The organism is Hymenobacter sediminis, from assembly GCF_003231285.1.
Classification (GTDB): domain Bacteria; phylum Bacteroidota; class Bacteroidia; order Cytophagales; family Hymenobacteraceae; genus Hymenobacter; species Hymenobacter sediminis.
Genome location: NZ_QKNS01000007.1, coordinates 285,561 through 341,840, shown reverse-complemented (window position 1 = coordinate 341,840; position 56,280 = coordinate 285,561). Strand labels below are relative to the sequence as shown.

The window sequence follows — 56,280 nt, the reverse complement described above, 5'->3', positions numbered from 1 at the left end:
TTGTTTTTGCATGGCCCCTGCCTATTCTGATACTCCAGAAGACCTTGCTTCTAAAGCCGAAGGCAACAACACTCCAAACCAGACTGTGCCAGGTGCTCCTGTGCTGCTCAGTGTAACCGATGTTACCGGTAAGCTGCTGTACGCCAGTGCACACCTGCTGCGTTTCACGGGTTTTTCCCTGGAGCAGCTTCGCGCTGAAGGGTTAAGTTTGGTCCATCCTGAAGACCAAGTCCGCGTAGCCGCTCAAATTCAGGCGGCGCTAACCGCTGGGCAGGCTTATCAGCTGGAACAGCGCCTACGTCGCCACGATGGCCAATATCGCCTGATGCGCAGCTCTGGCTATCCGCAGCTCAATGAGGCCGGGCGCGTGCAGGAGTGGGTAATTAGTACAATGGACGTTGAGGAGTTGCGGGACACCAAGGCCGCTGGAGAAATAAACTCAGCTACCGATTTCAGCTTCTTGGCCGAACTGATTCCGCAATTGGTATGGACCACAGACCCCACCGGCTTCCATACCTATTTCAATCAGCGCTGGACGGATTACACGGGCTACACCCTGGCCGACAGCATTGGGCCCGACATGTGGAATAACCTCCTGCATCCCGATGACCGCCAACTGGCGCGGCGGGTATGGGGCCACTCGCTGGCTACCGGTGAGTTCTACGAAATCGAGTACCGTTTCAAGTCGCGGGAGGGCGACTACCGCTGGTTTCTAGGGCAGGCACTGCCGGTGCGCAATGAAGCCAACGAAATTGTGAAGTGGTTTGGCACCTGCACCGATATTCACGACCAGAAAATGCAGCAGCTGGCCCTACGTAAGCGGGAACAGGACTTCACGACGCTGGCCAATGCCATTCCGCAGCTGGCCTGGATGGCCGACGAAACTGGCTCTCTGTTTTGGTATAATGACCGGTGGTTTCGCTTCACGGGTACCACCCACGAGCAGATGATGGGTTGGGGCTGGCAAAGTGTGCAGCACCCCGACTATGTGGAGCAGGTAACTACAGGCTGGAAGCAGGCGCTAAGCAACGGTGAAAAGTGGGAAGACACCTTCCCGCTACGCCGCCACGACGGCGAATTCCGGTGGTTCCTGAGCCGCGCCCTACCCGTACGCGACGAGGAAGGCCGTATCGTCCGGTGGTGTGGTACCAATACCGACATCACGGATCAAAAACAGTTACAAGAGCAACTAGAGCGTGCCTACTCCGACCTCGAAGCCAAAGTCATGTTCCGAACCCTCGACCTGGAGCGGGAGGTGCAGGAACTGCGGCAGCGACTCGGGGATAAGACAGTGAATGAGTAAGTGAGTAAAGTGATTGTTCGGCACTGGTCCTGACGGGTAGTCTTGCCGGGGCGCCATACCAGGTGGAAATAGCTTAATTTGAAATGATAAATCCCCAGCGGGGCGACATGAATCGTTGAACGATTTGGTCGCGCCGCTGGGGATTTGGACTATGAAGAGGGGTAGGCAGCTACCGACATTTCCTGTCTCCGAAACTGGCCATCAGGGCTAAGTATGGCGGCTGAGTTCCAACGCAATTATTCACCTATTCTTCCGCGTCCTGGCCTTTTTTCAATTCGGCATCCAGGAAATAGGCCCCATGCCGAACGAGGCGGGTCGTGTCAGGCAGTTGGTCGAGAAGGGTGACGGCTACGTCACCGCTGTCGGTGGAGCCGGTCCGGATGCGGTAGCGGCGGTAAGTGGTAGGGCCAGTTTGGGCGAAGACATAGCTGAACTCACCGGCCTGAATAATGGCGTCTTCCGGGAGGGTGCGCTGCCGAGCTCCGGCTGTTTGGATGTGAGCTGATACGTACTGGCCAGGTAGCACGTCGTCGCGCTCAGGCTCCAAATGGGCGTGTACGCTCACAGTGCGGGCGTCGTCGTTGAAGGCCTTGCCCACCAGAAACACCCGGGCTCCCAAGTCCTCATTGGAGCCACGGCTGGGAATTTTGAACAGAATGCGCTGCCCGTTTTTCACCCGCGCAATATCCCGCTCAAATACCTTGAGCTCCAGGTGCAGGTCGGAGCGGTCCACAATTTCCACCAGTATATCCTGTGGATTCACGAACTGGCCAGGATTGATGTTGACTGACTTCACGTAACCTTTAATGGGTGACACCAGCGGCACAGTGGGCGAAATATCGCCCCGCTCCAGGCGGCTTATTGACAAGCCCAGCATGCGCAGTTGGGCCGCCGTGGCCCGGAGCGTAGCCTGCTCCGACGCGTAGTCGCTTTGGGCCTGCTGAAGCTTGCGTTTGGCACCTACATCTTCGGCGTCGAGGGTTTGCTGGCGCTGTAGCTCTTTTTGCAGAAACGTTACGCGGGCTCTGCTTTGCAGGTAATCCTGCTGCAGCCGGAGGTAGTCGGGGTGGCGAAGCACCGCCACGGTGCCACCGCGCGTTATCTGCTGCCCCGGCAGCACCGCCACCGATTGCACGTACCCACCCATCACGGCCGATACGGAAGCCCGGTTTTGCGGCGGCACATCAATGCTGCCGTTGGCTTGCACGTCGGTGGTCATGTTTTTCCAGACGAAAGAACCAGTTTCCAGCCCTGCTGCCTGCGCTTGGGCATTGCTTACGCTGACTTCGTCGGGGTTGGCGGGGGCAGTAGGGGTAGGGGGCGCTGAAGTTGCCGCTTCGGTTGGAGCTGATTTATCGGTTCCGCAGGCAACCAACAGCGAGGCTAGCAGCAAAAAGTAGGTCGATTTCATAGAAGATTCGATGAGGATGCACGCCAAGTGTCGGTGGCGGCGCGAAAGGTTATTGCACGTCCGGGCCGGTCAGCGTCTGCAGGGACAGGGCCAACTCGTTGTACTGCCGAACTTGCTCGAGGTAGGCCGTGCGAATCTGCCAGGCAGGCTCCGTATTCACCACGTATTCCACGTAGTCAATGTCGCCGGCCCGGAAGCTTTTCTCGGCCGTATTCAGGATAAGGCGGGCCTGGGGCAAGGCCGTCTGTTCGTAATACGTGAGCGAAGCCCGGGCCCGGGTCAGCTGTTGGCGTAGGCCCAGCAACTGGCCGTTGAGTTGGGTAGTGACATAGCGTAGTTGGGCTTCGGCCGCCTGCTCGCCTAGCTGAGCGGCCTGAATTCGCGCTTTCTGGATACCACCCAGCAGCGGCACTGCAATGCCGGCCTGCGCTACATGGAAACCGCGTTCCTTATTAATAGTCTGGTTGAAATAGCCCACGCGCACATCCGGCAGCCGGCGCAACTGCTCTACCTTGGTTTGGCGCTTGCTTACATCAATTTCCTGTTCCAGCAGGGCTAGCGTAGGGTTGGATGCCGCCGTGAGGGCAGTTGTGTCGGCAGGAGACAAGGGCGCCACAGCCGCCGCCGTTGTGTCGATGGAGGCAGGGTGGCCTAGGTTCAGGAGCACGCCAAGCTGCTGCTGTTGCACCTGCCGGTTGGTCAGTACGATGGCTAGTTGATTCTGTAGCTCCCGCATCCGGGCCTCGGCCGAAACCTGCTCCAGCCGGTTGGTTTCGCCAGTTTGGTAGCGGATGCGAGCCGCGCGGGCCGCCCGGCGGTATAGGCTGTCCTGCTGGCGCAGCAGGGCCGCCCGGCGGTAGCTCACCAGCAACTCATAATACGTACTCCGGATGGCATGCACCAACTCCCGGCGCTGACTGCGCACACGCTGCTCAGCCGTCATCACTTGGCCTTGCAGCAGGCGGCGCTGGGCCCCATACACACCCGGCAAGGCCGACTGCTGCACGATGTTCAGGCTTTGGTCGCGGAAAGGTCCCGAAATCTGTCCTACCTGGTAATCTACCACCGTACGGGGCACATCGTAACCAGTGCGGGAGAGGGCGCGCTGGCGCTCCACTTCCAGGCGGCCAGTTTGCACCAGCAGGCTTTGGCCGAGGCCGGCTTGCAGGGCCTGCTGCAAAGTCAATGGCCCATCCGGCGCCGCGGGGCTTGCAGAGGTTGGAGGGGGTAGGGTGCGTGGGGTCGTCTGCCCATAAAGAAAATTGGGCAGCAAAATGAACAGCAGAAACAGACGAAAGTGGTGCTTCATATTCCAGAGCAAAGTGGTGCCAACGTGCCGCTTGATAGCTGCCTCGGTCCGAAGGCGGAGCCGTCTGGCCAATTGATATTGCTGATGCTTGACGAGCAGGTTGGGCAGGCTGCAGGGAGTAGGCGAATACAATTCTTTCGGCGCGCATGGGGCGGGCGTCAGCCAGTAAGACACCTTTGCCGGACCGAAGCAGATGGGCTTACAGCTCATGATTCTCGCGGGCATCGGCCAGGGCTTCCGGGGTTGATTCCACGGGGCTGGCCTCGCCGTCTTTCGTGAAAAAGGTATAGAGCACGGGCAGCACCACCAGCGTAAGCAGAGTAGCCGAAATCAGCCCACCGATAACCACCGTTGCCAGCGGCTTCTGCACCTCCGCGCCGCCCGAGTTGCTCAGGGCCATGGGCAGGAACCCCAGGGAAGCCACCGCCGCCGTCAGCAGCACCGGCCGGAACCGCTCGGCAGTAGCTTTCAGCACCCGCTCGCGCACTGATGTAATCCCTACCAAGGCCAGCTCGTTGATGCTGGCTACCAGTACGATGCCGTTCAGTACCGCTACCCCAAACAAGGCAATAAATCCTACCCCCGCCGAAATGCTAAACGGCATGCCGCGCATCCACAGAGCCAGAATACCGCCAATGGCCGCCAGCGGAATACCCGTGAAAATCAGCAGGGCCTGCTTGACAGAGTGAAAGGACAGGTAAAGCAATACGAAAATCAGCAGGAGCGCCACTGGCACGGCCACCGCCAGGCGCGACTTCGCCTGCTGCAGATTCTCGAACTGCCCACCGTACTTGAGCGAGTAGCCTTCAGGCAGTTTCAACTTGGCATTGAGCTGCTGCTGAATATCCGTCACCAGGCTTTCCACGTCGCGGTTACGCACATTCACGCCAATGTTGATGCGGCGACGGGCATCGTCGCGGGATACTTGAATGGGGGCGTTGCGGAAGTCCACGGCGGCTACTTCCTCCAGAGGTACTTTCTCGCCGTTGGGTAGATCGACGTAGAGGGCGCGCAAATCTTGGATGCTCCGGCGGTTGAGGCTGTCGAGGCGTACCACCAAGTCGTAGCGCCGCTCACCTTCGTACACCTGCCCCGCTACGTCGCCGGCAAAAGAGGCGCGCAACAGTGTGTTCAAGTCAGAAACACGCAGTCCATATTGGGCCATTTTGCTGCGGTTGTAGGTTACGCGCAGTTGAGGCAGGGCCGCAATCTGCTCCACCTTCAAGTCGCCTACCCCCGGCAGAGGCCGGATAAGGGCGGCGGCTTCGTTGGCTTTGTCGAAGAGCAGGCCCAGGTCGTCGCCGTAAATCTTGATGCTGATATCAGACTTTACCCCCGAAATCAGCTCGTTGAAGCGCATCTGAATGGGCTGCTGAAATTCCAGACTCACGCCGGGCACGCTGGCCAGAGCCTCACTCATCTTGCCGGCTAGTTCCTCGCGCGAGCCTGCCGAGGACCACTCGGCCTGGGGTTTGAGCACCACAATCTGGTCGGAATCTTCCAGACTCATGGGGTCAGTCGGAATTTCGGAGGTGCCGATTTTGCTGACTACCTGCTCTACTTCCGGAAACTTGTCGAGGATAATACGTTGCACTTTGGTAGTAGTGGCAATGCTCTGCGCCAGAGAAGAGCCCGGCGGCAGCCCCACGTACACGGCAAAGTCGCCCTCATCCAGCTGCGGGATAAACTCCCCACCCATGCCCGCAAATACTACCCCCGCCAGCACCAGCAACCCTACGGCCGCGCCGGCTACCCACCCGCGCAGGCGCAAGGCCCCGTGAATGATGGGGCGGTAGCCACGGTACAGAAACTTCATGATGCGGTCGGCCAGGGTACCTTCCTCCTTGATATCCTTGCGCAACGCCCATGCTGATACAGCCGGCACGTAGGTCAGGCACAGGAGCATGGCCCCCACAATGGCGAAGCTCACCGTCAGGGCCATGGGGCGGAACATTTTGCCCTCGATGCCGGTGAGGGCCAGGATAGGCAGGTACACAATCAGGATAATGAGCTGACCGAACAAAGCCGAGCGCATCATGCGGGTAGCAGCCGTTTCGGCCACCTGGTCCATGGTTTCGTGCTCGGCTTTGCTACTGAAGTGCACGAGGTGGAAAATCATGGCTTCCACAATAATCACGGCGCCATCCACAATCAGCCCGAAATCCAGGGCGCCCAGGCTCATCAGGTTTGCCGATACGCCGAACGTGCTCATCAAGCCCAGCGCAAATAGCATACACAGCGGAATCATGGAGGCCACTACCAGCCCGGCGCGCCAGTTGCCCAGCAGCACCAGCAGCACCACCATCACAATCACGCCGCCTTCAATCAGGTTTTTGGCAACGGTATGAATGGCCGTGTCTACCAGCTTGGTCCGGTCGAGGAAGGGACGCACGTAGAGGCCCTCGGGAAGCTGACGGTTGATTTCCTCTACCCGCGCCTTCACGCCCTTAATCGTCTGCTCCGACGAAGCTCCTTTTAGCATCAGCACAATGCCGCCCACGGTTTCGCCCTTGCCATTAAAGGTCATGGCCCCGTAGCGCACTGAATGGCCGAAGCGCACGTTGGCCACGTCGCGCACCAGCAGGGGCACGTTGTTTACCTGCTTGATGACCATGCTGCCCACGTCCTGCAAAGAGGTAGCGCGGCCTTCGCCCCGGATAAAATAGGCATTGTGGCCGCGCTCCAGGTAGGAGCCGCCGGTGTTGGCGTTGCCGGCTTCCAGGGCCGCAAACAGCTCGCCCATGGTTACGCCGCTGGCGTTGAGGCGCTCCGGGTTCACGCTTACCTCGTATTGGCGCACGTAGCCCCCGAAGCTGCTGACATCTACTACCCCCGGTACGCCCGCCAATTGCCGCTTCACTATCCAGTCTTGCACTTCGCGCAGCTTGGCCAGCGAAAATTTCTTCTCGTAGCCAGGTTTGATGCCAATGCTGTACTGGTAGATTTCACCAAGGCCAGTGGTGATGGGGGCCATTTCGGGGCGGCCGAGGCCTGCACCCAGGTCGGCTTCGGCGGTGCGCAGCTTTTCGGCTACCAGCTGCCGGGTTTGCAGGGTGCTAATGTCGTCTTCGAAGACCACGGTAATCACCGAAAGCCCGAAGCGGGACGTAGACCTGATTTCCGTAACACCCGGAATAGTGCGCAAGCTCAGCTCCAGCGGAATCGTGAGCAGTTGCTCTACCTCCTGGGCGGCTAGCGCGGGACTCTGGGTGATAACCTGAACCTGGTTGTTGGTAACGTCGGGAATGGCATCGAGGGGCAGGTGAGCGGCCGAGTAGCCGCCCCAACCTACCAGTGCCACCAGCATCAGCACCACAAACAGCTTGTTGTGGATGCTGGCCCGGATAATACGGGAAAGCATAGAGAGAAGAAAAGAGCTGCCTCCGTGGGTTGTAGTGCCGCATACTCGTACTACAATCTCAGTACGATTGACGCTACGCGGTTATAACACCATCAGCACGCGCCAAGACGCGAATACACGTCTCGACACTGATACGATGAAGGCAAAATCAGCAGAAGGAAAGAAGGGTTGCGCAACGCAACGGGGGTAGCGGCCGGACGCACTGCGCCCAGGGGCTTGGGGAAACTTAAGCTCGAGGCGGCTGCAACAGCGACTGGCTAACGCTGAACGTGTAAAGCGGTCCGGCCATGACATGATAGTCGGGGGTAGGCCAGCTTTGCAGGGGCGGGGGCGGCAGAATGCGGCCCGTGGGCAGCACAAAGCTCACCACTACACAGTCGTGGTGATGCTGCTCCAGGGGTAGCTTGTGGTGGTCCTGCTCGTCGCGCTCAGAGTAGGGGTGGCGGCGGTGGTCGGCGCCGTGGGGTCCGTAGTGGAGGACTAAAAATGCTAAGGGCGAGAGGGTGCCCCCGGCCAAAGCGCGGTGGTAGCGGTAGTGCTGGGCCAGCTCCGGCAGCTTCCGCAGCTCCGATAGGTCGTTCTGGGGCACTAGGCCGCTAACGAGCATCAGAATTCCCAGAAAGAAGGCCACCACGGGTTTCATCACAGCAAAGGTAACTCCTCTGGCAGGGAGTTGTTCAGTAAAACGCACCTCAGCCACAAATTTGGAATTAGTATGATTTCAGGTCCGCCGAAAAATAACCGACTGCTGCACCTTCGCAGATTCTGGAGGGGTAGGAGAAGTTAAACGAAAATAACTTCCTGGCGGGCCTGTGGTAAAGAGCACCCGTGTAGCTACAACCATGGCTAGCAGAGCCGCGTAAAGGCAGGGCTTGCGGTTGAGCTATTTTTCCCAGCCCAGCCTTGTTTCTTATGCTGAAATGGATATTCAGCGTGGCGGTTCTGCTGGGACTGACCGCGCAGCCGGCGGCGGCCTACTCCGTGCTTACTCACCAGGCCAACGTGGATTCCAGCTGGACCCGCTGCTTGCTTCCGCTGCTGCAACGCCGCTACCCTGGCGCCACTGAGCAGGAGCAGAACGAAGCGAAAAGCTACGCTTACGGCGGTTCCATTCTGCAGGATATGGGCTACTACCCTTTCGGATCGGAGCTGTTTACCAACCTGACTCACTACGTGCGCTCCGGCGACTTCGTGCGCAACCTCCTCGATGAAGCCCACGACCGCAACGAATACGCTTTTGCCCTAGGAGCCCTGGCGCACTACGCCGCCGACATTCACGGCCATCCTGAGGGCACTAACCGCGCCATGCCCAGCGTGTACCCGGAGCTGAAAGCCAAGTTCGGCGACGTTATTACTTACGAGGAAGCGCCCATTCAGCACACCCAGTTGGAGTTTGCATTCGATGTAGTGCAGGTGGCTGCTGGCCGCTACCGCACCGCCGACTACCAACGCTACATCGGTTTTCAGGTGAGCAAGCCAGTGCTGGAGCGGGCATTCCTGAAAACCTACGGGCTGGAGTTGGGGCAAGTGGTGTTCAACGTGGATCTGGCCATTAGCTCCTTCCGGTTTGCTGTACGCAGCCTCATTCCTATTGCCAGTCGGGCTGCCTGGCAGTCACAGAAGAAAGAAATTCGCCAGTTAAGCCCTCAGGCCCGTCGCCGCGAGTACGTGTACAAGGAAAGTGAGCGGGAGTACCGCAAGCGCTACGGTACCGATTACGAACACCCCGGTACTGGTGCCCGCGTGCTGTCTTACTTTGTGCGAGTACTGCCTAAAATTGGGCCGCTACGGCCTTTTGCCTTCAAATTGCCGACGCCTGAAGCGCAGAAGCTATTCCGGGCCAGCTTTCAGGACGTGCAGCGCAACTATTGCAGTTTGCTGGAGCAGGAGCCAATCGACACGACGGCCATTGCCCCGCGCCTACCTAACGCCGACTTTGATACAGGCAAACCTACCAAGCTAGGCGAATACGCTCTTACCGATGAAACTTACGGGGAGTGGTTGCGGAAGCTGGCCGATAAGAAATTTGATCATCTGACCGCCAACCAGCAGCAGCACCTCCTGACCTTTTTTAGCACGCCGGGCAAAGAACCTGTGGACGAAGACGAGAAAGAAAAGGAGAAGCGCCGGGAAACGCTGGCGGCGCTAGAGCAGCTCCGGGTAGCGCCAGTGAAGTAAGCCACTGAAACCAGGTTTTGTGTCGGTGCTAATGCCAGTCGCCCCAGCCAGAGCAGGCGCTATCCAGTAGGGTAGGGGCACTGCACCCGCCGGGGCGACTGGCGTTAGAGCAGGAGTAGCCGCTAGCGGCCTGGGCGGTAAATGCGGTAGTTCGGACGGTGCACATGGCGCTGCCCTTTCACCTTGGCCCGCACGGCTGGCAGTAGGCCTCGCCCGCGCAGCGCGGAGGCGGTTGATTCAGAAGGTAAGCAGCAGGATAGCGCAAAAAGAACAAGCGTCAGGCGAAGAGCAGTCAGCATGTGCAACAGGGGTAGAGTTGTTGATGAAACAAAACTACCGTTGAGCTTCCCGCTTATGGAATATCTTCGTTGTGCAAGAGTATTTTCCCAGCGAAAAAGCACTTTGGGGAGGTAAGCGGTTTCTCGATTAGGGAAATTAGCTAGTTCTTCCTACCCCCTCCTGCCAGTGCAAAGCCAGAAGAAGCATTGCTTGACGGCACCAACTACGCCAGTAACCAGGATACAGCTGGTCCTTCATCCATAAAAGTCCGAAGGGAATAGGGCTGAGCGGGGTCTAGGGCTGCATCCGTCGCTGCCCGCATACCAGGGTCAATCCGCAGAACAGCCTCCCGCGCCGGTGATAGAAGATAGGCAATCATTAATCTGCTGCCCAACCCACGGGCAACTGTAGGCAAAAAATCCCGAGCCACCCAAGCCGACGAAACCGCATCAAGCGAGGTACGGCGGCGCACGTCTACTAACCAGTGGGTTGCCCCTTGCTCCACGCTCAACTGACGGGCCTGTTCAAAGCCAGCCTGTAACTCCTCTCGCGATACTGAGCGCAGCCAGCGTACTGTCAGTACCTTAATATCTGCACGGTAGCCGAGGTCCAGAAAATCAGCACAAGAAGAAGCTGGTGCAGAGTTCATAGGGCGAAATACAGTGTTGCTTGGTATGCAAAGTAAACCGCAAATCAGGGCTGGGCGGTTCCCTCCTGCACTAAGCCACTGCTGAGTCGGCGTAGCACGATTTCGGCTTGCTTGGCCTGGTAGCGGATATCAAGCAGGCGCACTTCGGCGTCGAGCTGGGTACGCTGGGCTTCTCGCAAAGCAATGGGCGTAAGCAACCCCAGGCGGTAGCGTTCCAGGGCAATGGCCACGTTTTCGCGGGCCAGCAGAATGTTAGCTTCTTCCAGCTCCAGCAACTCCAAACGGTTTTGATACTGAGCCCAGGCCTGTTCAGCTTCAGCATCTAGCTGCAATTGGGTCTGGTCGAGCTGCAGGCGGCTTTGCTCCTCCACAATGCGGGCGTTCTGCTCGGCACGGGTGCGGTTGGCCCCATCGTAGATCGGAATGGAAGCCACTACCCCGTAGTTGAACCCGTTGGTGAAGGTAGTGGCTGTGCCCAGCTCCCGGGTGCCCGGCAGGAACGTAGCACCGTTGAAGTTGCTAATGCGGCTATAACCCGAAGTAAGCCCTATCTGCGGAAAACGGTTGGCGCGCGCCAGCCGCCGGTCGTAGGTGGCTACCTCCGTGTTGGTTTTGGCCTGCTGCAGGCGGGGGTTGTTCTGGCGGATGGCCTGCAAGACGGCGTCGCGGTTCAAGTCCTGAGCAACCACAATGGAGTCCTGGGGCTGAAAATCGAGGTTGGGATTACGTCCCAGCAGGTTGTTGAGGTTGATTTTGGCCGTTCTCAATGCCTCTTGCTGCTGAATCAGTACCGAGCGGTCGGCGTTGTAGTCTACACGAGCGGTCAGCACTTCTACCCGGGCGCTGACGCCTACATCTACGCGAGCCTGGGTTAAATCAATCCGGGCCTGCCCGATTTTCAGTGCTTCCTCAATGGAATTAATTTTACCCGATTCGCGCACCACCACGAAATAGGCATCAGTGATGCTGGCTACGGTTTCCTCTACGGTAGCGCGGGTGAGCAGGCGCTGGCTTTGCTCCAGGGCCTGCAGCCGATCATAGGCAATGAACATTCCTAAGCCATCGAAAATGGTCCAGGTGGCCGCTATGTTGGCGTTAAACTGCTTGGTAGAAACGTTAGGGGTAATGCGAGGGTCGCCCTGGCTGAACTCTTGGCGCTGGTTGTTGCGGTTGAAGGTGCGCGTAAAGTTGCCATTCACCACAGGCAGCTGACCGGCGTTGCCGCGCGTTACGTTGTTCTCCGCAATGCGCACATCCTGGCGGGAAAGCCGAATATCATAGTTATTCTCAACCCCCATCCGAATGGCATCTGCCAGGGTTAGAAAGGGAGCAGGGGCTACCGTTTCGGGCTTCTCCGTTTGGGGTTTGCTTTGCGGTTGCGTGGTAGGCTGGCGCGAGGGTAGTACCGGTTGCTGAGCCAGCAGGGGTAGAGGAGCGGCGAGCAGGAAAGCAGCAAGAAAAGAACGACGCATGAAGGAAATCAGCTGCTGAAAACAGGGCGTTGAATTATAAAAGGATACGGCACAGTTAGGCAGCTACGGCCTTCTGCTCGGCCTCGGGCTGTTTGTGCTTTTTGGCCGTTGCGAAGTACGAGTACATCACGGGCACCACGTACAGGGTAAGCGCCGTGGCAAAAAACAAGCCACCTACTACCCCAATGCCCATGGCCCGACGGCTCAGTGCACCCGCCCCGGTAGCTACCGCAATGGGCAAGATGCCCAGGATGGCGCACAACGAAGTCATCAGAATGGGGCGGAAACGGGCAGTAGCACCTTCAATTAGGCCGGTCATGTAGTCTTTACCGTTCTCCACTTGTTGGTTGGCAAATTCCACGATGAGAATACCGTTTTTCGTTACCAAACCCACCAGCATAATAATGCCGATCTGGGAGAATAGATTGAGGGTCTGGTTGAAGTACCACAGGCTGAGCAAGGCACCCGAGAGAGCCAGCGGTACCGTCACCATGATAATGACCGGGTCGCGGAAGCTTTCGAACTGCGCCGCCAGCACCAAGTAAATCAGCACTAGGGCCAAGCCGAAAGCAAATACCAGCGAAGAAGAGCTTTCCTGGAAGTCGCGGGAGGCACCGGCGAGTTCGGTAGAGAAGGTATCGTTCAGGTTTTTATCGGCAATGGCCTGCATGGCGGCAATGCCGTCGCCGAGGGTGCGGCCCGGAGCCAAGGAGGCCGAGAAGGTAGCCGAGTTGTAGCGGTTGAAGCGGTAGAGCTGAGGCGGGGTGCTGCTTTCCTCCAGCCGAATCACGTTATCGAGCTGAATTAGCTCCCCATTGGCATTCTTCACCGACAGCAGGCGCACATCCAAGGGTTGGCTGCGGTCTTCGCGTGCTACCTGCCCAATAATCTGGTACTGCTTGCCTTCCCGGATAAAGTAGCCGTATCGCTGTCCGCTCAGGCCTGACTGCAGCGTCTGGCTGATGCTCTGTACCGATACGCCCAGGCTTTGCGCCTTCTCCCGGTCAATGTTCACCCGCAGTTCGGGCTTGTTGAACTTCAGGTTCACATCTACGAACTGGAAGGTAGGATCCTGACGGGCAGCATCCAGGAACTTCGGAACAGCGGTACGCAGCTTGTCGAAGTCCTGGGTCTGAATAACGAACTGCACGGGTAGGCCACCGCCACCGCCGCCAATACTCTGATCTTGGGACACGGAGGTGCGAGCGGCGGTCAGCTTTTTCACACCAGCGCTGAGCTTATCGGAAAGGGCCTGTTGGGTTTGCTTGCGCTCATCAGCATCAAGCAACAGTACACGGGCCGTGCCTGAGTTGGAACCACCGCCGAAACCAGGCGAGGTCACGGCAAACACGCTACTCAGGTTTTGCTCGCCAGTGGTGTCCATTGCCAGCTTGGTGAGCTGGGTCATGTAGGCGTCCATGAACTCGAACGAAGCACCCTCCGGGCCGGTAGCATTGATGTTCACGCGGCTCCGGTCTTCAATGGGAGCTAGCTCGGAAGGAATGGTCTTCATAAAAAACCAAATGCCTACCCCCGTGCCTACTACCATCAGCCAGGCCATCCAGCGGTTGCGCAGAAAGCTTTCCAGGCTGCTCTGGTAGCCGCCAATCATCTTTTCAAAGAAGGGCTCGGTTTTGCGATAAAACCAGTTGTGCGTTTCCTGGCGCTTGAGCAGCACCGAGCACATCATGGGCGTCAGCGTGAGGGACACGAAGGCTGAAATCAGTACGGAACCAGCCACCACAATGCCAAACTCCCGGAACAGGCGCCCGGTAATACCCGTCAGGAACACCACGGGTAAGAACACAGCCGCCAGCACAATAGTGGTACTGATAACGGCCATCAGAATTTCTTCGGAGCCTTTAATGGCGGCCGTTTTGGGGTCTTCGCCTCCTTCAATACGGGAATAGATATTTTCCAGCACCACAATGGCGTCGTCCACTACCAGGCCAATGGCCAGTACCACCGCCAGCAGCGTGAGCACATTGATGGAGAAGTTCATCAGGTACATCACGAAGAAGATACCCACTAGTGACACCGGAATGGCTACTACCGGAATGATGGTAGAACGCCAGTCGCGTAGGAACAGGAAAATGATAATTACCACCAGCACGAAGGCCTCAATGATGGTGTGCTCTACCTCATTAATAGACTTGCGGATAAACACTGAGTTATCGAAGCCCGGCTTTAGCACCAGGTCCTTAGGCAGGTCTTTGCCGTAGAGTGCTATACGCTGGTTGAACTCGTCGGCAATGTCAATCTGGTTAGAGCCCGGCTGCGGAATAACGGCCAAGCCAACCATCGGCACGCCATTCACCTTGAAGATGGTTTGGTCGTTCTCAGGATAGAGCTCGGCGTAGCCGATATCGGAAAGCCGCACCAGGGATGATTCATCCTGCCGGATAATCAGGTTGTTGAAGTCTTCTACCGACGACAGACGGCCCATGGTGCGTAGCGTCAGCTGAGTAGCCTCACCTTGCACCGAGCCGCTGGGCAGCTCCACGTTTTCGCGGGTCAGGGCGGCCTGCACATCTACGGGGCTCACGCCCAAGGCGGAGAGCTTCACGGGGTCCAGCCACAAGCGCATGGAATACTTCCGCTCCCCGTACACCCGCACTTCCGATACGCCCGGAATGGTTTGGAGGCGCTCTTTGAGGGTGTTGTTGGCGTAGTCGGTCAGTTCCAGCAGGTTGCGCTGGCTGGAGCTGAGGTAGGTCATCACAATCGGTTGGGAGTCGGCGTTGGCCTTGCTCACCACGGGTGGGTCAATGTCGCGGGGTAGGCGGCCCTGGGCCCCCGATACCTTGTCGCGCACGTCGTTGGCCGCCGTTTCCAGGTCGGCATCGAGGTCAAATTCTACCGTAATCTGGGTGCGTCCGTCGCGGGAGTTCGAGGTAAGGTTTTTGATGCCCTGAATACCGTTGAGGGCTTCTTCCAGCGGCTCCGTTACCTGGCCCTGCATTACGTCGGCGGAAGCACCGGTATAAGAGGCCGATACGGTGATGATGGGCGGGTCAACGCTGGGGTACTCCCGCACGCTGAGGTAGCGAAACCCAATCACCCCGAAAATCACGATGACCAGGCTCATCACAATGGCGAGCACGGGCCGGTTGATACTAGTGGAGGATAAGCTCATGTTCTGTTTTCACGCAGTAATTCGCGGTGGGAAACGCAGCGTCTCGCAAAAGTGAACCGCCCCAGCAAAGTGCTGCTGACGTCCTCTGCGAGACACCAAGCGGAATTTTACTTAGTAACGCGCACAGCATCACCAGGTTTAACCTGCAGAATGCCCGTGCGAATGATGGAGTCCCCGACGGCAATGCCTTCGGTAATCTGAATCAGGCGGGCGGAGCGTACCCCAATCTTCACCTTCTTTGGGACCATTTTGCCGCCTTGCACAGTGTACACACTGTAGCCAGCCGCTTCCGGAATCACGGCCTCCGTGGGTACCTGCAGTGCTTCCGAGGTCTGGCCTAGCTGCAGGTTTACTTTCACGAAAGCGCCGGGGCGCAGCTCATTGTTGCTGTTGGCATAGCGGGCGCGCACGGTTTGGGTGCGGCTCACGGGGTCAATCTGAGGGTCCAGGGCGTACACCTTGGCTTCATACTTTTTGTTCGAAGCCTCATCAGTGATGGTGATGGGGTCGCCGGTGCGCACTAAGTTTGAGAAGCGGCTAGGCACAGTGAAGTTGATTTTCACTGGCTTCACCCGCGAAAGGGTCGTTATTTCAGCGCCCGGACTCACGTAGGTGCCCACCGTGATGGTGCTTAACCCTAGCACGCCATCAAAAGGTGCCCGGATGTAAGCTTTCGTTAGGGAAGCGCGCAGGGCCTGCAAATCGGCCTGAGCCGTGAGCAGCTGGTTGTTGGCCTGCTCATACTCCTGAGCACTGATGTATTCTTTGTCGAGCAGGGTACGCTGGCGGCGCTCCTGGTCGCGGAAGAGCTTGATGTTATATTCCTGCTTACGCAGCTGGGCCTGAATTTCATCGGCGTTAATGGTCAGCAGCAGCTGACCTTTACGCACTGGCTGACCCTCCCGAATATTAAGGCTGGTAATCTTTCCGGAAATTTCGCTTTTCAGCACTACTGATTCTTCCGCCAGAATAGAGCCGGTAGCGGCCACTTCATCGGCCAGGTTGGTGGCCTTTACTACGTACACTTGCACGGGCAACTTCTGCCCCCCGCCAGCACCACCTTTGCCGCCAGCACCGCCGGGGGCTCCCTTGCCACCACCGGCTGCGGCTCCTTTGCCGCCTCCACCGCCTTTGCCTTCGGCGCCTTGAGAAGGGAAGTACTTTATCTTAATAAATGCCAGGGCTCCTACCACGGCCAGCGCTACAAGCATCCAGATGATGCGGCGGCCTGCACTGCCGGAGCGGCTATCAGTTACTTCTTGTTCAGTTTCTTGCTGCGTTTGCATGTAGCTACTACGAGTGTGATGCCCTACCCAACGCGGCGCGCGGCTGTGGGTGCAACCGTCACAACGCTAACCGCCAAGATTAAGTTGGGTGAGGGGAGGGGAGTCGGATAATGGGGGTAAGACACAAAAAAATAACTCGGGTTGCTTACTAGTTGCCGCCACGGGTTTGGCGCAGCGTCGGGGGTAGGCGGGGTAGTACCGCCCTTTTCTTCGTTGGGCCGTTAGCAGCTTGCACCCCCAACTGGTTTATTTGCCAGAAACCAGAGGAAACCTCTGAAAACCCAGCCGCAGAAATTCATCGTCTTTTATGTCCCTACCGCGCAATCCCACCGAAAAGCAGCGTAATTTTTTCCAGGAAGTGCATGAAGTTGTACGTCTCGTGCCCACGGGCCGCGTTACTACGTACGGAGCCATAGCTCATTACCTGGGTGCTCGGCACGGGGCCCGCATGGTAGGCTGGGCCATGATGGCTGCGCATACCGCCGACGCTTACGTGCCGGCTCACCGGGTAGTAAACCGGAACGGACTGCTCACAGGCCGCCAACACTATACCTCGCCTACAGCCATGCAAGAAGCCCTGGAAGCGGAAGGCATTCGGGTAGAAGAGGACCAGGTGGTGGATTTCAAGCGCCTGTTCTGGGACCCCGCCACCGAGTTAGAATAACATAAAAAAGCCCCTGCGTTGAAGGGGAGTACCGTTCAATACAGGGGGTAGGAGAAGCGAACTTCTTAGTGCTTTCGTTACGAGGCAGTAGTAAGAAGAGTGCGCGGATTGCCAGGATTTGGGCGGTTATCAATAACGCTGTGAATGGCTCCGCGTACCTCCTCGGGGCTGGCGTTCTTGAGCAAGTAGCCATGGGCTCCTTCGGCCCGCAAGGAATCAATCAGTTCTGGCTCGTCGTGCATGGATATAATAATAGAGCGCACCTGCGGATACTGAGCACGCAGCAGGCGCACGGTTTGCAGGCCGTCCAGTACGGGCATCTGCAAATCCATCAAAATCACGTCTGGGATGGTGCCTTGGTCTAGCCACTCCAGCAGCTCCTGCCCGTCGCCAGCCTCAAACAGAACTTCCATGCCCGGAAAGCCACTGATCAGGGCCCGCAGTCCCTTTCGAAATAGAATATGGTCGTCGACAACGGCAAGGCGAATAGGTGCAGAAATCATAGGACGGAAGAAGGAGCAGGTAGAATTGTAGAAAGGTACGGAACGGGTAGGCAAATCCAAACGCGGGTGCCTTCCCCCGGCGCCGACTCATGGCGTAGCGTTCCGCGTAGTACGCCAACCCGGCTGCGTAAGTTGGTTAGCCCCAGTCCGGTACGGGTTCCGGGAGCTGGCGGCTGATCCGGTAGGGTAGGGTCGAATCCTACCCCATCGTCGGCGTAGTATAAAGACAGTTGGTCGGCGCCAAACTCCACCACAATCCGGATATGAGCAGCATAGGCGTGGCGTAATCCGTTGCCTAACAACTCTTGAACTACCCGGTACACAATTAGCTCGTATTTCGGGTCGAGGCGGCGCGGCTGTCCTTGTTGCTCCACATTTACCTGCGTTGGGCCATCGGCGGGCACAGTGCGGGCTAAGGCCTCCAGGGCAAATGGCAGCCCGAATTTCTGCAGAGCTGCGGGCAGCAGATTGCGAGAGATACGGCGTACCTCGTTAATGGCCTGATCAAGCAGGGAAGAGGCCTCCTGAGTTAACTCTGGCTGGTCTAGCGTGTTCAGGTGCAGTTTAACAATGGCCAGGGTAGTGCCTACCCCGTCGTGCAGGTCGCCGGCAATGCGGCGGCGCTCTTCTTCCTGAGCCAGCAAGGCTGCTTCCAACGCTTGTTGCTGAGCCGCCTCGTGTAGTTCCTGCATTTCCAACTGCTGCTGAATCAGTCGCCGCTGGTAGCGTACCACGAAGCCCACAATACCCAGCGCCAGCAATAGCAGAATGGGCGTTACGAGAACTAACGGAATAAGCGCGTCGGGCATGGAAAAGATAGAAACCTGCTTTGCCTGACCAAGATAGGGTGTTTTACTTGATTAGATGGGCCGGTAGCACCCGGTACTGTGGAGGCTCGGTAGGGGGGCGCCACCCAATACGAAACCTGAGCCAGCGAGGCAGCGCTTGGCGTGGAGATATACTGAGCGCAAAACACAAAAACATGCGCGTCAGCAAGCCCATATAAATAAGATTTATGAAAGGGAAGTAGGTAAATAAATCATCTTCATTCGAAGGAAATAAGGCTACCGTGATATATAAAAGAGTGCTGCTGCTAGTGTAAAATAGTACAGCAATAGAAAACCAAAAGGGAGCTTTGCTTTGCAGCGGAGTAGATATGTTTTCGCTGATTTTATATAAGGAGAATAAAGACAGAGCTAGCAAAATAATGTTGCCAAATGTGTTAGAATATAGATTTATATTTCTTGTAATTCCTCCTAGAAAAAGCGCGTCCAGCAAGAAAACAAAGCCAAAGCTACCGCCTAGTAAGTAAAAATATGGCCTCTTTAACAGCAGCAATTGCTGAAATGCTAAGAGGTAGAAGGTAAATTCAAAAAGAGAATAGTAGTGGAAAATAAATAGATTATTTCGGGCTACTCTTTCGCCAATCATACCCAGGACCCACGTAGCCGCTATGGCCAGAATAAACGAGTAAGTCAGGCGAAAGGCTTTAGGCATATTGCCTATCCGATTAAGTCCTACGGCCAGCGGGAGTATAAAAAACAGCTCGCTGATCAGGATTAGCTGAAACATCGGAATAATAAATAAACGGCTTACTACCCTCCCGTGAAGGTAGTAAGCCGTTAAACTCTTGGGTTAATTGCCAGCAAGCTCGCCAGTGCTGCAGTGGTCGGGGCAGCGGTGGCCCCAATTGCCTACTAGGCCGTCTTCGCCGGTTAATTGTCCGTCGTTGTCTTTTACTTTCAGGATGTCGTTGCCATCGCCATCTACGCCCACTACAATGATATGGCGTTCCTTATTAGAGTCGATAGCCTGATAGAAACGTAGACCCACACAATGCGGCTGATCCATAAATTTCTGAAGAAAGCCGTTATCGAAGTAGGTAGCATAAAGGACTTTCTTAGCGGTACCATCATCTGCTAATTGCGGATGGTCTTTGCGATAGGTCTTGGTCCAGTCAGCAGCCTCTTGGATGTTAGGGAAGAACTTACCGGCTTCGGCAGTAAAGGATGTGCTCATGCGACAATAAAAAGTAAGATGAAAAAGGAAGCAGGAAATAGAAGCACGCTACCTGAGCCCCGACCCATAACAGCAAATAAGTAGCTTGCAGAAAGCCTTTTCATAGAGCCTACAAGACCCCGAAAAGTGGCGTTGTGCATTGTGGCAGAGGTTGGGCCGTAAGCTACAAAGGCTGAGGTAGAGTTTGAGGCTTCGTCAAATAAAAAGCGTAAAACAAGCAGCCGCTCAGCACGCAGAGCATTATGCTGTTAACCGAGTAGAGTAAGCTGTTGCCTACTGCATCGTTAGTGATTACAAAATGGTTGCTGAGGCTGTAAACCATAACAGAACCGGCCAAATAGAGCACGATGCCCATGCAGGCCACCACCAGCGGGCGGGACAGCATAAGTGCGGCAGAAGAGGTAGCTTGGTGTAGCTCTTGTTCGAAGTACAGAAGCGCCAGCAGAATAATCAGAAAGCTTTCTACGGACAGGGTATAGGAATTAAGCTGACCAAATCCTTCGAGTACCCAGGAGTCGAGAGCAGCAAAAGCCAGAAAACCGCACAACGTAGGAGCAAACCAGTAGCGTGGCAGCCGCCGGAGAACTGTACGGAAAGCCAATAGGTACAGTACCGTTTCGCCTACGCTGGCGCAGTGGGCAATGAAGATATTATTGTGCCACACATGCGCAGCTACTCGCATCAGCAGATACACCACCAGCATGTAAGCTGCTAGAAATGCCAGCATGCGTAGGGATGAAGACAAGGAACTCCAACGGCGCCCGGCCATAAGCAACGGAAATACTAGGCTCCAGTACGCCACCGGCTCCGACCAGTCTGCGAGTTGAAGTACCCAAGGCGAAACAGCCATGAGTGGTCGTTAGCTGTTCAGTATATTCTGCGTACTGCAGCTGGGTGGACACGCCTTACCGGGACCAATAATGACATCATCGCCAGTGGTGGTAGCTAATGGGCTGCTTTCCGCAGTAAGGCTGGCCGTTTGCTGCAGAGCCAGGGTAGGGAGAATGTCATTTTCTTGCTCGTCCGTCCCGACGAGCACCAGCCGCCGTTGATTTTCAGCATCACGGCCGTAATATGCCCGAACGCCAGTGCAACCTGGCTGCGCCAAAATAGCCTCCAGCGTAGCCCGAGAAAAGCAATGGCCTTTAATGCCATCCGTATGTTGTTCGCGGTAACGGCGGGTCCAGTCGCTGGCCTGGTCGAGGTTGAAGGGTTCTTGAAGGAACTCGTTAGGTGTGGCCATAAGGCAGGAAGCACTAAGAAGGATAAGGAGCGAATTGTAGCATTCAAATATACCGTATTAGGTATGCAGTGCAAACGACAGCCTTGACCAGCCGTTATCTTCCTTAGTTGCCTTCTTCGTCTTCTTCCTCTAGGTTTTCAAATACCTGATCAATAGCCGACTCAGCGGAGCGCAGCTTTTGCTTGCAGAGGCGAATCAGTTCGGCTGAGCGCTGCACTCGGGCGGTGAGGTCATCCACATCTACCGCATCGGTTTCCAGGGCGCGCAGAATGGTTTCCAGTTCTTCGATGGCTTGACGGTAGGTGAGGTTTTGAGGCGACATAACAGAAATTGCTAAGAGAGGAAAAGAGGAAGCTGACCACCAAGCTGGGCCGGCACTACCCCCTCGGGGAGGCGCAATAGTACTTGCTGGCCCGCGCGCAATGGCCCCGTGAAAGGCTGGCCTTTGGGCGTCAGCAACCGGATGGTGCCGCTAGCTGGCTGGTTGTTGAGCTGGGCCAGGCGCAGCTCGGCGCGGTGTAATAGGCGAGTAGCAGCCAGTTGCAGTTGGTGTTGCTGCCGCAGGAGCTGCTCGCAGCGGCGACGGTGCAGGCGGCGAAAGTGGCGGGCCAGCATACGGCTGCGCTTTCTCAAGCCCTGCTCCTGGTGGCGCAGCGTAGTGCGGGCGGCCCGGTGTAGTTGATGCCGCCGCCGGACCAATTGGAGCTCCTGCTGCCGCAGTTGGGCACGAGGAGTGGCAGCCGCCTGCCGGATGCGCTGGTGTAGCGCATCGCGCTGATCTTGAAGCTGGTTGTGTGCTGCCATGTGAGCGTGGCGCAGCAAGCGGTTGAGGCGGCTGGCTTCCGCCTGTACTCGCTCCTGCGCTAGCTCCCGAATGCGGAGGCCATAACCCTCTAGCGCCGCTTCCAGGCGGGCAAGGCGCTCAATCAGGAAGGCCGCTACCGCCGTAGGCGTCTTGAGGGCCGTATGTGCGGTCAGATCCACTACGGCCTCGTCCCGCTCGTGGCCGATGCCGGTCAGTACGGGTAGCGGAAAAGCACCAATAGCAGCGGCCAGGCCGTAATCGTCGAAAGCCAGTAAATCGGTTTTAGAGCCCCCACCCCGGATGATAACCACTGCATCGTATTCTTCGCGGCGGCTGCGGATGGCATCCAGGGCGGCCCGAATACTGGCCGGCGAATCGTCGCCCTGCATGAGGGCTGGAAAAAGCGTGAGGGAGAAATCGTAGGGTGCTTCCTGGAGCTGCTGCACGAAATCCTGCCAGCCCGCGGCCGTGGGCGACGAAATGACGGCTACCCGCTGCACCCCGATGGGCAAGGTCAGGCGCTTTTGCCGTTCCAGCAGAGCCTGGGCTTGCAGTTTGCGCAGGGTTTCAAGGCGCAGCCGGGCCAGGTCGCCGACGGTGTAAGTGGGGTCGAGGGCCAGCACATCGAGGCTCAGGCCGAACTGCTCGTGAAACTTTACCTGCACCCGCAGCATCACTTTCAGGCCAATGCGCAGGGTTAGGCCGGTTTGCTCCTCGAATACGGCGCTCAGCTGCTGATAACGCTGGCTCCAGATGGTGGCGCGGGCCTGGGCTTTGAGTTGGGCTCCGCGGGCCGTGGTGTGTTGGTCGGTGAGGGTGAGGTAGCAATGCGCCCCATCGAAGCGCGGCAGGGTGAGGTCGGCAATTTCAGCCACTACCCAATACGAATCTGCGAACCGCTCGCTAAGCGTTTGGCGCACCCGGGCCAGTAGCTCGCTAAGCGGCAGGGCCGCCGGCGGCAACGACGGAGATTGGGCCGATGAAAGCCCCGGCTCGGGGCGGCGGTTGTACAATGGCATCAGATGCGCAAGTTACGCAGAAGCGGAGGTGAGGTGGTGAATTAGTGAGTTTGTGGTTTAGCAGGTTATAATGGGTAGGCCCGGTGAGGCAGTTTATCGGTAACCGCCTACCCCTCTTAATCACCCAAACCTTTCTTGAGTGGTTTGGTGGGCTCCTGCTTAGGTTTCGCACGGTGCAGGGGGTAGGGCACTTGTTAGTAGGGCGCTCCGCAGGAGCTTCCCGAACCACCAAGTTGCCACACATCATTTCACAGCTCACTATTTCATCTATGCAACGCCCAACGGCAGGGCCTTGTCTTTGCGTTCCGCAAAGCAGGTGGCTGCGGCCGGAAATTATTTTACCTTGCCTTGCATATTCCCAGTTCCACCTTACTATTTCCTGCTTCATGAAAAACCGCAATAGCCTGAAGTTGGCGGCGGTGGCAATGGCTGGCCTTTCGTTGGCTGGTTGTGCCTCCAGCAAAACCGCCGCACCCACGGCGGCTGCTACCACCACGGCTCCCGCTACCTCTGCTCCGGCTGCCGACCCCAAAGGCGTGGGCCTGAACGTGGCGAACATTGATAACTCAGTTAACGCCTGCGACAATTTCTTTCAGTACGCTTCCGGCAACTGGCTGAAAAATAACCCGATTCCGGCTGCTGAAGTGCGGTGGGGCTCTTTCAATGAGCTGGCTGACAAGAACAACGCCCTCATGCGGCAGATTCTGCAGGAAGCCGCTGCCAACACCTCGGCCACTAAAGGATCTAACGCCCAGAAAGTAGGCGACTATTACGCTACGGCCATGGACTCAATGGCCATTGAGCAGGCTGGCCTGAAGTACTTGCAGCCCGAGCTGGCGCGCATCAACGCCATTAAGGACCTGAAAGGCGTGCAGAATGAAATTGTGCGCCAGCAGCTGTACAGCACCGGCGCATTCTATAGCGCTGGCGTAGGTCAGGACGAGAAAAAAAGCACGGAGTACGCTTTCCAGCTCTATCAGGGTGGCCTCAGCCTGCCTGACCGGGACTATTACCTGAAGGATGACGCCCGCTCGAAAGGGTTGCGCGCGGCGTACACTACCTACCTCACCAACACCTTCAAACTGTTGGGCGACAACGAGGCCACGGCCGCGAAGAATGCCGCCGCCGTAATGCGCATCGAAACGCGCCTGGCTAAAGCCAGCCGCACCCGCGTAGCCCTGCGCGACCCGCAGGCCAACTACAACAAGATGACGGTGGCCGAGTTCAACAAGCAGTTCCCGAACCTGGCGCTGCCACAGTCGTTGCAGGCCATGAAGCTGGGTGCGGTGAAAACCGTTATTGTAGGTCAGCCTGAGTTCTTCAAGGAGGAAAGCACCATGCTCAAGCAGGAGCCCCTCAGCGACATCAAAACCTACCTGCGCTGGCACATGACGACTTCCCTGACCTCGGCTCTGCCAAAGGCGTTCGGGGATGAGTCGTTCCGCTTCTCGCAAGTGCTGACGGGGGCTAAAAAGCAGCAGCCTCGCTGGAAGCGCATGAACGCCGCCACCGACCGCGCCCTGGGCGAAGCCTTCGGCCAGCTGTATGTGGACAAAGCTTTCACGCCCGAAACCAAGCAGAAAGCCATGGAAATGGTGGCTAACATCCGCGAGGCTATGGGCGAGCATATTCAGCAGTCTGACTGGATGAGTGATGCCACCAAGCAGGAAGCCCTCAAAAAGCTGAATGCCTTCACAGTGAAAATTGGCTACCCCGACCAGTGGAAGGACTACTCATCGTTGAACATCTCGCGTGAGTCGTACCTGAAGAACGTGCTGGCGGCCCGTCAGTGGGCTTCCATGGATAACCTGAGCAAGTTCGGCAAGCCCATCGACCGGAAGGAGTGGGGCATGACGCCGCCTACGGTGAATGCCTACTACAACCCGCCGATGAACGAAATTGTGTTCCCGGCCGGCATCATGCAGCCCCCGTTCTTCGACCCCAAAGCCGATGATGCCGTGAATTACGGCGGCATGGGCGCCGTTATCGGCCACGAAATCACCCACGGCTTCGACGACCAGGGCCGGCAGTACGACTCCGAAGGCAACCTGCGCGACTGGTGGACCAAGGAAGACGCCGCCAAGTTTGAGCAGCGCGCTGACATGGTAGGCAAGCAATACTCGGCCTTCTCGCCGCTGGACTCGGTTTTCGTGAATGGCAAGCTGACTATGGGTGAAAACCTGGCTGACCTTGGTGGCCTGAACATTGCCTATACCGCACTGCAGAAGGAGCTCAAAAAGCAGTACCCCAACGGCAACGCGCCCAAGTACGATGGCTTCACGCCGGAGCAGCGCTTCTTCCTGGCCTGGGCTCAAATCTGGCGTACCAATGCCCGCCCCGAGTACTTGCGCCAGCAGGTAATGACGGACCCGCACTCGCCGGCTCAGTTCCGCACCAGCGGTCCGCTCATGAACATGCCTCAGTTCTACGAGGCCTTCGGCTGCAAGGAGGACGCCAAGATGGTACGTGCTCAGGCTGAGCGCGCCAAAGTTTGGTAGTCATTCCGCATACCGTTTAGCCTAAAAAAGCGGCCCGCACCAAGTGCGGGCCGCTTTTTTGTGCGTGGGTTGCGCTACCTTGCCGTATGCAACAAATCAATCGGGCGTGCAGCGCGTGTCTGCTGAGCGCATTCCTGCTCACCGGCTGCCAACCTTCGTTGGAAGAGAAAGTGCAAAACCCCCAGAAGGGTGATGTATACGTAGTGCAGTTTCAACCCCAGGGCACCACCACTGCGCGCTACTTTTTCTATGAACTCTACCGCGTTACGCCGGATAGCGTGTACTTGCACCCAGCCCGCACTGATGCTGCCACCGCTGACGCCGCTGCGCCGGATATGTTTGCCCAGGATAAAAGCTTGCCCTACACGCGCGCCGAAACCCGCGAGCTACTTCAGGAGCAGCCCGGCGACGTGCTGCACAGCCGCCTAATAGAAGTACGCCGCTAGCAAGCCTACCCCCGCCCGAGGGTTGCGGCATTAGGCAGGGGTAGGAGTTTACTTCACTACCTTGATTTTGATTCCTATGTCGTTGACTGGCCACTTGTCGCTGCCCACTGGCTCCTCGGCAATCTTATCGATTACATCGAGGCCCTCTACTACCTCCCCGAAAACCGTGTACTGCCCATCAAGACTGGGGGTACCGCCTACGGTAGCGTATGCGCGGAGCTGAGCCGGGGTGAGGCGGCGGCCGGCGTTGGCCTGGGCCTGCTCGGGCGTTAGTTTTTCGCCCTGCACAATGTAAAAATCGTGGCTAGAAGACAGCTTGCCGGGATTCTGCTCATCATCATAGCGGGCCATGCCAACGGCACCGCGCTTATGGAAGTACTGGGGCCGAAACTCGGGTGTAAGTCGGTAACGGTTCAGGGCCATGGTTAGGTGGTCAGAGGTGCCACCCTGAATGGCAAATCCTTTCACTACCCGGTTAAATACTGTCTGATCGAAGAAGCCTTTGCGGCTAAGCAGTAGGAAGTTAGCTGTGTGCAAGGGCGTGTCTTCGTAGAGGAGGATACGCATGTTGCCGTGGCGCGTTTGGAGCAGCACTTCGCGGCCAGGATATTGGCGACCGTAGGGCAGCAGCAGAGCCGCCGCATTAGAGTCGGCCAGGGAAGTCAGCGAGGGGCCGGGCACGGTAGAAACCGGGTCGGGAGCGGCCGCTGGCGTTTCGGGCTGAGAGCGGTTGCAGGCCGCCAGCGCCAAAGAGCTAAGCAAAATTAAGGCGGCAGACGGACCAGAGCAGGAAAACCGGGAAAGGGACTGGAGCATACGAAAGCAACAGGGGTGGCAGGTTGCAATGATACGAACCGCGCCGCAGTGTGGTAAACCGCGCTGGCCACGATGCCCGAAGTAACCACCAGCTTGCAAGCAAAATCGGCTACCCCCGCCTAGCAGGGGTAGCCGATTTTTAAGCTAATGCGCGAAAGCCAGCTTACAGCTTGATGCCCATTTTCTTGGCAATATCCGCAAACATCTGCGGGTCGTAGTCATCGGCGCCGGGCGAGTTCAGTTGGGGTTCTTCCTCCAGCACGGGGTAGGGAACTCCCTCAAAACCGCCCTGAATCAGCTCCAGGGGCTGACCATCTTCGGGGTGCGTGCCGTTCCAGATAATACCAGCCTGCTTGTAGTCGTCGGGGCTGAAGGTGTAGAGCTTCAGGTGCAGCTTCTGCTGATCCTGCAGTTTCTTGGCTTCCGGGAAAGCGTCGTTGCTGAGTTCCGGCACTGGCACCAGCTTGCTTACTTCCACACCCGTCAGCTTCTCTAGCGCCTTGGCATAAGCCACTACGTGCAGACCACCGCGCACCAGCAGGTAACCTATCATGGTCCGGGCGCAGGGGTCCGACACCATTTCGTACACCCGCATTTTATTGGCACGAGCACCGCACTCCAGGAAGAAGTTGTGCAACAGGTCTAGCTTCAGGTTACCGCTGGCGTGCACGTACTGGCCCGTCCAGGGGTTACCCATCGAGTCGAAGGGAACGGCTGCCTGGGCGCTGCTCAGGAAGTGGTAGCTGTTACGGGCATCGGCGGCATCGGCCAGGGGGGCGGGCACTGGGTCTTTGCCCCGTACTGTCTGCCCCGTCAGTAGCAGGTTGATGGCGTAGGAAACGGCCTCAATGTGGCTGTACTCTTCTGCCGCGATGCTGCAAGTCAGGTCGTAGAACGGCCGCAACCGGTTTCTTCCCCGAAAGTTGAACGACTGAAAGGTGTAGTTCATCAGGGTCGACATTTCCCCGTATTTGCCCCCTAGCAACTCCTGAATAGCAGCAGCATCGTTGGGAGAGGGGTTTTTGGGCTTGGGCAGCTCAACGGCCAGCCGGTCATAGCGCAGAATCATAGCACCTGGGGTTTGGGTTGGAAAACAAACAGTTGGGCCTCACCGAAGCCAAACAGATACTGTAAACGCAAGCCTGCTGCCCAGGTTAGTGAATTAACCTAAAGTTATTCAATGTTATGTGCTTGATAATTAAAGTTTTATGTGGTGGCTGTGGCCTTGTTTTGGTAGAAAAGTCAGACAGCTCAACAATACCAAGACAGGCATCATGGCTATTCTGATACATAGGATATAAATTATAAATAATTGAACATCAGAAGAGTGATTCGTGAAACGCCGATTGATGAGCCAAAAAAAGAGTGACCAGCTAATAAGCAAGTCACTCTTTTTAATTGGTTTTTCTACTGAGGAGGTTGCTACCACCCAGAGCCAGCGGGAGTGTCCCAACCATCAGAGGCCGGTTTTTTCTTGGGTTTGGCTTGGGTCTTTGCCTTCTCCTTCTGAGCCGGTGCAGCAGCGGGCTTGCTTTTTACCTTTACCTTGGTTGTTCCGGCGGGTAGGGCCGGGGCGCCGGGTACCGGGGCCGCCACTACGGGCGTTGCCTCCGCATCGGGGGGTAGGGCCTGCATGTCCTTGGCGGCGTTAATCATATCGGGGCGCTCGGCTTCCTTGAATTTCTGCAACGACAGTAGTTGCTGCCCATCTACCAGGCTGTTGTCTTTCCAGCTTTTCATCTCGTCATCCAGCTTCTTCTTTTCTTCCTTGCTGGCCGCTGGCTTCATAAGGGCATCCAGGTCAGGGCTGCCGGCATCCTTCCAGGCCGAGAACCACATGGAAGCTACCAACGTGGGGGCCTGCTTCAGGCGGTAAGCCACCTGTCCGCCTACTTTCTCGTGGTAGGAGTCGGCGAAGGCATCGGAGTAGGAGCGGCGGGTTTTGCCGTACTTATGACTAAACACATACTTGGTTTCCGGGGTGTACTTGCGGGTGATTTCCTCCTCCTTATCGAAGGTGTCGCCCAGGAAACCGTACGACTCCTGCACCGCCTGCCATACTTCCTTCAGCGGGTCCTTGCTGTAGTGCGCCGATTCGCTGTCGAGCTTGTACTTGGCAATGTGGCGCTCGGGCAGCTTGCCTTCCCACAAGGCCTTGATGCCTTCTTGCTTGCTTTTCTGCCCGTTGTAGTTGATGGTCGTGTTCAGGGGCACGTAGGCGTCGGCTACGTAGTGACCTAAGTCGGCGGAAAGTGCCACGATGGCAGCCGTGTCGCGCTGGCGGAAAGCCTCCGTAAGCTTGGTTTTGGTTTCCAGAATAGCCCAGGGTAGGGTGCCGTACTTGCGCAGGGTGTCGGCGGTGTATTTGGCCAGAGCTTTGTCCCAGGCTTTGGGCATCAGGCCAAACGGGTCGTCGCCGTAATGGTCCATGTAAATAAAATGCTTGCTGGCCTCCATCGGATCTTGGCTGCTGCGCTCATCGGCGGCTGTGCTTAACCGAATCAGTTGGGGCATCTTGCGGTAGTAGAAGCCGCGCATGCCCGAGGGTAGCGCGTACACCGAAATCTGGGTGATGGTGCGGTGGCCGAAAACGCCCCAGCCCGGCGACCATACCGGACAAAGTAGCACGACAAAAAGAGTGAGCAGAAGTTTTCTCATAATGGCAGCACAATGGCAGGGATAAGCACCTGCGAAGGTACAACGGAAGGGGTTGATGTGCTGCCTTTTGCCGGCAAGATGTGCCCTGCCGCCTGCGGTAACAGGCACACTGCCTGGCCCCAATGGGTTCCGGCTTTTGGTGGGGGTAGGGAAAGTCGCATCTTTCCGGTCCGGCTTGCACGTAGGGCTACTACCCCCTTCACCCGCCCCAAACTCCCACGCCCGTGACCCTGATTTCGAAGAAGAAAATTACCTACTCCATTCAGGCCAAGCTGCGCCACTACTTGCGCGACTATGACCGGGAAACCCAGCTGCCGGTAACGTACCTGGAACTGACGCGCATTAGTGGCGCTTTCCCGCTCCTGGACCGCAAGGGCCGCGACACGCTTTGGGAAACAGTGTTCTACGAACCCCAGGCCTTGCGTGAGCTAAGCGAGGGGTTGACCCAGGTGTATGCATTGCTGAAAACCGCCGGCGACCTTTCCTTCACTGACCACTTGGTGGCTGACCGCATCGACTACTGCCGCTTCGGCAACTCCAATCCGTTTCGGGTGCGCATCGTCAATCAGCTCAACGACAACTACGATTACTTCTATGTGAAGCGGGCCGATGCCTCGCGGGTGTACGGGCTGGAGCTAGAGCACCTGCTTTCACCCAACAGCATGAATTACCTGGTGCACGGCGACACGCTGATTGAGGAGCACATTGCTGGTATTCCCGGCGACGACTTCATTCGCGACCATCTGCAGCGGCCTCATCTGAATCAGGTGCGCATTGCCAAGGAGTTCGTGAAGTTCAATGAGCGGTGCTTCGCCCGTCTGCTCGGCGATATGCGGGCCTACAACTACGTCATCGACGTGACGCCCGACTTTGAGGACGAGCAGTACCGCGTGCGCGCCATCGACTTCGACCAGCAGTGCTACGAAGGCAAAAAGAACATGTACCTGCCTCAGTTTTTCAAAGACAACCGGGCCGTAGTGCTGCTGTGTAGCAAGCTGCTAGAAGCGGAAACCATCCGGCAGTACCAAACCGAAGAGCGTACCCTAATGGCTCGCCGGGCTCGCTCGGAGCGTTACCGCCTTAAGGACCTTATCGACTGCCTGCGCCAAGATGAAGTATCGCCCCCGGAAAAGGTAGCTCAGCTGAAAGCCCAGCTCAACCGGCACCACCACACCGATCAGTTCACCGCCTGCCGCTCCATGGGCGATGTGGTTCGCCTGAACCTGCTGCTGATGCTGGGCCGAAATAAGGTAGTGAAGTAATGATTTGGTCAGTTGTCAGGGCGAGCGAAGCCACTATTTTGACCCCGAGGTTCATATAAACGCACAAGCCCTTGACGCTTGTACTGGCGTCAAGGGCTTGTCAAGATTCAGGGGGTAGTGCCTTGGAAATGAGGAGTTCAACTCTGCTTCCGCATCAGAGCTAACTGCCTATTTCATTTTCTCTTCCACGGCCGAGCCAGCGTGTTGCTCGGCAAACTCATCGAGGAGATTGTCGAGGTAGTTGAAGATGTAGTCCACGGCCAGTTGGCGCACCTTGTCACAGTCGCCTTCAAATTCTTGGCGCAGCTCGTAGGCTCGTTTCTGGTGCAGCACTGTGAAATACATGGTACCCACGGGCTTCTCCTCTGATTCTGAAGCCCCACCAGCACACAGGCCCGTTACGGCCACGCAGATGTCGGCGGTGGGCAGGTGTTTGTGCAGGCCCATCACCATTTCGTTGGTTACCTGTTGGCTTTCGGCGGTGTATAGGGCTAGGGTGTCCTTTTTCACGCCTAGCAGGCGCTCTTTGGCTACGGGGTGGTAAGTTACTACGGAACCCAGCAGCACCTCGCTGCTCCCGAAAGCCTTCACGAATTCAGAGGCCAGCAGGCCCGCTGTGCAGCTTTCCGCAAAAGCCAGCGTGAGTTTGTATTGCAGAAATTTCTGCGCGAGTTTATTTAAGTCGTTGGGCTTCATGAGAAAGTAAAAACGGCGTAACCGCTGTACGCGGTTACGCCGTCCAAATGTTATAGTCGAGGTAGGCAGAAGAGTGGCCGTTTGCCCCTCACAAGTGCTTACTCCTGCCGATATACTACCCCCTGCTTCATCACGAAACGTATGCGCTGCATAGCATTGATGTCCTGCACTGGGTCGCCTTCCACGGCTACCACATCGGCCAGCTTACCGGGCTCCAGCGTGCCTAGGTTGGCCGTTTGGCCCTGCAACTCTGCCGCGTTTACCGTTGCCGAGCGCAGCGCCTGCACCGTGGGCATGCCGGCCTCTACCATGTACCGAAACTCCAGCGCGTTTACCCCGTGCCGAAACACGGAAGCATCGGTGCCGAAAGCAATTTTCACCCCGGCCTTGTAGGCGCGCCCAAAGGTGCCCTGCAGCTTGGGGCCAATAGCCAGGGCCTTTGGCGTTACCAGTGGGGGGTAGTAGGTAGGGTTCTTGGCGGCCGAGTCGGCTACGGACTTTCCGGCCGTGATGGTAGGCACGTACCAAGTGCCGTTCTTCTTCATGAGTTGAATGGTTTCGTCGTCCATCAGGGTGCCATGCTCAATGCTGGTTACGCCGGCCCGGATGGCTCGCTTCATGCCCTCGGCACCGTGGGCGTGGCAGGCCACGTTCAGGCCCAGGTCGCGGGCGGTCTGTACCACTGCCCTGATTTCCTCTTCCGTGAACTGCGGAGCCGAGCCGTCTTTGGCTACGCTGAGTACCCCGCCGGTGCTGGCTATTTTGATGAGGTCGGCGCCCCGCTTGTACTGCTCGCGCACGGCCTGCCGCCCCTGGTCGGGACCGTTGGCTACCCCGTCAGCAGGGCCGGGCATGCCCATCAAGTCGAGGCGGTAACCGTTGGTGGGGTCCATGTGCCCGCCGGTACCCGAAATAGCCTTGCCCGCCGTGAAAATGCGGGGCCCCGTTACCTGCCCCCGGTTAATGGCGTTGCGCAACGCCAGGTTTACGCCCGAGCCGCCCAGGTCGCGGACAGTGGTAAAGCCCGCCTGCAAAGTTTTGCGGGCGTACTCCAAAGAGCCAAAGGCTACGTCGGCGGGGTTTTGGGTGAATTCCTTGAGGTAGTTGTCTTTGCTGGTTTCGCCCTCCAGGTGCACATGGCAGTCGATGAGGCCGGGTAGTACAGTGCGGTTTTTCAGGTCCACCACCTTATCCTGCGCGGTGGCAGGGGTAGCGTAGCCGCGCTGCACTGCCACGATGCGGCCGTTTTCAACCACCACCGTCATTTCGGTTTGGGCGCGGTCCTGGCGCATATCCAGCAATCGGCCGCAATGTAAATAGGTTTTCTGGGCCCAGGCGGCCGGAGCCAGCAGGAGGGCGCCACCTAGGGTCGCGCCGGCGAGTAGTCGTTGGAGCATAGAGACAAAGAGAAGGGGTAGGAAGTGAGAAGTGGAGCGGAATATACGACGCGAAAAAACGCTGCATGCAGCCTAATTGCCCCGCAATCCGTATCTTTTGCCGCCACCTGCTGTCAACTGGCGCTGGCAAGCATTACCCTCACCTTCTCTCTTCACTTCCTACCCCTTATGGCAACTCCCGCCGATTTTGAAGCCGCACAGCAGCGCGTGCAGCAGCTCCCCAGCAAACCCGATAACTCTACGCTTCTGAAGCTATACGCCTTGTTCAAGCAGGCCAGCGAAGGCGACGTATCCGGCGACCGTCCCGGTGGTTTCGACTTCAAAGCCATTGCCAAGTACGACGCCTGGGCTGGCTTGCGCGGCAAGTCGCAGGACGAAGCCCGCCAGGAGTACGTTGACTTCGTGAATTCTCTGTTCTAGGCAGATAACAGCCCTAAACCACAAGGCCCGCTGCCAGATATTGGCAGCGGGCCTTGTGGTTTGTGACTAACCCGAAGGTTAAGCCAGTGGTTGGTTACCAGCATCGGGGAGGGTAGGAGCCGCCGGGGCCGGGGGAGTGGGGGCGCCGCCAGGGGTAGGCAAGTCGAAGGCTACGGCGTTGTGCTCGAAGTGGCCCTTGTGCGAACCGTCGCAGAAAGGCTTATTGTTCGAGAGGCCGCAGCGGCAGATGCTTATCCGCTCGCGCCCGCCCAGGCCGTAGGGCTGACCCTGAGCATCTACTAGTTCGAAATCGGTGCCCTCTACGCGCAGAGAGCCGTTGCTGAGCACGGTAAGTTTAGTGGCCATATGGTAATGGGGTGAAAAGTGAGTGTGAAGAGAGGCTAGCGCAATTCCTTGCGCATCACGTAATCGTTCATCCAGTAGGGGCCAATGGCTATGTCCTCTTCGCGGTGAAGCTGGAAACCCTGCCGCTCGTAAAAAGCCAGGGCCGGGTTGTGCCGATTCACGTTGAGCTCCAGCGCATGTCCGCCGGCCTCACGCACTGCCTGCTCCACGGCCCCAATGAGCTGCTGCCCCAAACCCTGGCCCTGCGCCGAGGGTAATACATAGATCTTGTGCAGCTTGTAGAGCCCTTCTGTAGGTTGGGCCGAGAAGGAAGCATAGCCCCGAGGCTCGTCTTCTACGTACACCAGCAGAAATGTATGTCCTTGCTCGGCCATTTGCCGCTGCAGGGAAGCCGGCGTGTAAATTACCCGGTACATGTAGTCAATCTGCTCCCGCGAAATAATAAAGCGGTAGGTCGGCTCCCAAGTAGCTTCCGCCAGTTCGATGATGGTTGGAATATCGGCGAGGGTAGCGGACTGAATGCGAAGCGGAGCGGCGGCAGATACTGACATAGCGGGCAAAAAACGGCATTATTCGGCGCAAAACCGAACCCTGGCCCCGCTTTTGCTCGTTTTGGGCCGGAAATTGCCTGCCTCTGTTACACGAGTTCGGCTCCGGGACCGTTTTTGTGTTTTACTTCATCACCATCCCTTCCTTTCTCCCGACGCGCACCTGCCTATGAAACCTTCCTTGCTTTTCCTTACACTACTTGCGGCAGTTGGTCTGCTGGCTGTTCCGGCTGCCTCGGCCCAGCAAACGCCTAAAACTACCCCCAAAACAACCACCAAGTCGCCCTCGGCCAGTTCTACTACGGCCGGCGTGGAGCGCGACCTACGTGTGTTCAGCGACTGGGTCAACAGCAAGGTAGATCAGGCCGCTACCACGGCGCGCCGCGAACTGCCCCGCCTCACGGAGGAGTTTGACCGCCAAAGCCGCCGCATCGATAAGGCCGTGGATAGCCTGACGGTGGAAGGCAAGCGTGAGTATGATACCCAGAAGGTTCGGTACCGGAAATGGGCTACCCGCCAGGATAGCCTCGATGCCGCCGCCCGCCGCCCCGCCACTGCCGACCAGGCCCAGCGCCGGTTCCTGGGCGAGGATGTAAACATCAGCCAAGCCCGCCCTACGGAGCTGCCCGACCTGTACTTCCGGTTGGTTGAAACCATGCGCTCTGATAAAAAGAACTGGACCCAGGCCGACTGGAGCGCTGCCAGTGCCGTGCTGAGCCGCCTGAATGCCCGCTACGAGCAGGTGCGTGAGCAGCTCCCACTGGAAGAGCGCCTGCGCATCAGGAGCCTTCAGGGTGAGTTCCGGACCCTGGAAAAAGCCCGCAACGTGAAAGACGTTATTCGGGAATAGCAGCCTGGTATTACCCCAGCTACACTGCAAAAGCCGCGCTACCTCTGAAAAGGCAGCGCGGCTTTTTCATGATTCCGTAAAAGTCACGCTTGGTCGGGTTGCAGCGCGGCGCTGGGCGGTAGGCGGTAGCGACGCAACCATTGCCAGGCCGAAGGCAGATCATAGAACATCTGAATAGGCACGTACTGCTTGACCCGCTCAAAAAAGCGCATACTGATTAGCTGATTATGCATGTCAGGCGAGAAGACATAAGCAATAGCCCGCAGGCCCGAGTCCAGTACCTGGGGTAGCACCTCGTACTCTACCCAATCCATGGCTTCGCTCCAGTCGCCGGTGGCGTTGCTTTTGTCGTTCAGCAGCAGCGGGTAGTTTAGCTCCGACTGCACCCGCGCTATTTCCTCTGTGGCATATGAAACCTCCCGCCCCGTAAGATTACCGAACCACCGAATATACAGCACCCGGTGCGCAGGCGAGTGCAATAGCTCCATAATGAGGTTGCCGTGCGCATCGGTCAGGGTTCCAAGTGATTCGAGGGGTAGGGAGTCCATGAGCGAGGCGAGGAGGACAAAGCAAATAGAACTTAATATACTGAATGCAAGAATGAGTTGGATCTAAGCTCAACTACTATTTGGTTCAGTCCGCATCCGCTATTTTTGTCGGTCCGTTTTTTTCTGCGCTTCGCTCATGCACATTGCAATCGTCGGTAACATTGGGGCCGGCAAAACTACCCTGGCCAACAAATTGGCTCATCACTTCAACTGGGAAGTATTCCTGGAGGACGTGGATCATAATCCGTACCTCAAGGATTTTTACGACGATATGCCACGGTGGGCCTTCCATTTGCAGGTGTATTTCCTCAACAGCCGCTTCCGCCAAACCCAGCACATTAAGGCGCTGCAACAGGCCGGTAAAGGCGTTATTCAGGACCGCACGATTTACGAAGACGCCCACATTTTTGCGGCCAACCTGCACCAATCGGGCCTGATGTCGGAGCGGGACTATCAGAATTACCTGAGCCTGTTCACCTCTATGATTAGCATGGTGAACCCGCCTGACTTGCTGCTGTACCTGCGCGCCGACCTACCCAAGCTGGTGTCGCAAATCGACAAGCGCAACCGCGACTACGAGAATAATATCAAGATTGACTACCTGCGCCACCTAAACGAGCACTACGAGGAGTGGATCAGCAGCTACAAGCACGGCAAGCTGCTGATTGTAGATGTAAACAACCTCGACTACGTGAACAACCCAGAGGATTTGAGCGTCATCATCGAGAAAATCAACAGCACGTTGTTTGGACTCTTCTAGAGGGGGTGAAATAGTGAGCTGATGAGTTTGTGTTTCTCGCGGTGTAAGCCACGCAGACAGCCCTAAGGGGCTGGTATGGTGGTAGGAAACCCAACGAAATAACACTCTGAAGCCCCAGTGGGGCGACACCCGTTGTTGAACGGTTGGTGTCGTCGCGCTGGGGCTTTAGAGTGTTTGAGGGGGTAGGCTTGCTGCCCTGGGGCTGGTTGTGAAGCCTAATCCGTGAGAACGACAAACTCGCTATTTCGCCGCTTTAGTCCTCTGTCATGGCCTCGTTAAGAAATTGCACGAAGGGCTTGGCCGCCTGCCAAGCCTCGAGCACGCGGGTCGGGAAATCGGGGCGGCGCACGTCAGCATCGGGGAAAGAGCGCCACACAAAAAAGCTTTTGAGCCGCAGCCACTCTACGTCGGGGTCGTTGCGGTCATAGCCCTTGGGGGCAGTTTTCAGAGCCTGCGACATATCCAACCCAGTCGGGAACTGCCGGAGCAGCTCCGCATCCTGCCGCAGAGCATGAAAGGCGGGGGCGTTGTAATGAATTTCCTGCCGGATACGGGCCAGCTGGGCTGGCTCAGGTAGCCAGCGGCCGGCTCCTACATAGGTCTCACCGCCGGGTTCTACGGCCACAAAGTAGCCGGCCCGGGGGCTATGGCGCCCGCCGGGCTTAAAGCCTGCCCCCATGTGGCGCTTGTAAGGCTCGTCGCTCTGCTGAAACCGGTCGTTCTTGTTGATGCGAAACATCACGTCGGAGGGATTCAGGCCGCGTAGGCCGGGCTGCAGGTCGGCGGAAGCTAAGCGCAGCAGCTCAGCTACAAAGGCGGTGTATTCGGTGCGGGCACGCTGGTAGTCGGCGCGGTGCGCATCCATCCAGGCTTTGTTGTTGTTGGCAGCAAGGTCGCGCAGGAATTCCAGAACAAAGGGTAGATTCATAGCAGGCTAAGGGGTAGGCAAGAGGTAGGAGCCGCACAAAAACGCCCCGCACCGCTAGGCGGTACGGGGCGAGTGAAGCGGAGGTTGGCAGCGAAATCAGCGCTTGTTCAGGGCGTGGGAGCTGCTCAGGGTGCTACGATCATTCAGCCCCCAGTTAAACGACTGATACTCTACCTGCGCCGTGGGCAGCACGGGCGTATGCGCGTAGCGGTTCAGGAAGGCAATCAATTGGGCCTCGGTGCCAAACTCAGCCGCGTAGGCCTGAAATAAGCCAGAAATCTGCACCCGATTGGACGTGAGCTGATTGAAAGCTGTATCGTTGATGAAGCGGCGGGTTTGGGCCTCCAGCTGGGCGTTCAGGCGCGTGCCATCGTAGGGCTCAGCCAAGAGCGGAGCGTTGGAAACCGCACCGTACATCAAAGCAAAGTGCGTGCGTGGGTCATGAAACTGGTCGCGTAGGATCTTCTGCTCAATCTGGTTGAGCGAGTACAACTGGCCGCCTACATTTACCACGGGGGCTTCCCACGGCGACTTCAGACCGCCTACCGTTTTCACCCGGATGTCGTTGATGCTAGCCAGGGGGTAGTACTGCACCACCAAGTAAGCTGCCGACGCGTTGTACACGTTCAGCCAGAATGCCTTGGTATCATCGGGGCTCCAGGAAACGGGGTCAGGCTTGGTTTTGCGCAGGCTTTCAAGGTAAGCCCAGAGCTGGTCTTCCTCTTCGGCCAGCGCCTCGTAATCCAGGCGGCCGTCGGCCGTGACGTGGTGGCGCAACAGCCGGCCCCATGGCTCGTGCAGCAATTGCAGGCTGTTGTTGTCCTCAGCCTGAAGCAGCAGCGGGCTCAATAGGCAAAGCCAAAGCAGAAGAACCCGGTGAAGTGAGAAATGAAATAGGCGAAACATGCAATAGGACAAGAGCGGGGCGGCCGAGAAAGAATAACTGGGCTATTAGCACAGCCGATTCTACTTCTCAAATAAGATGCTGCTAAAAGCAGCTTGAGCTATGGCTTTTGAAGGACAATAGGCTCAATTGAATTATCAAATGTATATGATTCCCTTAATCTTATGAAAAATGGCGGAGGCATTTTCAATAAATTATCCTACTCATGTGGCTACATGAATTTCGCTCTTGAGCAAATACGTGTCTCCTGATTGCCGAGGGTATGAGTGCTGATTAGCTCAATTCAGCTACTTTCTGTGCTTTGTAGGTTGATACCGTAATGGTGTTGCCCACTTGCAGGAGGCCGGAACCACCGCCCGTTACATTTTGCCCAAATTTCACGCTCTTACCTTGGGAGCGGTAAGAAGCCAGCGTACGAAGCGGCTCACCAGAGGCGTTTTTGGTGGCAGTATCCTGATTGATAGTGGTCAGGACGCAACGGCCACAGCCCCGCACGGCCCGAAACGGTACCTCGCCGATGGAAAAGTGGTGCCAGGCGTCTTCCCCAAATGGCTCCCCCCCGCTGAATACCAAGTTTGGCCGGAAACGGTCCATGCCCACGGGCTCTGCAAGGCGCGAGTTCAACTCCCCTAACGATTCCTGTCCGATTAGCAAGAACGGGTAGCCATCAGCGAAGCTGACCATCTGACCCTCGGGGTTATACTCCGGCTCCACGTCGCGGCGCACCATATCCGACATATACACCAGCTTACATGGCTGGCCCAACGCCTCTGAAAGCCACTCGTCGCACTCGGGGCGGGCGCGCCAGGCAAAAACCATATCGTCCCAGATGGTAACAAACAACGTCTTCTCAGGAGTAGCTTCGAAGGGGACGTAGAGGGGTAGCAATTCGGGCCGCTGCTGATGGCTGATCAGAAAGCCGTTGTAGGCCGCCGATACTTTCAGGTGGGCCATAGCGGCGGTTTGCCGTTGCGTCATGAACTGGTTGCGCTCATTCACAATCAGCCACCGACGGTCGTGGCGCAGTCCGCGGGGTTCCACAACCGCTTCCGTAACGCGGATGCCGCCCAGCGACTTAACAGGGTAGATATATAGGTCAGAGAGAAGGAGAGGTGCAGCCATACCACAAAGATGGGGAATAGTGAGATGGTGAATTGATGAAATTGCGAGTTTGTGAAGTGGGTATGTGCTGCGGCGGTTATGATACCGGCACTCATAATCAATTCCCTATCCCTTAAAATGTAACAAGCCCCTACCTCCAGGTTGGAAGTAAGGGCTTGTCGATGTATCAGGCTTGGGGGCGTAAGGCAGGAAAAATGACTGGGCACTTCCTCCTTGTATCCTTACGTCACAAACTCATTGCAGCATTTAATGCAGCGGGCGTTTTTTGATCATGCCGCCTTTGGTGTCGCGGACGCTGTGCATGACCATGAAGGCCTGGCGGTCGATTTGCTCTACCTCAGCCTTTAGCTTCGAAACTTCAAGGCGGGTGATTACCGTGAAGACGATATCAACGGGGTTGGGCTGCTCGCCATGGGTGCCGTAGCCGCGCTTGCCGGTATATACGGTGGCTCCCCGGCCCAGCTTTTCGGTAATCATGCGGCGAATGGCATCGGAGCGCCCCGATACGATGGTGACGCCGGTATACTCTTCCAGACCATCAATGATAAAGTCGATGGTTTTGGCCGCCGACAGGTAAGCCAGGATGGAGTACAAGGCCGTTTCGATGGACAAAACCCAGGCCGCGACTCCGAAAATGAGAATGTTGAACACCAAAATGATGTCGCCTACGCTCATGCTGGACTGTTTGCTCAGATAGATGGCCATAATTTCGGTGCCATCCAGCACGCCGCCGCCGCGCATGGCCAACCCGATACCAGCCCCGAGGAAGAACCCCCCAAACACCGATATCAGCAGCTTATCATTCGTGACGATGGGGTAGGGGATAAGGGCCAGAACCAAGGCCAGACCGAGAATGCCAAGCAGCGTCCGGATGGCTACGCTGGGGTCGAGCTGCCGCCAAGCCATCAGCACGAACGGAATGTTCAGGACTACGATAAGCGCCGGAAGGGGTAGGCCAAAAACCCTTACTATCAGCAGGGAAACACCGGTTACGCCCCCGTCTAGGAAGCCGCCGGGCAGCAGAAAGCTTTCTAACCCAAAGCCTGCCGAAAATACCCCCACCACCATCAGAAGCGTGTTTACGACCTGCCGCCGCCACCAGCGTCGGTCGCGGGCAGAGCGTGTTCCGGGGTTTGGGCGTTTCACGCCAAGCGCGCCGGAGGAGGGGGTAACAGGAAATTCAGATGAGGGTACGAGGTGAGATTCAGGCATAGGCGAAAAGAGAAAACGCAATACAAGAAAGTACGGCGCTAATGAAATGAATGTTGAAACTTAGGGAAAGCCAGCCCAGCTGAATGAGCTTGGCCTGGAATTTGGAAAAGTTTTTTCGGTATCAGCGTTAATCTATAAAACGGGAGGGTTGCTCATGGCATTGCTACAGGAATATCCGGTGTTGTGGGGTAGGCAGGAGCGCAAGGCGTTTGCATTTGAGCTGGTGCCGGTGGTATTGCCACTAGCGTTGCTATATGGGTTTACCCCCGAGGGCCAGTTGCCACCGTTGTGGCTGGCCTCGGGGTTGTGGTTGCTGGCTACCGCGCTGGTAGCACTGTTGGCGGTGCGCCGTCTGCACGACGTGGGGCGTAGCGGCTGGTATGCGCTACTGCTGCTGCTGCCAGGCCTTAATGCCCTGATTTTGCTGGCGCTGCTGGTGTTGCCGGGGCAGCCATTCGCTACCCGACACGGGGCCACGAACCGGTTGCAGACTATTGGTTGAAACCGCCGCGGCCGCTAAAACAAGCTGCCCTTCCAGAGCAGGTCTTCTTTTTAGAGACCCCTCTGGAAGGGCAGGGTTGCGTAAAGGCCGCAGAAATTGCCGGGTTATTTTGGTTCGGGCGTGGGCTGCTGGGCCAGCTGCAGAGCGCGGTAAAGGTTCACGAGGCCGCCTGTGCGAGAGAGTTCCGCAAAGTCGACGAGGGTAGTGGTGCCGGGTTTGCGCACCTTGGTATGGTAGGGAACCGCCGACTCCAGAATGATGCGCTTGAGCTGTACCGCCGTCAGTTGGGGGTAATACGATTTCAGGGTGGCGGCAATGCCCGCTACCACGGGTGCAGCCATGCTGGTGCCGCTCAGGTTGCCGTAGCGGCTGCCGGGCAGGGTAGCGTAAATCTGGTTGCCGGGCGCAAATACATCTACCTGGTTTTTGCCGTAGTTCGAGAAGTCGGCTACCAGGTTTTCATCGTTGGTACGGGCTGAAGCGCCCACCGTAATCATGTTGGGGATGCGCTGCCCGCTGAGGTACACCGGGGCGGGGTACTGCAGGGTTTTATCGAGGTCTTCGTTTTCGTTGCCCGCAGAGTGCACCAGGAGCACATTTTTGCTGGCGGCATACTTGATGGCTTCCTCCACGGCGGCACGCTGAGGCGAGTAATACTTGCCAAAGCTCATGTTGATGATCTGGGCCCCATTGTCCACGGCGTAGCGGATGGCGTTGGCCACATCCTTGTCCCGCTCGTCGCCGTCGGGCACGGCGCGCACGGCCATAATCTGCACGTTGGAGGCTACGCCCAGTACGCCTTGGTTGTTTTCCCGGTCGGCCCCAATGATGCCGGCTACGTGGGTGCCATGCATGGGGTCGGGGCCGTGCACGTCGCGGTTGCCGTAGTCTCGTTGCTTGGTATCCTCGGGCCGGTCGCCGACGATGGGGCGCGGGTTATACTTCAGGTTAAGACCGTAGTCAAGCTGGTCCTGGGTTTCCTTAAGGCCTTTTTTCATTTCCTCCAGCACATCGTCCAGGGAAGCAAAACCCGTCTGAATCAGGGTGGCATACAGGCCGCTGGTAATCTGGCGTAGCTGTGGGTCCTGGGTAGGCGGGTTGCGCAGGGTAGCCGTATCGAGGCGGGCTACCCCCAGTGCCTGCTTGAGGCCGTCAGCCCCCTGCGAGTTTTCGAGGTAGGCTTGGTTGAACTCCTGCAAGCGCTGGGTATTCTCCTTTACCTTGGCGTCGTAGCTCTTCTTTACCTTCTGATAAAGGTCGAACTCACCACGTTTGGCGGCGGGCACGGCGGTGCGCACCTTGCCAGCGTACAGAGGCTGCAGCTTGGCCAGAATACGGGTTTCCTCCAGGGTTTCTACGTTGATGTTGCGCCCATCGGGTCCGCCCAGAAAGCTCCAGCCCAGCACGTCGTCTGCGTAGCCGTTCTGGTCGTCGTCCTTGCCATTGCCGGCAATTTCCTTGCGGTTGTGCCAGAGCACACGCTTCAGGTCCACATGGGCCGTGTCGATGCCGGCGTCAATAACTGCCACAATAACCGGAGTGGAAGTTTTACCCTGCAACAGCTCCTGGTAGGCGCGGCGGGCACTGATGCCCATTATGCCCCCATCCTGTTCCGGGTCAAGCAAATACCACTGAGGCGTGGCAGCAGCGGCGGGTTTGGAAGAAGCGGGAGGGGTAGTCTGGGCAGAAGCGGCCAGCACTGGAAACAGGAAGGAGAGGCCCAGCAACCGCAGCCGGGAAGTAAGGGGAAACGCCATGCAAGGGGAGTTCAAAACGAAAAGGAAAGCAGGATGTACGCAAGGACCGCGCCAGGAGATTAAGCTCAGATGAAGCTTCTCCACCTATCTTCCCGAATGCGAAAATGGAGACTATGGTTTATGCTGATGATAGTCGGGTGGGTAGTGCCGGTGGTTGCGTGGGCTACATAAAGAGCTGAGGCCACTGTTTAAACGCATGAACACATTGCTTGGCATAAATCTATCGTTAAGCTGAGTACAGGCACAGGAATCCTTAGGGTGTGAATCAAATAGTTATCATTGGTACGAAGGCATATTCACCATGAAGTACCCCATCCTGCCGCTACTACTGCTACTAACTCTGCTTCCTTACCGATTAAGAGCCACTGCGCAGGCTCCTGACTATCTGTACTTCGGTGGCAAGGTGTATTTGCTGTATTCTAACCCACTGGAAGGCTGGTTAGAGAAGCTGCCGAAACGGCCGGCGTTATTGAAGAGTGCCTCTACGGCTTGTTGGCGGGGCTATCAGGCAACGTGGCTGCTGGAAAGTAACCAGCTATTTCTACTTAAAATCAGACCCAGCTGCGACGACAAGCAGGCTGCTATTCCTTTGGAGCGTTGGTTTCGGCCCGATGCTCGCGGTAGGGTAGCCGCTGCGTGGGTAGAAGGTAAACTGGATGTACCCGTGGGTATGCTGCTGTACTACGAGCACTTGGGGTATGAATCCATTTATGAGCAAGACTGGATGCTAATGTTTCGGCATGGGCGGTTAGTCAGCCAGCGTACCTATTACAATCGGGTGCATAAGCAGGTAAATGAGGTGCAGTTTGCCGAACAGTTGCATCAGGCTGTAAACTGGGCCCATCTGCCCAAACAGCTACCCAAGCAGTACCGGGTACTCGTGAGATTCAGGCCTGATAGTACCGGGCTCAACTGCAATGTGTCCCTGGTCAAGGGCTGTGGTGCTCCGTATGATGCGGCGGCTTTGCAAGCGGCTCAGCAGGTAGCTCGCCGCAATTGGGGCGCTACCTACCGCTATGGGCGTTGGGTTCCTTTTTCGTGGGTAGCCCCCGTCATATTTAAGGAAGAAAATCGCCAACGTTTCGCGACGCACTGATGGGGCGTAAGTACCTGCCTCTTTAGTAGCGTAAAAGAAGACGGCGAAACACCGTGTGGGGCGTGCGGTTATCTTCACGCTTTCAAGATGCCCCTCCGTATGCCCTTCCGTTCCTTGCGCCCTCTGCGCGCCGCTCTGCTGGCAACCCTGCTTACTCTGTCACTAAGTCACTCATTCAGCGCCCAGGCCCAGGCGCCCAAAACCTACTCGTCGTCCGAGATTCTGCTGGGGCTGAAGAAGCTGAATGTGCTGGGCTCGGTGCTCTACATTGCCGCTCACCCCGACGACGAAAACACCCGCCTCATTGCCTACATGGCCAACGGCCGCCTGCTGGAAACCGGCTACCTCAGCTGCACCCGCGGCGACGGGGGGCAGAACCTCATCGGCCCGGAGCTGCGCGAACAACTCGGCGTAATTAGAACCCAAGAACTGCTGGCGGCTCGGCGCATTGATGGGGGTAGGCAGTTCTTTACCCGCGCCAATGACTTCGGTTTCAGCAAAACCCCCGACGAAACCTTCACCATCTGGGACAAGGAGCAGGTGCTGTCCGATATGGTGTGGGTGATCCGGCAGCGCCGGCCCGATGTGCTCATCACCCGCTTCCCGCCCGATAGCCGGGCCGGCCACGGCCACCACACCGCCTCCGCCATTCTGGCCGCCGAGGCCTTCGATGCCGCCGGCGACCCCAAGCGCTTCCCGGAGCAGCTGAAATACGTGCAGGTGTGGCAACCCAAGCGCCTGTTCTGGAACACCGGCTCCTTCTTCGTAAAGCCCGGCGAAAACATGGACGGCTACCTGAAAGTGGATGCCGGTGCCTACAACCCCCTACTGGGCCAGAGCTACGGCGAAATTGCCGCCCGCAGCCGCTCCCAGCACAAAAGTCAGGGCTTCGGCTCCGCGGCCCAGCGCGGCGAGGCCCTGGAGTATCTGCAATACGTGAAAGGCGACAAGGTTAAGTCCGACCCCTTCGAGGGCATTGATATGAGCTGGAATCGGGTACCCGGCGGCGCGGCCGTGGGCAAGCTGATAGACGAGGTTATCCGGAAGTACGACCCCAGCAACCCCAGCGCCAGCGTGGCGGGGTTGCTGAAGGTGCAGGAAATGATTACCCAAACCTTCCAGAAAGCAGCAAGCGCTTATCAAAGCAAGGAAATGCTCAACAATGAAGTTTTGGATAATGCGCGGCGTGAGTTGTCAACTACGGAGTTCTGGTTCAGATCTAAAACTGAACAAATAGATGAATTGATATATGCTTGCTTAGGCCTAAGCCTGTCAGCAGTAGTGCAGGAAACTACCATACCCCCAGGTAATGAGGTTCACTTAACAGTTGAGGCATTAAACCGATCTTCTGTTCCTGTGAAGTTGAGATGGCTTAAGCCAACTGCCTTTAATGATGATGAGATATCTACTTCTTTATTATTGAATAAACGATTACCGGCTACTATCAACGAACAGCTGTCGACTAACAAACCTTTTATTAAGCAACTGACCTATGTCATCCCAGCTAAGTACTCGGTTTCACAGCCTTATTGGTTGCGTGAAATAGGCACGACCGGAATGTACAAAATACCTCGTGTAATAGAGGACGCGACCCTAACTAGTGACTTACATGGTTCTATCCAAATTGAAGGAACTAGAGTATTAGGTGAACCGGAAAACTTTCCGGTGGCGGACGTAGCTTTTGAAATAGAAGTGGCTGGGGTTCCAATCATCTATAGTAAGCCACTTCAATACAAAAGCACCGACCCGGTAGAAGGGGAGAAATACCGCCCGCTAGTAGTGGTGCCGCCCGTGGCGGTGAACATCGGCGGGCGCGCCTACGTCTTTGCTGACAACCAACCCAAAACCATTCCCGTGACCTTGCGCGCCGGTAAGGCCGGTGTGAAAGGCGCCGTGGCGCTGACATTGCCGCAAGGCTGGAAATCGGAGCCGGCGAGCTTCAACTTTGACCTCGCCAGCAAAGACGCCGAGCAAACCGTGCAGTTCCGGGTGCAGCCGGGGGTAGGGGCTAAGGAGGGCAAAACCGAGCTGCGGGCCGTGGCTACCGTGGACGGGCAAACATATTCGCGCGGCTACCAGGCCATCGAGTACAACCACATCCCAACCCAGGTGCTCTTCCCCGAAGCCGTGGCCCCGCTGGTGAAGCTGGACCTCAAACGCAAGGGTCAGGAAATCGGCTACCTCATGGGAGCCGGCGACGAGGTGCCCGATGCCCTGCGCCAGATTGGCTACACCGTCACCCTGCTCAAGCCCGAGGACCTCACCGACCAAAACCTGCGCCGCTTCGATGCCGTGGTGCTGGGCGTGCGGGCCTATAACACTGTAGACCGCCTCAAGACTGTGCAGCCCACTCTGCTCCGCTATGTGGAAAACGGCGGTAACCTGGTGGTGCAGTATGTGGTGAACCGTGGCACCGTTCTGCCCCAAATCGGCCCCTACCCCCTCACGCTGTCCTCAGACCGCGTGACGGTAGAAAACGCGGCTGTTACCTTCCTGAACCCCCAGCAACCGTTGCTGAACTCGCCCAACAAGATAACTGCCAAGGACTTTGAAGGCTGGGTGCAGGAGCAGGGCCTCTACTACCCCTCCCAATGGGACCCCAAGTACCAGACCGTTATCAGTTCCGCGGACCCCGGCGAGAAAGCCAAGGAAAGCGCCATTCTGGTAGCCAAATACGGCAAAGGCAACTACATCTATACCGGCCTGAGCCTGTTCCGGGAGCTGCCCGCCGGCGTGCCCGGCGCCTACCGCCTGCTCACTAACATGGTGTCATTGGGCAAGTAGGGAGCTAGGATAGATAACAATCATCTGTCATCCTGAGCGAAGCGAAGGACCTCTACCGTGAGCAATTCTTGCGGCAACGAAGCGGTAGAGGTCCTTCGCTCCGCTCAGGATGACAGCAGTGAGAGCCGCCCAAGCAGTATTGCCGTGACTATTTATTTCTACTTCCGTCTGCTGCTGAAAGGCTTAGTGGTGCTAGTTCCGCTTACTTTGCTTTGCATCTTTGTGGTAGATGAGCCGTTGGCCCGGCTAGTGCACGAGCACGGGGCGCCATTGCAGCCTTTCTTTGACGCCGTGATGACTATTGCCGACGGCATCGGGGACTTTATGCGCGAGTCAGCAGGGCTGGGAGTGCCGCTGCCGTGGCTTTTGCTGCTGGTGCTGTTCGGGGTGGCGCGCTTCCGCCGCTGGCCCCACTGCACCATCTGGCTGGTGGTGCTGCTGACCATGGTGGGTAGCGAGGTGGTAGGGAATTGGCTAAAGCTATATTTTAACCGGCCCCGCCCGCTGGCTATACTAACTTACCAGATGCCCAATGCCGATTTCTGGCAGCCGGTAGGCCGTTTCGATGCCTTTCCGTCCGGGCACACGGCCTGGGTGGCGGGCCTGCTGCTACCCCTGGCCCTGCGGTTCCCGAAGGTGCGACCCTGGCTGCTGGCCTGCATCGGGTTGGTGGCCATGGGGAGGGTAGGGCTGGAAGTGCACTGGCTCAGCGACGTAGTAGCATCGGTGTGCCTGGCTCTGGTGCTTACCTGCGGCATTGAAATGGCTACCTGGTGGCTGCGGCCGAAAGGTACTTTTTCCGGGGCACCTAGCGTTCCTGCTGCCGCCTGAGTTCCTATCTTGCGTCTCTCACCTTGCGCTAGCTGTTTCTTCCGTGTCATCATCCGCTACTACCCCCGTCCCCGCTCCAGAGTCTAAGCCGCCTTTGCTACCCTCGTGGCGGGCCTGGTACGCGCTGGTACTGGCCGCGTTAGTGGTGGAGGTCGGCCTGTTCGTGTACCTGACGCGGCTGTTCGCATGAGTGGGCTCGATTGGCTGATTCTGGGCGGCACGCTCCTGTTTATTGTGGGCTACGGTACCTGGCGCACCCGCCGCGCCGGCGACACCCTGGATGGCTACCTGCTTGGGGGGCGGCAGGCCTCGTGGTGGGGCATTGGGCTGAGCATTATGGCCACCCAGGCCTCAGCCATTACCTTCCTGAGTACCCCCGGCCAGGCCTACGACGACGGCATGCGGTTTATTCAGTTCTACTTTGGCTTGCCCATCGCCATGGTACTGATTGCCGTGTTTGCCGTACCTATTTACCACCGGCTGCGCGTGTTTACAGCCTACGAGTATCTGGAAGGCCGTTTTGATAGGCGCACGCGCACCTTCGCGGCCCTGCTGTTTTTGGTGCAGCGCGGCCTCAGCAACGGCCTTTCGCTCTACGCCCCGGCCCTGGTGCTGTCGGCCATCCTGGGCTGGAACATTCACCTGACGGTGTGGCTCTTGGGCGGAGTGATGATTGCCTACACCGTATCGGGTGGCACGCGAGCCGTAATGGTGACGCAGCAGGGACAGGTGCTGGTAATTTTCGTGGGGCTGTTGGTGGCGGGCTACCTGCTGGTGCATTACCTACCGGCCGGGGTCGGCTTTACGGATGCCATGCGCCTGGCTGGCCACCAGGGCAAGCTCAACCTCGTCGATTTTCACTTCGACCCCAAGGACCGGTATAACTTCTGGTCGGGCATGACGGGGGGCTTGTTTCTGGCGTTGTCCTATTTCGGCACCGATCAAAGCCAAGTGCAGCGCTACCTCACCGGCCGCGACATTACCGAGAGTCGTCTGGGCCTGCTGATGAACGGACTGCTGAAAATCCCGATGCAGTTCGGAATTCTGCTGCTGGGCGTGCTCTTGTTCGTGTTCTATCAGTTCAACCTCGCCCCGCTTACCTTCAACCGGCCCGTGTACATTCAGGTGGCCCACTCCGAGCAGTACGGCCCCGCCCTGCGCGAGCTGGAGCGCGAACACGCTACCGTATTTGAGGCCCGCCGCCACGCTACCGGCCAGCTGGTAGCGGCCCTGCAAACAGGCAACGCCGAAGCTGCGGCTGCCGCTCAAACCCATGTTCAAGCTACCCAGGCTGCTACCCAGGGCCTGCGCCAGCAGGCCCAGAAGCTACTGAAACAAGCCGTGCCCGCCACCGAGGCCAAGGACACCGACTACGTCTTCCTGACCTTCGTGCTGAACTACCTCCCCCAGGGCCTGGTAGGTTTGCTGATTGCGGTGGTGCTCAGCGCCGCTTTAGGTTCGGCCGCGGCTGGCCTGAATGCTTTGGCTTCCACTACTGTGGTGGACTTGTATAAACCCGGTCAGCCCGATTACCCTGAAGCGCACTATGTGAAAGCCTCGCGGGTAGCGGCCGTAGCTTGGGGTGTACTCGGCATCGGCTTTGCCACCTTTGCCGCCCGCCTCGAAAACCTGATTCAGGCCGTGAACATCCTGGGCTCGTTATTTTACGGCACCATTCTCGGGATTTTCATGGTAGCGTTTTTCATGAAGTCGGTGGGCGGAAAGGCCGTGTTCTGGTCCGCGGTGGTAGCGCAAACCATCGTGCTGATTATGTTTTTCGCCACGGATATTGGCTACCTCTGGTACAACATCCTGGGGTGTGGCGTGGTAGTGCTGGGTAGCCTGTTTGGGCGAGGAAGTAAAACAGCTCCTACTACCTAAGTATCACAAGCAGAAGTGTGAGCAGCAAAAAGCCCTTGATTTCGACTGAAATCAAGGGCTTCTCTATTCTTTGGGCAGGATGCAGCTTACAGCTTGCCGGCTTTCTTGGCTTCCAGAATCAGGTCGTCGTTCATTTTCACGTAGTCGGCGTTTTTAGCGTCGAGGGCCAGCTTGCGCGACTGTTCGGCGGCCGTCACGGTGCCTTTGTAGTCCTTCAGCTTCATCCGGAGCTTGGCTTCCGTGTGCACGTTCCAGAACTTGGGGTCAGTGGCGTTGGCCTTTTGTAGCCACTCCAGCGCCTGCTTGGCGTCCTTGTTGCTGTCGTAGTAGTACACGGCAGCAGCGGCCAGGTCGTTGGCCGAGGGGCTGGCGTTCTTATTCACCTTCTCCTCAATCTGGGCCATTACTTTGGCGTCCACATCGGAGGTAATTTTGAACTTGGCGCCGGTCAGCTCCCACTGCATGTCCACGCTGGCCGTGGCCGGGGTGATGTCGGCGAAGTTAATGGTGAAGGTTTCCACCTTAGAGGCCAGCTTGTAGGGCTTGATGGTGAAGCGGGCTACGTCCTCATCATCCTTGAAGCCATCCACGTTGGCGCCCATCTTGGTGCTTTTGTTCAGCACTACAATCCATTCGGTTTTATTGGGAATGGTGTAAATGCCGTACTCCCCAGCCGGAATTTTCTTGCCTTCTACCATCACATCATCCGAGAACTTGATGGCGGTAGTGGCGTTGGCACCCGTGCGCCAGCGCTTGCTGAACGGTACCAGCCCGCCAAACGCGGTGCGGCCCTTCAGGCTGGGGCGCGAATACGTGATAGTGACGTCGGTGAGGCCCACGCGCTGCTGCACAGTGCTTTTGGGGCTGGCTTGAGGCGTGCTGATCTGGGCTTCGGCGGCCGAGGCCAACAGCAGGCCGCTTACCAGCAGCGTAGCGCCCAGGGTGCGCGACGAAGACTTCAGGAAAGTCGAGGTAATCATAGGGTGAACAAGCAAAGTGAGAGAGACTAGATGCTGCGGTAAAAATAGCTAAAACCAGCACATAGCTCAGAAATTTAGCCGAATGCTAAACCAAGACCTCTGTTCTCAGATGCGCTGCTGCGGTATCTGGTGAGTAGCAAGCAGTTGCTCCACGGCGTCGGGGGTAGCGGGAGCCTGCAGGCGACGCATATCCAGGTAGTAACAGGCGGCTTCGGTGGGGTAGAGCAGCAGCCAGTGGGGCCGCACCCACACGGCCCGCCGGATCAGGCTCCACTTACCAGAAAACTGCCCCAGCGCGCTACGGCCCCTGATTTCGGTATCGGTGAGGGTAAAATCGGTGGGCTGGTGGGCGGCCGTGTTCTTGGCGTACCCCCGGCGCAGTTGGTAGCGTACCAGCCCAAAGCGCAACAGCGCGTACCCTACTGCTACCGCCAGAAAAACCAGGGAAGAGGACTGAGGCAGCCGGCCGCTCTGGTACACCTTCAGCCCCAGGCTCATGCTCAGCAGCGCAATGGCCGCGCCCAGAATCCAGTGGTTGAGGCGGGTGCGGGTGCGGGCGCGCCAAAGCCGAAAATTCACGGCCACAAATTCATCGGCGGAGAGCTGCACGCTGGATAGAACGATGGGGGTTGGCTTCATCAGGAGGCGAAGGTAGGGGCGGGCCCGCTTACTTCCTGTTTGCCAATCAAAGCCAGCACATCTACGGCCGTATAGGGGGCTGGCACTTGCCGCAAATCCAGGTAGTAGCAAAAGTCGGGGCCAGGGTAGAGCAGGAGCCAGTCGCCTACCTGCTGCACGCGGGTCAGGTTGGGCCAGCGCAGCCGCTGCCAGCCCTGGAGCCACTGCACAGCAAGGCCTGCCTCTGCTACCCGAAACCCCAGCGGCTGCGGCCGCCGCTGATATTGCAGGAAAGCCCGGCGGTATTCCCACCACTGGTACAACAGCCCCAGCGCAGTAAACACGCTGAACACCAGAAGGTATCCGACTCCGCCGGCGGGCTCGAACCAGATAAAATACCCCGCAGCCCCGGCCAGCACGCCCAGCCACAACCGCACCTTGCGTTTCCACGGGTCGGAGGTAGCTGGCTTCTGCTGGTTGGCCAACTCCGGGTAGCGCTGCCGTTGCTGCGTCTGGTGAATTAGCTGGTACTCTTGAAACGTAGGAGGGGTAGCAGGGAGGCTAATTATAGGGGTATTGTCTCCCATTTATATATAGCTCTGTTCTGGGCTCAAGGTTAGTTAAGAGGTTATACAGTCGAAAGATTGATATGTCCATAGGACGCTTAAAGCATATAAAAGATACAGCATCACGGGCTTGCTGATCCATTCGTTCCGCAGTATACCATTCTCTATCACTCCAAAAAATATATCTGCTACCTCATCGGCCAACAAAGCATTTCCCTTCATAACAACAGTAATACGAGTTGTAGACATATGATTGTGTGTATACAGAGTTGTCAAATATAAAAAACGGGCGACGCACTATGCGCCGCCCGTTTCAAGTAGTTCGTCTAAATCCACACCTTACGTTAGCTCAAACTGCAGCTTGAGCAGGTTGGCATAGAGGCCGTTTTCGTCGTTGCTGAGTTGCTCGTGGGTGCCTTGCTCCGCGATGCGGCCACCCTCAATCACCAGAATCTTATCCACCTTGCGTATGGTGCTGAGGCGGTGGGCAATGATGATGCTGGTACGGTTTTGCATAAGCTCGTCCATGGCCTGCTGCACCAGTTTCTCGCTTTCCGAGTCGAGGGCGGAGGTAGCTTCGTCGAGGAGCAGGATGGCGGGGTTTTTCAGGATGGCGCGGGCAATGGCAATGCGCTGGCGCTGTCCGCCCGAGAGCTTAATGCCTCGCTCGCCTACTACCGTATCCAGCCCCTCAGGGAACGACTGAATGAACTGCCAGGCATTGGCCCGGCGGGCGGCATCGACAATATCAGCCTCCGGCGCGCCGGGGCGGCCGTAGAGAATGTTTTCCCGGATGGTACCGCCAAACAACATCGTTTCCTGGGGCACAATGCCGATGTGCTGGCGCAACTCTGTTAGGTCCAGGGTGTTGATGTCGCGACCATCCACGCTGATGCTACCCCCACTGAGCGGGTACAGGTGCATGAGTAGCTGTACAATGGTGCTTTTACCGGCTCCCGATGGGCCCACCAATGCCACTTTCTCGCCCGCTTCAATGTGGAAGCTGATGTCTTTGAGCACGGCCAGATCGGGGCGGGTAGGGTAGCGGAACTGCACGTTCTCGTAGCGAATGTCGCCGTACACCTGCAGGGGAGTTGCGCTAGCTGGTCGGGCCTGATGAACCGGCTCCGATTCCTCATCCAGGATTTCCAGAATGCGCTCCGAAGCGCCGAGGCTGCTCTGAATCTTGCCGTACATCTCGCCCAGGCCGCCTACCGAGGCCCCAATAAACATCGTGTACAGAATAAACGACACTAGGTCGCCCATGTCCAGGTGGCGCGGGTCAGCTTTGGGTAGTTCTACGTAGGTAGCGCCGCGCCAGAGTACCAGAAAAATGCCACCGAAGATGGCCACGATAATGAACGACACAAACGCGCCGCGGTAAATGCTCGATTTCAGGGCGAACTGCACGGTACGGTCCAGGCCGGCCGCGTAGCGGCTTACCTCGTGCTGCTCACTGGTGTAGGCTTTCACGGAGTTAATGCCTTGCATTGTTTCCTCCACTACCACGTTGGTTTTGGCTAGCTCATCCTGGGTTTGCTTGGAGAATTTGCGGATGCTGCGCCCAAACAGAAAGGCCAGCAACACCAGAGGCGGAAACGTAGCCAGCATAAACAGCGAGAGGCGCCACGACTCCCACATGATAAAAGCCACGCCAGCCAGCAGCGTCAGGATCTGGCGCATAAACTCGGCCAGGGTCAGAGTAAACGTATCCTGAATGTTGGCTACATCAGAGGTTAGGCGGGAGGTGATTTCGCCTACCCGGCGCTGCTCAAAAAACGGAATGGGCAGCGTTACCAGCTTTTGGTAGAGCGTGCGGCGAATGTCGCGCACCGTAAACTCACTAACCCGCGAAAAAAAGAAAATCCGCCCGAAGGAGAACAGACCTTGCACCAGCACTACCCCAAACAACAGCAGAGCCACGCCCGTGATGGTGCGGGGCAGGTAGGGCGGCAGGTTGGTTGTTTGGTGATTGGCGATATTAACCAGATAGCCCAGCATTTTGGGCATCACCATGGTGGAAACGCTACTAAGCAGCAGTAGCAGCAGGCCCGCAATAAATGGGCCCTTGTACGGCAACACAAAGCGGAAAATCCGCAATCCACGTTGAAAATTCTCTTTCGTAAGCTTGACCTTGGGGGCATCAGCCTCCGTTTGGCCACTGGTATTCATTCCGCTTCTGGCTGCCATTTTTTTATAGAAGCGAGAAGTGAGCGGTAGAAAGCGCAAGCAAGAGGTGAGAAGTAGGAATCCGGCTGGTTTCGCGGCTGATTCTTACTTCTCACCTCTTGCTCTTTTACTTTTGGTTGCTCACTTCTCCATCAGTTCATTATTCAAATTTAGGTTTCCCCTGCTCCACCTTCAGGTCTTCGGAGTTGCCGAAGGGGATGGGCAGGCGCACCTGGGTAGCAACGGGCTGACCTTTGCGGGTAGCAGGTTTCCAGGCCGGCATCTGGCCCAGCACGCGGAGAGCCTCCGTATCGCACTCCGGCGAAAGGGGCTGTACCACGGAAGGGTTAGTCAAATGACCATCGGCTTCCACCGTAAAGGTCATGACCACGCTGCCGCTGATTTGCTTGACGCTGGCTGCTTCCGGATACTTTAAGTTTTGCTGAAAAAACGTGTTCAGACCCTGCGCTCCGCCCGGAAACTGGGGCGGCGCATCGGGCCGGTTGGGCGCGGGCTTGGGTTGGGCCTGCATGCGGCCAGGCTTCAGCTCAATGGGTTGCTTGGCCGGCATAGCGCCAGCCGTAGTTTGCGCCTGGGCCCCGCCCGCGGCCAAAGCTACGAGCAGGAAGATGAAGAACAGATGTTTCATAGAGTTTGGTAGGGTAGAGAGCTGAAGCAGTAATAGAGTAGGGCCTAGCACCCGCCATCTAAACCCGCCAAGGAATAGCGTGCTCAGATAACAAAGGTGCATTACGCTCCTGACTACTCACTGCGGAACGCAAAGGTACGCTCCCCTAAACAACCCCTACGCAACAGGGTTCAATTCCAGGTTGCGAGGACGCGAAATTGCCAGCAGCCCCAGGAAGGTAAGCAACCCGTTCAGAATCAGAATTTCAAACCCAAACTCATAGCCCCACCAGTCTTTCGAGTTGGCATTGATAAACCACGTCAGCAGCGGCGCCACCACGCACACGGGGAGCACCAACTTATCGTGCAGGCCGCGGCTGGTGAAAATGCCGAACGAGTAGAGCCCTAGCAGCGGCCCGTAGGTGTAGCCCGCCGCCTTAAACACCGAGGTAATCACGCTCTGGTCGTTGATGGCCCGGAAAATCAGGATGATAACGATGAGCACCAGGGAGAAACCGAAGTGGGTGGCCTGACGGATGCGTTTCTGCTGGGCCTCGGGGTAGCGGCTAATAACCAGCATATCCACGCAGAAGGAAGTGGTCAGGGCGGTCAGGGCCGAGTCGGCGGAGGCGTAGGTTACAGCAATAATGCCCAGGATGAACACAATGCCCGCAAATAGGGAGAAGTGGTTGGTGGCCAGCAGCGGAAACACATTGTCGCCGATGACTTTGCCAGTAGCCGGGTTGGTAGGCAGGCTGATACCTTTGGCTGCCGCGAACTGGTAGAGCAGCACGCCCAGCGAAAGAAAGAACACATTCACTACCACAATGGCCAGGGTAAACCAGAACATGTTTTTCTGGGCGTCCTGCAGGTTGCGGCAGCTCAGGTTCTTCTGCATCAAATCCTGGTCGAGGCCGGTCATTACGATGGTAATGAAGGCCCCGGAGGCAAACTGTTTCCAGAAAAACTTGTCGTCCTTGGGGTCGGAGAAGTAAATCTGCGACATGGAGCTTTCCTTGACCGTTTTCACCAAGCCGGCAAAGCCCAGATTCAGCTCGTCGGCCATCAGGTAGATGCTCACACCCACGCACACCAGCATGGCCAAGGTCTGGAAAGTATCGGTCCAGAGAATGGTTTTGAGACCTCCGCGGAACGTGTAGAGATAAATCAGGAAGATGCTGACCGTTACGGTAACCGCAAACGGCACCCCCAACTGATCAAACACGGCAAACTGCAGCACGCCAGCCACCAGAAACAGCCGAAACGCCGCCCCCACAGCCCGGGAAATCAGGAAGAACAAAGCCCCGGTTTTGTAGCTCCAGAAACCAAACCGCTGCTCCAGGTAGGTATAGATGCTCACCAAACGCATGCGGTAGTACAGCGGCATGAGCACCGTACCGATGACGAGGTAGCCCACAATGTAGCCCAGCACCACGGCCATGTAGCTCCAGCTCTGCCCCGCCACCATGCCCGGAATGGAAATAAACGTTACCCCCGACAGCGACGTGCCAATCATGGCGAAGGCCACCATGTACCAGGGCGCGTTGCGGTTGGCAATGAAAAACGATTCGCTGGTTGCCTTTCGGGAGGTGAGGTAGGCAATAATGATGAGAACAACGAAGTAGCCTGCAATTAGGCTCAGCACGAGGGTAGGAGACATGGAGGATCAGTTGCCGGTTGTCAGCGTGCCGGTTGCCAGTATGCTACAGCGCAAACCGACAAGTGGCAGCCACATCAATTGAAAACAGATTTCAAAGCTACCAACAACCAGTCAACAATGGCGCATACTCGTGCGTAATGCCCCAACAGACACTTGGCAGCTCAGAACTGGCAACTAAGTTTACTCCCAGTCTTGCCAGTGCAGCACTTCCCCCACGGCCGGTACGTGTAGCTCCCCGCGCAGCATTTTGCCGTTGGCTACCATTTGCAGCTCCCGAATGGGTTCAGAAGCAGGCTCGTCGGAAAGGTCGAAGGTGCCGTAGTGCATGGGTACCAGGTGGCCGGCCCGCAGTAGGTTAGCCGCTTTGGCCGCTTCGTGCGGGTTTACATGGCTCATCTGCATCATGTAGGGCGGCTTGTAGGCCCCAATGGGCAATAGCACCACATCCAAGGGACCAAACTGCTTTTCAATGGCCTCGAAGTGGTCGGCCATCGATGTGTCGCCCATAAAGTAGAAAGTTCGGCCATCAGGCAGGCGTAGCAGGAAGGAGCCCCAGAGCACAGTATTCAGGTCGAAGAGGCCGCGGCGGTGCCAGTGTGAGGCGGGCAGGTAAAACAGCTCGAACGGTGCATTGGGGCCTAAGTCGAACTGCTGCCACCAGCCGGCTTCCTGCACCGGCAGCGTGCGGGCCATACCGCGCACCAGCCCGGCCATACCCAGGGGCCCGAACGCCCGCAACTG

The 56,280-nt window shown here is 57.3% G+C and carries 52 protein-coding genes (1 of these 52 cut by a window edge); 15 read left to right on the top strand and 37 right to left on the bottom strand.

Annotated features, from left to right (window positions below; translation table 11 throughout):
* Positions 1–10 precede the first annotated feature (10 nt).
* Entirely contained in the window at positions 11–1,303 is a 1,293-nt protein-coding gene (locus tag DNI29_RS19045) for a PAS domain-containing protein (RefSeq protein ID WP_110979717.1), read from the top strand.
* A 244-nt stretch (positions 1,304–1,547) separates the two neighbouring features.
* Here the strand turns inward: DNI29_RS19045 and DNI29_RS19040 are convergent, their stop codons facing one another.
* From DNI29_RS19040 to DNI29_RS19025, 4 genes are all read right to left on the bottom strand, one after another.
* Positions 1,548–2,714 (bottom strand): efflux RND transporter periplasmic adaptor subunit, encoded by a 1,167-nt coding sequence (locus DNI29_RS19040; protein WP_110979716.1) that lies wholly within the window; start codon positions 2,712–2,714, stop codon positions 1,548–1,550.
* A 49-nt stretch (positions 2,715–2,763) separates the two neighbouring features.
* Positions 2,764–4,023 (bottom strand): TolC family protein, encoded by a 1,260-nt coding sequence (locus DNI29_RS19035; RefSeq protein ID WP_162303663.1) that lies wholly within the window; start codon positions 4,021–4,023, stop codon positions 2,764–2,766.
* Positions 4,024–4,222: 199 nt separating this feature from the next.
* The gene (locus DNI29_RS19030; RefSeq protein ID WP_110979714.1) at positions 4,223–7,384 is read right to left on the bottom strand and encodes an efflux RND transporter permease subunit; all 3,162 of its coding nucleotides are present in this window, start codon (positions 7,382–7,384) and stop codon (positions 4,223–4,225) included.
* A gap of 226 nt (positions 7,385–7,610) precedes the next feature.
* Positions 7,611–8,027, bottom strand: a complete 417-nt coding sequence (locus tag DNI29_RS19025) for a hypothetical protein (RefSeq protein WP_110979713.1) — start codon at positions 8,025–8,027, stop codon at positions 7,611–7,613.
* Between the two features lie 269 nt (positions 8,028–8,296).
* Between DNI29_RS19025 and DNI29_RS19020 the strand changes: the two genes are divergently transcribed.
* Positions 8,297–9,562 (top strand): zinc dependent phospholipase C family protein, encoded by a 1,266-nt coding sequence (locus tag DNI29_RS19020; RefSeq protein ID WP_110979712.1) that lies wholly within the window; start codon positions 8,297–8,299, stop codon positions 9,560–9,562.
* Between the two features lie 122 nt (positions 9,563–9,684).
* Here the strand turns inward: DNI29_RS19020 and DNI29_RS24555 are convergent, their stop codons facing one another.
* The 5 genes from DNI29_RS24555 to DNI29_RS19000 form a co-directional block, all read right to left on the bottom strand.
* Positions 9,685–9,861 carry a hypothetical protein gene (locus DNI29_RS24555; RefSeq protein WP_162303662.1) on the bottom strand — a complete coding sequence of 59 codons (177 nt, stop codon included), beginning with the start codon at positions 9,859–9,861 and terminating at the stop codon, positions 9,685–9,687.
* A 203-nt stretch (positions 9,862–10,064) separates the two neighbouring features.
* Complete coding sequence (locus DNI29_RS19015; protein ID WP_110979711.1) at positions 10,065–10,490, bottom strand: hypothetical protein; 426 nt, start codon at positions 10,488–10,490, stop codon at positions 10,065–10,067.
* A 44-nt stretch (positions 10,491–10,534) separates the two neighbouring features.
* A complete protein-coding gene (locus DNI29_RS19010) occupies positions 10,535–11,962 on the bottom strand; it encodes a TolC family protein (RefSeq protein WP_110979710.1) in 1,428 nt (475 codons plus the stop codon).
* A gap of 55 nt (positions 11,963–12,017) precedes the next feature.
* Positions 12,018–15,098, bottom strand: coding sequence for an efflux RND transporter permease subunit (locus tag DNI29_RS19005; RefSeq protein ID WP_110979709.1), 3,081 nt, complete (start codon positions 15,096–15,098; stop codon positions 12,018–12,020).
* Between the two features lie 107 nt (positions 15,099–15,205).
* The gene (locus DNI29_RS19000; RefSeq protein WP_110979708.1) at positions 15,206–16,384 is read right to left on the bottom strand and encodes an efflux RND transporter periplasmic adaptor subunit; all 1,179 of its coding nucleotides are present in this window, start codon (positions 16,382–16,384) and stop codon (positions 15,206–15,208) included.
* A gap of 307 nt (positions 16,385–16,691) precedes the next feature.
* Between DNI29_RS19000 and DNI29_RS18995 the strand changes: the two genes are divergently transcribed.
* Positions 16,692–17,048, top strand: coding sequence for an MGMT family protein (locus DNI29_RS18995; protein WP_110979707.1), 357 nt, complete (start codon positions 16,692–16,694; stop codon positions 17,046–17,048).
* A gap of 77 nt (positions 17,049–17,125) precedes the next feature.
* On the opposite strand, the gene DNI29_RS18990 is transcribed toward DNI29_RS18995, so the two are convergent.
* The 8 genes from DNI29_RS18990 to xseA all read right to left on the bottom strand — a co-directional run bounded on the left by DNI29_RS18990 (position 17,126) and on the right by xseA (position 22,637).
* A complete protein-coding gene (locus DNI29_RS18990) occupies positions 17,126–17,551 on the bottom strand; it encodes a response regulator (protein ID WP_110979706.1) in 426 nt (141 codons plus the stop codon).
* The gene (locus DNI29_RS18985) at positions 17,548–18,360 is read right to left on the bottom strand and encodes a sensor histidine kinase (RefSeq protein WP_110979705.1); all 813 of its coding nucleotides are present in this window, start codon (positions 18,358–18,360) and stop codon (positions 17,548–17,550) included. Before DNI29_RS18985 ends, DNI29_RS18990 begins: the two co-directional genes overlap by 4 nt.
* A 43-nt stretch (positions 18,361–18,403) precedes the next feature.
* Positions 18,404–19,123: a hypothetical protein gene (locus DNI29_RS18980; protein ID WP_110979704.1), complete on the bottom strand. Its 720-nt coding sequence runs from the start codon at positions 19,121–19,123 to the stop codon at positions 18,404–18,406.
* 63 nt (positions 19,124–19,186) lie between these two features.
* Positions 19,187–19,570: a hypothetical protein gene (locus tag DNI29_RS18975; protein ID WP_110979703.1), complete on the bottom strand. Its 384-nt coding sequence runs from the start codon at positions 19,568–19,570 to the stop codon at positions 19,187–19,189.
* A gap of 163 nt (positions 19,571–19,733) precedes the next feature.
* Positions 19,734–20,420, bottom strand: coding sequence for a hypothetical protein (locus tag DNI29_RS18970; protein ID WP_162303661.1), 687 nt, complete (start codon positions 20,418–20,420; stop codon positions 19,734–19,736).
* Between the two features lie 9 nt (positions 20,421–20,429).
* Positions 20,430–20,813 carry a hypothetical protein gene (locus DNI29_RS18965; RefSeq protein ID WP_110979701.1) on the bottom strand — a complete coding sequence of 128 codons (384 nt, stop codon included), beginning with the start codon at positions 20,811–20,813 and terminating at the stop codon, positions 20,430–20,432.
* A gap of 103 nt (positions 20,814–20,916) precedes the next feature.
* Positions 20,917–21,135, bottom strand: coding sequence for an exodeoxyribonuclease VII small subunit (xseB, locus tag DNI29_RS18960; RefSeq protein WP_110979700.1), 219 nt, complete (start codon positions 21,133–21,135; stop codon positions 20,917–20,919).
* Between the two features lie 11 nt (positions 21,136–21,146).
* The gene (xseA, locus tag DNI29_RS18955) at positions 21,147–22,637 is read right to left on the bottom strand and encodes an exodeoxyribonuclease VII large subunit (protein ID WP_110979699.1); all 1,491 of its coding nucleotides are present in this window, start codon (positions 22,635–22,637) and stop codon (positions 21,147–21,149) included.
* Positions 22,638–23,023: 386 nt separating this feature from the next.
* Between xseA and DNI29_RS18950 the strand changes: the two genes are divergently transcribed.
* Positions 23,024–25,135, top strand: a complete 2,112-nt coding sequence (locus DNI29_RS18950; protein ID WP_110979698.1) for a M13 family metallopeptidase — start codon at positions 23,024–23,026, stop codon at positions 25,133–25,135.
* Positions 25,136–25,221: 86 nt separating this feature from the next.
* Entirely contained in the window at positions 25,222–25,581 is a 360-nt protein-coding gene (locus DNI29_RS18945) for a hypothetical protein (protein WP_123823322.1), read from the top strand.
* Positions 25,582–25,629: 48 nt separating this feature from the next.
* Here DNI29_RS18945 and DNI29_RS18940 read toward each other — a convergent pair whose 3' ends face one another.
* From DNI29_RS18940 to DNI29_RS18930, 3 genes are all read right to left on the bottom strand, one after another.
* On the bottom strand, positions 25,630–26,397 hold the full coding sequence (locus tag DNI29_RS18940) for a peptidylprolyl isomerase (RefSeq protein ID WP_110979696.1): 768 nt from the start codon (positions 26,395–26,397) through the stop codon (positions 25,630–25,632).
* A 163-nt stretch (positions 26,398–26,560) separates the two neighbouring features.
* Positions 26,561–27,466, bottom strand: a complete 906-nt coding sequence (locus DNI29_RS18935; RefSeq protein ID WP_110979695.1) for a manganese catalase family protein — start codon at positions 27,464–27,466, stop codon at positions 26,561–26,563.
* Between the two features lie 353 nt (positions 27,467–27,819).
* Entirely contained in the window at positions 27,820–29,055 is a 1,236-nt protein-coding gene (locus DNI29_RS18930) for a zinc dependent phospholipase C family protein (protein WP_123823321.1), read from the bottom strand.
* Between the two features lie 224 nt (positions 29,056–29,279).
* Here DNI29_RS18930 and DNI29_RS18925 point away from each other — a divergent pair, with 224 nt between their 5' ends.
* On the top strand, positions 29,280–30,317 hold the full coding sequence (locus tag DNI29_RS18925) for a hypothetical protein (RefSeq protein ID WP_110979693.1): 1,038 nt from the start codon (positions 29,280–29,282) through the stop codon (positions 30,315–30,317).
* Positions 30,318–30,485: 168 nt separating this feature from the next.
* Here DNI29_RS18925 and DNI29_RS18920 read toward each other — a convergent pair whose 3' ends face one another.
* On the bottom strand, positions 30,486–31,013 hold the full coding sequence (locus tag DNI29_RS18920; protein WP_110979692.1) for a CinA family protein: 528 nt from the start codon (positions 31,011–31,013) through the stop codon (positions 30,486–30,488).
* 98 nt (positions 31,014–31,111) lie between these two features.
* Entirely contained in the window at positions 31,112–32,410 is a 1,299-nt protein-coding gene (locus DNI29_RS18915) for an amidohydrolase family protein (RefSeq protein WP_110979691.1), read from the bottom strand.
* Between the two features lie 168 nt (positions 32,411–32,578).
* On the opposite strand from DNI29_RS18915, the gene DNI29_RS18910 reads away from it, so the two are divergent.
* Positions 32,579–32,830, top strand: coding sequence for an acyl-CoA-binding protein (locus tag DNI29_RS18910; protein WP_110979690.1), 252 nt, complete (start codon positions 32,579–32,581; stop codon positions 32,828–32,830).
* Positions 32,831–32,908: 78 nt separating this feature from the next.
* Here the strand turns inward: DNI29_RS18910 and DNI29_RS18905 are convergent, their stop codons facing one another.
* Positions 32,909–33,196 (bottom strand): CDGSH iron-sulfur domain-containing protein, encoded by a 288-nt coding sequence (locus tag DNI29_RS18905; RefSeq protein WP_262510233.1) that lies wholly within the window; start codon positions 33,194–33,196, stop codon positions 32,909–32,911.
* A 35-nt stretch (positions 33,197–33,231) separates the two neighbouring features.
* Positions 33,232–33,747, bottom strand: coding sequence for a GNAT family N-acetyltransferase (locus tag DNI29_RS18900; RefSeq protein ID WP_110979689.1), 516 nt, complete (start codon positions 33,745–33,747; stop codon positions 33,232–33,234).
* A gap of 166 nt (positions 33,748–33,913) precedes the next feature.
* Between DNI29_RS18900 and DNI29_RS18895 the strand changes: the two genes are divergently transcribed.
* Complete coding sequence (locus tag DNI29_RS18895; protein WP_110979688.1) at positions 33,914–34,594, top strand: DUF6565 domain-containing protein; 681 nt, start codon at positions 33,914–33,916, stop codon at positions 34,592–34,594.
* 83 nt (positions 34,595–34,677) lie between these two features.
* Here the strand turns inward: DNI29_RS18895 and DNI29_RS18890 are convergent, their stop codons facing one another.
* On the bottom strand, positions 34,678–35,142 hold the full coding sequence (locus tag DNI29_RS18890) for a hypothetical protein (protein ID WP_110979687.1): 465 nt from the start codon (positions 35,140–35,142) through the stop codon (positions 34,678–34,680).
* Positions 35,143–35,278: 136 nt separating this feature from the next.
* Here DNI29_RS18890 and DNI29_RS18885 point away from each other — a divergent pair, with 136 nt between their 5' ends.
* Positions 35,279–35,902, top strand: a complete 624-nt coding sequence (locus tag DNI29_RS18885) for a deoxynucleoside kinase (RefSeq protein ID WP_110979686.1) — start codon at positions 35,279–35,281, stop codon at positions 35,900–35,902.
* A 253-nt stretch (positions 35,903–36,155) separates the two neighbouring features.
* Here the strand turns inward: DNI29_RS18885 and DNI29_RS18880 are convergent, their stop codons facing one another.
* The 4 genes from DNI29_RS18880 to DNI29_RS18865 form a co-directional block, all read right to left on the bottom strand.
* A complete protein-coding gene (locus DNI29_RS18880) occupies positions 36,156–36,830 on the bottom strand; it encodes a DUF2461 domain-containing protein (protein ID WP_110979685.1) in 675 nt (224 codons plus the stop codon).
* A 96-nt stretch (positions 36,831–36,926) separates the two neighbouring features.
* On the bottom strand, positions 36,927–37,679 hold the full coding sequence (locus tag DNI29_RS18875; RefSeq protein ID WP_162303660.1) for a DUF547 domain-containing protein: 753 nt from the start codon (positions 37,677–37,679) through the stop codon (positions 36,927–36,929).
* A 328-nt stretch (positions 37,680–38,007) separates the two neighbouring features.
* Positions 38,008–38,856 (bottom strand): MOSC domain-containing protein, encoded by an 849-nt coding sequence (locus DNI29_RS18870; RefSeq protein WP_110979683.1) that lies wholly within the window; start codon positions 38,854–38,856, stop codon positions 38,008–38,010.
* A 246-nt stretch (positions 38,857–39,102) separates the two neighbouring features.
* On the bottom strand, positions 39,103–40,068 hold the full coding sequence (locus tag DNI29_RS18865) for a YitT family protein (protein WP_110979682.1): 966 nt from the start codon (positions 40,066–40,068) through the stop codon (positions 39,103–39,105).
* Between the two features lie 154 nt (positions 40,069–40,222).
* On the opposite strand from DNI29_RS18865, the gene DNI29_RS18860 reads away from it, so the two are divergent.
* Complete coding sequence (locus DNI29_RS18860; protein WP_110979681.1) at positions 40,223–40,570, top strand: DUF805 domain-containing protein; 348 nt, start codon at positions 40,223–40,225, stop codon at positions 40,568–40,570.
* A gap of 104 nt (positions 40,571–40,674) precedes the next feature.
* Here the strand turns inward: DNI29_RS18860 and DNI29_RS18855 are convergent, their stop codons facing one another.
* Complete coding sequence (locus DNI29_RS18855; RefSeq protein ID WP_110979680.1) at positions 40,675–42,327, bottom strand: S8 family peptidase; 1,653 nt, start codon at positions 42,325–42,327, stop codon at positions 40,675–40,677.
* A 301-nt stretch (positions 42,328–42,628) separates the two neighbouring features.
* Between DNI29_RS18855 and DNI29_RS18850 the strand changes: the two genes are divergently transcribed.
* The 5 genes from DNI29_RS18850 (at position 42,629) to DNI29_RS18835 (ending at position 48,919) form a co-directional block, all read left to right on the top strand.
* The gene (locus DNI29_RS18850; RefSeq protein WP_110979679.1) at positions 42,629–43,423 is read left to right on the top strand and encodes a hypothetical protein; all 795 of its coding nucleotides are present in this window, start codon (positions 42,629–42,631) and stop codon (positions 43,421–43,423) included.
* 99 nt (positions 43,424–43,522) lie between these two features.
* A complete protein-coding gene (locus tag DNI29_RS18845; RefSeq protein ID WP_110979678.1) occupies positions 43,523–46,207 on the top strand; it encodes a PIG-L family deacetylase in 2,685 nt (894 codons plus the stop codon).
* Between the two features lie 57 nt (positions 46,208–46,264).
* Positions 46,265–47,038, top strand: coding sequence for a phosphatase PAP2 family protein (locus DNI29_RS18840; RefSeq protein WP_110979677.1), 774 nt, complete (start codon positions 46,265–46,267; stop codon positions 47,036–47,038).
* A 43-nt stretch (positions 47,039–47,081) separates the two neighbouring features.
* Positions 47,082–47,228 carry a hypothetical protein gene (locus DNI29_RS24550; RefSeq protein WP_162303659.1) on the top strand — a complete coding sequence of 49 codons (147 nt, stop codon included), beginning with the start codon at positions 47,082–47,084 and terminating at the stop codon, positions 47,226–47,228.
* Positions 47,225–48,919 (top strand): sodium:solute symporter family protein, encoded by a 1,695-nt coding sequence (locus DNI29_RS18835; protein ID WP_110979676.1) that lies wholly within the window; start codon positions 47,225–47,227, stop codon positions 48,917–48,919. The genes DNI29_RS24550 and DNI29_RS18835 overlap by 4 nt, the downstream gene beginning before the upstream one ends.
* 86 nt (positions 48,920–49,005) lie before the next feature.
* Here the strand turns inward: DNI29_RS18835 and DNI29_RS18830 are convergent, their stop codons facing one another.
* From DNI29_RS18830 to DNI29_RS18800, 7 genes are all read right to left on the bottom strand, one after another.
* Complete coding sequence (locus DNI29_RS18830; RefSeq protein ID WP_110979675.1) at positions 49,006–49,899, bottom strand: DUF2911 domain-containing protein; 894 nt, start codon at positions 49,897–49,899, stop codon at positions 49,006–49,008.
* Positions 49,900–50,004: 105 nt separating this feature from the next.
* On the bottom strand, positions 50,005–50,538 hold the full coding sequence (locus DNI29_RS18825; protein ID WP_110979674.1) for a hypothetical protein: 534 nt from the start codon (positions 50,536–50,538) through the stop codon (positions 50,005–50,007).
* On the bottom strand, positions 50,538–51,104 hold the full coding sequence (locus DNI29_RS18820; protein WP_110979673.1) for a hypothetical protein: 567 nt from the start codon (positions 51,102–51,104) through the stop codon (positions 50,538–50,540). Before DNI29_RS18820 ends, DNI29_RS18825 begins: the two co-directional genes overlap by 1 nt.
* A gap of 318 nt (positions 51,105–51,422) precedes the next feature.
* Positions 51,423–53,255, bottom strand: coding sequence for an ABC transporter ATP-binding protein (locus tag DNI29_RS18815; protein ID WP_110979672.1), 1,833 nt, complete (start codon positions 53,253–53,255; stop codon positions 51,423–51,425).
* Between the two features lie 157 nt (positions 53,256–53,412).
* A complete protein-coding gene (locus DNI29_RS18810; protein ID WP_162303658.1) occupies positions 53,413–53,901 on the bottom strand; it encodes an energy transducer TonB in 489 nt (162 codons plus the stop codon).
* 156 nt (positions 53,902–54,057) lie between these two features.
* Entirely contained in the window at positions 54,058–55,539 is a 1,482-nt protein-coding gene (locus tag DNI29_RS18805; RefSeq protein ID WP_110979670.1) for a sodium:solute symporter, read from the bottom strand.
* A 180-nt stretch (positions 55,540–55,719) separates the two neighbouring features.
* On the bottom strand, positions 55,720–56,280 hold the 3' portion of the coding sequence (locus tag DNI29_RS18800; protein WP_110979669.1) for an MBL fold metallo-hydrolase. It continues 456 nt past the right edge of the window; the window shows 561 of its 1,017 coding nt (coding positions 457–1,017); the start codon falls outside the window, past its right edge; the stop codon is at positions 55,720–55,722.

What these genes read in the sequence shown, in the direction of transcription:
- DNI29_RS18985 (WP_110979705.1), bottom strand. Translation starts at nt 18,360, where the DNA reads ATGCCCGACGCGCTTATTCCGTTAGTTCTCGTAACGCCCATTCTGCTA.
- DNI29_RS19000 (WP_110979708.1), bottom strand. Translation starts at nt 16,384, where the DNA reads ATGCAAACGCAGCAAGAAACTGAACAAGAAGTAACTGATAGCCGCTCC.
- DNI29_RS18845 (WP_110979678.1), top strand. Translation starts at nt 43,523, where the DNA reads ATGCCCTTCCGTTCCTTGCGCCCTCTGCGCGCCGCTCTGCTGGCAACC.
- DNI29_RS18860 (WP_110979681.1), top strand. Translation starts at nt 40,223, where the DNA reads ATGGCATTGCTACAGGAATATCCGGTGTTGTGGGGTAGGCAGGAGCGC.
- DNI29_RS18905 (WP_262510233.1), bottom strand. Translation starts at nt 33,196, where the DNA reads ATGGCCACTAAACTTACCGTGCTCAGCAACGGCTCTCTGCGCGTAGAG.
- DNI29_RS18900 (WP_110979689.1), bottom strand. Translation starts at nt 33,747, where the DNA reads ATGTCAGTATCTGCCGCCGCTCCGCTTCGCATTCAGTCCGCTACCCTC.
- DNI29_RS19020 (WP_110979712.1), top strand. Translation starts at nt 8,297, where the DNA reads ATGCTGAAATGGATATTCAGCGTGGCGGTTCTGCTGGGACTGACCGCG.
- DNI29_RS18835 (WP_110979676.1), top strand. Translation starts at nt 47,225, where the DNA reads ATGAGTGGGCTCGATTGGCTGATTCTGGGCGGCACGCTCCTGTTTATT.
- DNI29_RS18980 (WP_110979704.1), bottom strand. Translation starts at nt 19,123, where the DNA reads ATGTTTCAGCTAATCCTGATCAGCGAGCTGTTTTTTATACTCCCGCTG.
- DNI29_RS18815 (WP_110979672.1), bottom strand. Translation starts at nt 53,255, where the DNA reads ATGAATACCAGTGGCCAAACGGAGGCTGATGCCCCCAAGGTCAAGCTT.
- DNI29_RS18945 (WP_123823322.1), top strand. Translation starts at nt 25,222, where the DNA reads ATGCAACAAATCAATCGGGCGTGCAGCGCGTGTCTGCTGAGCGCATTC.
- DNI29_RS18865 (WP_110979682.1), bottom strand. Translation starts at nt 40,068, where the DNA reads ATGCCTGAATCTCACCTCGTACCCTCATCTGAATTTCCTGTTACCCCC.
- DNI29_RS18880 (WP_110979685.1), bottom strand. Translation starts at nt 36,830, where the DNA reads ATGAATCTACCCTTTGTTCTGGAATTCCTGCGCGACCTTGCTGCCAAC.
- DNI29_RS24555 (WP_162303662.1), bottom strand. Translation starts at nt 9,861, where the DNA reads ATGCTGACTGCTCTTCGCCTGACGCTTGTTCTTTTTGCGCTATCCTGC.
- DNI29_RS18820 (WP_110979673.1), bottom strand. Translation starts at nt 51,104, where the DNA reads ATGGGAGACAATACCCCTATAATTAGCCTCCCTGCTACCCCTCCTACG.
- DNI29_RS19005 (WP_110979709.1), bottom strand. Translation starts at nt 15,098, where the DNA reads ATGAGCTTATCCTCCACTAGTATCAACCGGCCCGTGCTCGCCATTGTG.
- DNI29_RS18850 (WP_110979679.1), top strand. Translation starts at nt 42,629, where the DNA reads ATGAAGTACCCCATCCTGCCGCTACTACTGCTACTAACTCTGCTTCCT.
- DNI29_RS18950 (WP_110979698.1), top strand. Translation starts at nt 23,024, where the DNA reads ATGAAAAACCGCAATAGCCTGAAGTTGGCGGCGGTGGCAATGGCTGGC.
- DNI29_RS18920 (WP_110979692.1), bottom strand. Translation starts at nt 31,013, where the DNA reads ATGAAGCCCAACGACTTAAATAAACTCGCGCAGAAATTTCTGCAATAC.
- DNI29_RS18965 (WP_110979701.1), bottom strand. Translation starts at nt 20,813, where the DNA reads ATGGCCACACCTAACGAGTTCCTTCAAGAACCCTTCAACCTCGACCAG.
- DNI29_RS19045 (WP_110979717.1), top strand. Translation starts at nt 11, where the DNA reads ATGGCCCCTGCCTATTCTGATACTCCAGAAGACCTTGCTTCTAAAGCC.
- DNI29_RS18890 (WP_110979687.1), bottom strand. Translation starts at nt 35,142, where the DNA reads ATGGACTCCCTACCCCTCGAATCACTTGGAACCCTGACCGATGCGCAC.
- DNI29_RS19035 (WP_162303663.1), bottom strand. Translation starts at nt 4,023, where the DNA reads ATGAAGCACCACTTTCGTCTGTTTCTGCTGTTCATTTTGCTGCCCAAT.
- DNI29_RS18990 (WP_110979706.1), bottom strand. Translation starts at nt 17,551, where the DNA reads ATGATTTCTGCACCTATTCGCCTTGCCGTTGTCGACGACCATATTCTA.
- DNI29_RS18910 (WP_110979690.1), top strand. Translation starts at nt 32,579, where the DNA reads ATGGCAACTCCCGCCGATTTTGAAGCCGCACAGCAGCGCGTGCAGCAG.
- DNI29_RS18805 (WP_110979670.1), bottom strand. Translation starts at nt 55,539, where the DNA reads ATGTCTCCTACCCTCGTGCTGAGCCTAATTGCAGGCTACTTCGTTGTT.
- DNI29_RS19010 (WP_110979710.1), bottom strand. Translation starts at nt 11,962, where the DNA reads ATGCGTCGTTCTTTTCTTGCTGCTTTCCTGCTCGCCGCTCCTCTACCC.
- DNI29_RS18940 (WP_110979696.1), bottom strand. Translation starts at nt 26,397, where the DNA reads ATGCTCCAGTCCCTTTCCCGGTTTTCCTGCTCTGGTCCGTCTGCCGCC.
- DNI29_RS19030 (WP_110979714.1), bottom strand. Translation starts at nt 7,384, where the DNA reads ATGCTTTCCCGTATTATCCGGGCCAGCATCCACAACAAGCTGTTTGTG.
- DNI29_RS18885 (WP_110979686.1), top strand. Translation starts at nt 35,279, where the DNA reads ATGCACATTGCAATCGTCGGTAACATTGGGGCCGGCAAAACTACCCTG.
- DNI29_RS18995 (WP_110979707.1), top strand. Translation starts at nt 16,692, where the DNA reads ATGTCCCTACCGCGCAATCCCACCGAAAAGCAGCGTAATTTTTTCCAG.
- DNI29_RS18930 (WP_123823321.1), bottom strand. Translation starts at nt 29,055, where the DNA reads ATGAGAAAACTTCTGCTCACTCTTTTTGTCGTGCTACTTTGTCCGGTA.
- DNI29_RS18870 (WP_110979683.1), bottom strand. Translation starts at nt 38,856, where the DNA reads ATGGCTGCACCTCTCCTTCTCTCTGACCTATATATCTACCCTGTTAAG.
- DNI29_RS18915 (WP_110979691.1), bottom strand. Translation starts at nt 32,410, where the DNA reads ATGCTCCAACGACTACTCGCCGGCGCGACCCTAGGTGGCGCCCTCCTG.
- DNI29_RS18830 (WP_110979675.1), bottom strand. Translation starts at nt 49,899, where the DNA reads ATGATTACCTCGACTTTCCTGAAGTCTTCGTCGCGCACCCTGGGCGCT.
- xseB (WP_110979700.1), bottom strand. Translation starts at nt 21,135, where the DNA reads ATGTCGCCTCAAAACCTCACCTACCGTCAAGCCATCGAAGAACTGGAA.
- DNI29_RS18855 (WP_110979680.1), bottom strand. Translation starts at nt 42,327, where the DNA reads ATGGCGTTTCCCCTTACTTCCCGGCTGCGGTTGCTGGGCCTCTCCTTC.
- DNI29_RS18975 (WP_110979703.1), bottom strand. Translation starts at nt 19,570, where the DNA reads ATGAGCACATCCTTTACTGCCGAAGCCGGTAAGTTCTTCCCTAACATC.
- DNI29_RS19015 (WP_110979711.1), bottom strand. Translation starts at nt 10,490, where the DNA reads ATGAACTCTGCACCAGCTTCTTCTTGTGCTGATTTTCTGGACCTCGGC.
- xseA (WP_110979699.1), bottom strand. Translation starts at nt 22,637, where the DNA reads ATGCCATTGTACAACCGCCGCCCCGAGCCGGGGCTTTCATCGGCCCAA.
- DNI29_RS19040 (WP_110979716.1), bottom strand. Translation starts at nt 2,714, where the DNA reads ATGAAATCGACCTACTTTTTGCTGCTAGCCTCGCTGTTGGTTGCCTGC.
- DNI29_RS18970 (WP_162303661.1), bottom strand. Translation starts at nt 20,420, where the DNA reads ATGGCTGTTTCGCCTTGGGTACTTCAACTCGCAGACTGGTCGGAGCCG.
- DNI29_RS18895 (WP_110979688.1), top strand. Translation starts at nt 33,914, where the DNA reads ATGAAACCTTCCTTGCTTTTCCTTACACTACTTGCGGCAGTTGGTCTG.
- DNI29_RS18935 (WP_110979695.1), bottom strand. Translation starts at nt 27,466, where the DNA reads ATGATTCTGCGCTATGACCGGCTGGCCGTTGAGCTGCCCAAGCCCAAA.
- DNI29_RS18810 (WP_162303658.1), bottom strand. Translation starts at nt 53,901, where the DNA reads ATGAAACATCTGTTCTTCATCTTCCTGCTCGTAGCTTTGGCCGCGGGC.
- DNI29_RS18825 (WP_110979674.1), bottom strand. Translation starts at nt 50,538, where the DNA reads ATGAAGCCAACCCCCATCGTTCTATCCAGCGTGCAGCTCTCCGCCGAT.
- DNI29_RS19025 (WP_110979713.1), bottom strand. Translation starts at nt 8,027, where the DNA reads ATGAAACCCGTGGTGGCCTTCTTTCTGGGAATTCTGATGCTCGTTAGC.